Genomic DNA, 57,671 nt, shown 5'->3' on the forward strand with positions numbered 1-57,671 from the left:
GCACCCTGGGGCCGGCCGTCCCCACCGCGCATCCCGCGGGCGGACGGCCGGTCCGTTTTTCCGGCCTTTCCCCGCCGGCCCTTTCCCCGCCGGCTCCTTCCCCGTGTGTTCCGGGATCTCATATGTCTTCCGGGAACGGGGTTTCCAGCCCGTCGGGACATCGTTAGACACGGCGTCAGAATGCCCCCGGGCGGCTTGCGTTGCCGAAAGTCGCCGAAGAAAGGAACATGATGAAGTCGCTGAAGGCCGTCGCCGTCGTCGCCGGTTCCGTGGCTCTCGTCGGCGTCGCCGCTCCCGCGTTCGCCTACAACACCGCCGACCTCACGCCCACCAGCCTCAACGGCGCCGTGAACACGATCACCAAGGACGGCCTGGACCTGAACCAGGCGATGCCGCTGCGGCACCAGTCGAACGTGCTCGACACCGAGAACAAGCGCTCCCCGCTCAACACGGTCAAGACCGCGGCCGGCGCCCTCAACCAGCACAACCCCCTGCTGGGCGGTCTGCCGCTGCAGAGCTGAGCCCGTCCCTCGTTCGTGTGGCCCGGCCGGTGGGCGTCCGCCGGTCGGGTGAGCGGGCACCCGGCCGTCCCACGGCCCGTGGATAGGGTCGCGCGGTGACCTCAACCCCCAGCGAAACCCGCCCTTTCCGTCTCGCCGACCTCGGCACGCTCGTCGTGCTGGCCTGGAGCGGCGAGGCCCCCGACGGCAGCGACATGCCCTACCTGCTGGCCTACTCCCTCGGTGACGCCGAGAGCGGTCCCGAGGCCACCGCGACCGCGATCGAGACGCTGCTGGAGAACAACGGGCTGCCGGTCGGCGGAGACCTCGTGGACGGCACCGCCCGGCCCAGCCTGCCCGTCACCCTGCTCGTCGAGGCCGGCCAGGCCGTGCTCAGCCTGGCCCCGCTCAACGCCCAGTGCCCCGCGCCCGAGGAGTGGCTCGCCGCGGTCGGCGAACGCGGCTACGCCTACCTGGTGTTCACCACCCGCCCGTGGCCCGAGGGCGAGCCCGGCAAGCCCGTCACCCCCGAGGCGCTGAAGGACTTCGCCGGGGCCGAGGAGACCCTGACGGCCGCGGCGCACGTCGTGCTGCCGGCCCGCAGCCTGCGCGGCTGATGGCCAGGACCGCGGGCGCCGGGCGGGGGTTCGCGCTACTGACGGTGATCACGGGGGCGGCCGGGCTGCTGGCCTCCTGGGTCATCACCCTCGACAAGTTCAAGCTGCTGGAGAACCCGCACTTCGTGCCCGGGTGCAGCCTCAACCCGGTGGTGTCCTGCGGCAGCGTGATGAAGAGCGACCAGGCCTCGGCGTTCGGGTTCCCCAACCCGATGCTGGGCCTGGTGGCCTACGGCGTCGTGATCTGCGTCGGCATGAGCCTGCTGGCCGGCGCCCGCTTCCCCGCCTGGTACTGGCTGGCCTTCGACGCCGGCTGTCTGTTCGGCGTCGGGTTCGTGTCCTGGCTCCAGTTCGAGTCCCTGTACCGGATCGACGCCCTGTGCCTGTGGTGCTGCCTGGCCTGGGCCGCCACCATCGTCCTGTTCTGGTGCGTCACCTCCTGCGCCGTACGCCACCGGTTCCTGCCCGCGCCGCGGTGGCTGCGCGACTTCCTCGGCGAGTTCACCTGGGTGCCGCCGCTGCTGCACATCGGGGTCGTCGGCATGCTGGTCCTGACCCGCTGGTGGGACTTCTGGACGAGCTGAACAGCGGAATTCCGGAAGAGCAGATCAGTGACCACCTGATTGTTTAACAGCCTATTGATGACCACCCGATTGGTGAACAACCGATTAGTGACCAACCGACTGGTGGACAGCCGACTAATGCTGCACCCGGGCGAATTGTGAACTGATGCCGATTCCCGGCTCGTTATCCGGTACGGACGTCGCTCCTCTCGCATCCCGAAAGGCCCGTACCTGACATGAAGCCGACCACCCGAGGAACCCTTGCCGTCGTCGTCACCGGCGTCGCCGTCGCCGTGGGCGCCGCCGCCACGGCCACCGCCGCGCCCCGCACGGTCCCCGTCCCCGTGCCGCTGGACGGCGTCGAGAAGTCCCTCGGCACCCAGATGCCCGAGCTCGGCATGGAGCTGCCGCTGCTGATCCCCGGTGTTCCCCAGGGACCGCGCTACGTCGAGGGCCGGCTCATCCCGGAGGGGGCGCTGCCCCAGGTGCCGATGAACGGCCAACTGCCCGGCGTCGGCCTCAGCGTGCCGCTCCCGCGCGCCCTCGGCGCCGGCTTCGACCACGTCGGCGTCGACATCCCCGCCTCCGACCTGCGCACCCTCACCCCCGGCCTGGAGCTGGACGCCCCGCTCAGCGCGCCCGACCCGCAGCACTACGGCCTGCCGCACCTGAAGATGCCCGCGGTCGGGGTGCTCGCCCCGGTCCTGCAGACGGTCGTCGGCGGCGACCTGGGCGCCGGCCCCGGCACCGGCAAGTAACCCTCCTCGCGGCACGGCCCCTTCGGCCCGTTCCCGCGCCGGATGGCGGCGCGGTGGTGACCGGGCGGCCCCTCGGGCGGTTACCGGTACCGACAGTGGTCGGTGAACGGTACGAGGAGTGAGCATGGTCGTCGGAGTCGGTGGTGTGGCGGTGGGTGCGGAGCCGGGTGCCGGGCAGCCGGGCAGAGCCGGGACGGGCAGACCGACGCGGCGCGAGGTGATGCGGGGGCTGTTCGCCTCCGCGGTCGCCCTGGCGCTCGCCCCGGTCGTCGCCGCCTCCCGTCCGTCGCCCCCGGCGGACGGGCCGGCCGGCACCTCCTTCGACGAGACCTACCGGGGCCGCCGTATCCGGGGCGTCCTCGTACCGGCGGAGCGGGCCGTCGACGACGGCGAGTGGCAGGTCACCGTGGACGGCCGGCCGCTGCACCTGATGCGGCGGGCCGACGGCACCTGGCTCAGCATGGTCGACCACTACAGCTCGTACCCGACCCCGCTGGCGGCGACCCGGGCGGCCGTCGACGAGATGGGTCCGGGGCAGCGGCTGCGCGATCTGGCGCCGGGTCCGACGGGCGGGGGACACCTGCACATGGGGGGAGACCATGGCGTACGTGCGTAAGGACGTCAGCAGGCTGACGGCCGCCGAACGGGGGCGGCTCGTGAAGGCGTTCCTTGAGGTCAAGCGGCGGGGCGAGTACGACGAATTCGTGCGGACGCACATCGACTACTACACCCCCGACGGCGAGGACGGACTGCGCGCCGCCCATATGGCGCCGTCCTTCCTGCCGTGGCACCGGCGCTTCCTGCTCGACCTGGAGCGCGCCCTGCGCCGGGTGGACGGGTCGGTGACCGTGCCGTACTGGGACTGGACGAGGGAGCGCTCGGCGTCCGGTGTGCCGTGGACGAAGGACCTGCTCGGCGGCAACGGCCGGGCCCGCGACCAGCAGGTGATGACCGGGCCTTTCGCCTATGCGGCGGGGCACTGGACCATCAGGGAGGGCATCACCGACGGCGAGTTCCTCGCCCGGGACCTGGGCCGCGCACGCGACCCGATCGACCTGCCCACCGGGGCCGAACTCGACCGGGCGCTGGCCGACCCCGCCTACGACGTGCCGCCGTGGGACTCGACGGTCACCCGGGGTTTCCGCAACCGGCTGGAGGGCTGGGGGACCGGCAGCGGCAAGGCGTCCTGGCACAACCACAACCGGGTGCACCGCTGGGTCGGCGGGGCGATGCTCGGCGGCGCCTCCGTCAACGACCCGGTCTTCTGGTTCCACCACGCCTTCCTCGACCTGCAGTGGGAGCGGTGGCAGGCCAGGCACCGCGGGCAGCACTACCTGCCGGCACAGGCACCGGGCCCCGGCGACCCGCAGCACGAACGGATCGTCGCCCGGGGCGAGAAGCTGCCGCCGTGGGGCGTCACCCCCGAGTCGCTGGAGGACGTGAGCCGGATCTACCGGTACGCCTGAGGTACCCCGGACACGGGAGGAGCCCCGGCGCCCAGGGCGCCGGGGCTCCTCAGCAGGAAGCGGCTCAGGAGCCGTAGCCGCCGTTCTTGCCGTCGCCGCTCTTGAGGTGGCCTTCGTTGGCGCACGTGCCGCCGAACGCGGGGTTCAGCAGACCGATGACGTCGATGGTGTCGCCGCACACGTTCACCGGGATGTTGACCGGAACCTCGATGACGTTGCCGGACACCACGCCGGGCGAGCTGACGGCCTCGCCGTTGGCGCCCGCGTCGGCCAGGGCCAGGCCGGCCCCGCCGATCACCACAGCGCCGGTGCCGAGGGCTACGACGGCGGCCTTCGCGATGCGAGACATCACGTTCTCCTTCTTGTTGCCTTGTTGCTCGGGGAGTGCGGCGGCAGGACCAGCCGCCGCACTCCCCTTTCAACGCTCCGACCTGCGGCTGGTCACGCCGATCAGCGGACGATCACTCCAAGGGCCGGAGTCGGGGCAGCTGTCGTACCGGGGCACCGGCCAGGAAGGCCCGGATGTTCTCCACGGCCTGGCCGTAGTAGGTCGTGTAGTTGGCGTAGGAGACATAGCCGAGGTGCGGGGTGGCCAGCAGGCGGGGTGCGGTGCGCATCGGGTGGCCGGCGGGCAGCGGCTCGATGTCGAAGACGTCGACACCGGCCCCCGCGATCCGGCCCTCGTGCAGCGCGGCGAGCAGTGCGTCCTGGTCGACGAGGGCGGCGCGGGAGGTGTTGACGAGGTAGGCGGTGGGCTTGAGGAGGGCGAGTTCGGCGGCGCCGAGCAGGCCCCGGGTGCGGTCGCCGAGCGCCAGGTGGACCGAGACGAAGTCGCTGGTGGCGAGGAGGTCCTCCTTGCTCGGGGCGAGCTCGGCACCGACCTCCTCGCAGCGCTCCTCGGTGAGGTTCTGACTCCAGGCGCTCACGTGCATGCCGAAGGCGAGGCCGACCTGCGCGACCCTGCTCCCGATCTTCCCGAGCCCGAGCAGCCCGAGCCGGCGTCCGTGCAGATCGGCGCCGACGGTGGACTGCCAGGGTCCCCCGGTACGCAGCGCCGTGCTCTCCGCGACCAGCCCGCGGGCCAGCCCCAGCAGCAGCGCCCAGGTCAGTTCGACCGGCGGGGTCGAGGAACTCTCCGTACCGCACACCGTGATCCCGTGCGCCTCGGCGGCCGCGTGGTCGATGACGCTGTTGCGCATTCCGGAGGCGATCAGGAGACGGAGCCGGGGCAGCCGGCCGAGGAGCGAACCGGGAAAGGCGACCCGCTCGCGCAGGGTGACGACGATGTCGAACGAGGCGAGCGCCGCGGCGAGTTCGTCCTCGTCGCCGAGATGCTCGCGCAGCGGGACGACCTCGACCTGATCGGCGAGGGAGCCCCAGTCCCCGAACTCCCCGGCCACCCCCTGGAAGTCGTCGAGTACAGCACAACGAAGACGCATGGGGGTCACCGTACCGGTGCCGATCACGGGAGCCCGGCGGCGACCGCGCGAATGGTTCAAGCCCTGATGGTTGGAAGATTGTTGGTTGGAGTCTTGATAGATAAGTTAGTTGACGATACTGTCGCGGTACGACGACGAAGCAGTGAGGGAGAGACCGATGAGCCAGGAACCCAAGAACCTCGACATGACGATGATGTTCGCGATCCACGACGCGCTCCGCCGCGAACTGGAGCGGATCGCCCGGATCACCGCGCGGGTCGACGAGGACCCCCGGCACATACTGAGCACCGCGGTCGGCTGGGAGCTCTTCAAGAAGTTCCTGACCGTCCACCACATCTCCGAGGACCTGAAGATCTGGCCGGTCATGGCGACGGCCCTGGCCGGCCGGACCTCCGAACTGGCCCTGGTCGCCGACATGGAGGCCGAGCACGGCGCCATCGCCCCGCTGCTCGCCGACATCGACGCGGCCCTCGCCGACCGCGACTCGGGCCCGGAGCGCCTCGGCGGCCTGACCGACACCCTGCGCACCCGGCTCGGCGCCCACCTCGACCACGAGGAGCGGGACGCCCTGCCCCTGGTGGACGTCACGCTCACCCCGGAGCAGTGGCAGGACTTCGGCGCCGAACAGCGCGGCCGGCTGGCCGACGACGCCGCCCGCTATCTGCCCTGGCTGCTCGACGGCGCCGACGCCGCGAAGACCGCCAGGATCCTCGCCAAGGTGCCCGAACCGATCCGCGACGCCTACGGGAGCGACTGGCGCGAGGCCTACGAGAACCTCGGCATCTGGACCCCGAAGGCCGCCTCGGCCACCGCCGGCCGCTGACCGGGGCGGAGACCGGCGCGGGATCCGCCGGACCGGCCGCCGATATACTCGGGCAGGAGGTGCTGCCTTGCGGTACGAGAGCGACGAGGAGCCGGACCCGGTGACCTGGGCCGAGCGGACCGCGGAGGTCCCCGGAGTCCTTCCGGACTCGCTCACGGGCTTCATCGGCTACCTCCTGCGCCGGGTGTACGCGCAGTTCTCCGCCACCGGCGACGGCGGCGACAGCGAATCCCGCGACTTCCTGGTCCTCGACGCGCTCACCGGCCGCGACTGGGAGTCCCAGCTCGACCTCGCGGAACGGCTGGGCATCAACCGCACCATCATGGTCGGCGTCATCGACCGTCTGGAGGCCCGCGGCGAGGTCCGGCGCACCCGCAACCCGGACAACCGGCGCCAGTACGTGCTCTCCCTGACCGACGGGGGACGCCGGGCCGTGGAGGCCAGCCGACGGGCGGTCGCCGAGCGGGACGCCCGGCTCACCGCCGTACTGACGGACGAGGAGACCGCCCGGCTCGACGAGCTGCTCGGCCGGCTGCTGCCCGAGTCGGCGCAGCCGCTGGTGCAGGGCACCGAGTACCTGGTCGCACAGGCCCACCACCGGCTGCGCAGGCTCGGCGACGACAGACTGTCCGGCACCGGTCTGAGGGTGCGTCACTACGGCCCGCTGTCCGCCCTGGACGTCCTCGGGCCCATCGCCCAGCAGCGGCTCGCCGAACTGCTCGCCATCACCGGGCCCGCCGCCTCCCAGCTCGTCGACGAACTGGTCGGGCTGGACCTGGTGCGCCGGGGCCGCGATCCGCACGACCGGCGCCGGTACGCCCTGGAGCTGACCGAACCCGGCCGTGCGCAGCTCGGTGTCGTGGCCCGGGCCGTCGCGGGGCTCGCCGCGGAGGTCTCCGCCATGCTCGGCCCCGGGGGCGAGGGGGACCTGCGGGAACTGCTGCTGAAGCTCCTGGCCCCGACGCATTCCGGCACCGCGTTCACGAAAGGCGCCGGAAAAGCCGAGCCGTCCGTGTCCGCCGGGGGCTGACCCGCCGGCCGCAGGCCGCCGCCGCGGTCGAGGTCCGCGGCTGGGCGCACATGCCAGAATTGAGGACGCCCGTCGTCCGTCCGGTCTGCATCGAGGTTGTCCGTGTCCCAGCCCGTCGGCCGCGTGCCGCAGCGTCGCAACGCACGGTCCAACCGGGCCCGGATCCTGGCCACCGCCCGCCGGGAACTCGGCCGGAACCCCGACATCACCCTGGAGGAGCTGGCCCGCGCCTCCGGCGTCGTACGGCGCACGCTCTTCGGGCACTTCCCGGGGCGGGCCGCGCTCCTGGAGGCCCTGGCCGAGGAGGCCGCCGAGGCGCTCCGGGCCGCCGTGGCGCGGGGGGCGGATGCGGCGGAGCCGGCCGACCGGGCCCTCGCGCGCTTCTCCCTGTCGATGTGGCCGGTGGGCGACCGCTACCGGATGCTGCTCGCCCTCGCCCACCGCGACCTGGGCGCGCAGCGCGTCGCCGAGGTCCTCGAACCGGCCCGGGTCCGGGCCACGGCCATCGTGGAGCGCGGGCAGCGGGACGGCGTCTTCCACCCCCACCTGCCGCCCGCGGTGCTCAGCGCCGCCCTGGAGGGCATGACGATCGCCCTGCTGGAAGAGGTCAACACCGGAGCGTTCGAGGACGACGGCACCCGCACGGCCGTCGCCACGCTCATCGCGGCCGGGGTCCCGGAGAAGCAGGCGCACACCGTGGTCGACGAGGTCGCGGCCGAGGACTCCGCCGAGGCGGCACCGGAGGACCTCGCCGGGGCCTGAGCCGGGCGGCCCCGCCGACCGACCGCTGTCAGCCGGCGTCGGGCAGGGGGCGGCGGGATACCTCGTGGGCGTCGGCCGGGGGGACGCCCAGCATGCGCAGGGTCATCTCGGCGAGACTGGCCGCGGCCTCGTCGCCGTCCACCTCGGGGCGCGCGAACCGCAGCTCCACCAGCGACAGCAGGCTGCCGCCGAGGGCGCACAGGGCCACGGTCGGGTCGACGGGGGTGAAGCGGCCGGAGGCCAGGCCCGTCTGGACGTCCCGCAGCGCCCGCCTGGTCAGGCCGTTCTCGGTGTGGATGTGGCCGAGGCCGCGGCGGCGCAGGACCTGCATCAGCTCCGGGTGCGAGTCCGCCATCCGGGCGCTGAGCCGGAATCCCGCGGCGACCAGCTCCGCCGGGTCGTCGATCCCGGCCAGCTGCTCGTCGAAGGCCTGGCCGAACTCCTCCAGGGCATCCACCACGGCCGCCTCGAACAGCTCCGGCTTGGAGTCGAAGTGGTTGTAGAAGGAGCCGAAGCCGACGTCGGCCTGTTCGGCGATCGCCTGGATGCTGACGCTGGTGTCGCCTGTCTCGGCGAGGATCCGCCGGGCCGCGCGCACGAGTGCCCGGCGGGTCTCGGCGCGGCGTCGCTCGAACCGGTTGGCGGGCGGGGCTGACGTAGGCATGCGCAGAGTCTAGCCGCGGCGGCGATGACGACCACAGTACTGATGGATTCATCAGTTATCTCCGGGAACGCCTTGACGATGGAAATCTCATGATTGATGATTTCCTCATCAAGCGATGTCGCCCGGAGGGCACCATGTCTGAAACCGTCAGGACGGCCCACCAGGACCTCCACAGCGAGCAGGGCGCCCTGCGCGGCGAGCATCCGGGCCGGTCCCGGAACCCCGTGATCAAGGTGGCGGACCTGGCCTGGCTGGAGTTCGAGAAGCCGGACCTGGACCGGGCCGAGGTCTTCGCCCGGGACTTCGGGTTCGGCGTCGCCGCCCGCACGGAGGGCGAGCTGTGGCTGCGCGGCACCTTCGCCGGATCACCGTGCACGGTGATCCGGCGGGGGCGCGCCTCCCGGTTCATCGGCCCCGCGTTCCGCGCCGCCGACCGGGCCGACCTGGACCGGCTGGCCCGGGTGACGGGGACGGCCGTACGGGACGCGGACGTGCCCGGCGGCGGCCGTGCGGTCGACCTGCTCGACCCGTCCGGCTTCCCGGTGCGGGTCGTGCACTGCGGCGAGCGGCTCCCTGCGCTCCCCGAGCAGCGGCCGCTGCTCCTCAACTCCGGCACCGATCACCGGCGCAGGAACGCCGCCCAGCGGCCGCCCCGCGAGCCGTCCCGTATCCAGCGGCTCGGTCATGTGGTGCTGGAGACCCGGGTGTTCGGACAGGCCCTGGACTGGTACCTGGACACCCTCGGCATGATCGTGTCCGACTTCCTGTTCCTGGACGGGCAGCGCGAGCGGGGGCCGGTCATGGCCTTCGTCCGCTGCGACCTGGGCGGCACACCGGCCGACCACCACACCCTCGCGATGCACCTGGGGCCGGGCACGGGCTATGTCCACTCCGCCTACCAGGTGACCGACCTGGACTCGATCGCGGCCGGCGGCGAGTACCTCAAGGAGCGCGGCTACCGGCGCAGTTGGGGCATCGGCCGGCACATCCAGGGCAGCCAGCTCTTCGACTACTGGCGCGACCCGGACCGCCTCATGCTGGAGCACTTCGCCGACGGCGACCTCTTCTCCGGCGACGTCGAACCCGGCTGGGCCCCGATGTCCACCAGCGGCCTCGCCCAGTGGGGTCCGCCCGCCACCCGCGACTTCCTCGGCGCGAGCCCGTCCCCGCGGCGGGTGCGCGAGGTCGTCCGGGCGCTGCGCGGTGACAACGAGATGGACCCCGCCCGCCTGCTCGGCCTGCTCAAGGCCGCGAAATCCTGAGCCCCCGCACAGAGAGCCACCACATGAGCACCAACGTCCTGCGCACCGCCGACGGGTGGTGGGCCGTCCGCGGCGAACACGCCGTCCCCGTCCGCACCGAGGCCGCCACCACCGCCGAACTGATCGCCGACCGGGCCGCCGTACGGGAGGCGGCCGCCTCCGAAGAGGCGGGCACGCCCGTCGCCGGCCTGGTCGCGCTCTCGCCGGTCACCACCCCCTGCCGGGTGGTCGCCCAGATGGTCAACTACCGCAGCCACGCCCGCGACTCGGGCTTCACCGGGGACATCCCGCCGGCCTTCTTCCGCAAGGCGTCCGGCTCGGTGAGCGGGCCGCGGGAGCCGATCGTGCGGCCCTCCCATGTGCGGCTCCTCGACTACGAGGTCGAACTCGGCCTGGTCATGGGCGCCCCGCTGCCCGTCGGCACCGTGGTCGAGGAGCGGGACCTGCCGTCGTACGTCGCCGGACTCGTCGTCACCGACGACGTCAGCGCGCGGGACGTGCAGCTGACCAGGACGCAGTTCTACGAGAGCAAGTCCTACCCCACCTTCACGCCCACCGGGCCGCACCTCGCCCTCCTGGAGCCCGAGGACTTCGCCCGTCTCCTCGACCTGCGGCTGACGTTGCGCGTCAACGGGGAGTTGCGTCAGGACCGCACCCTCGCCGACATGATCGTCCGCCCGGCGCGGGCGCTGAGCCTGCTCGCCCGCTTCCAGGCCCTGGAGCCGGGCGACCTGCTGCTGACCGGCACCCCCGGCGGCACCGCCCTGAAGGCGCCGCCGAAGCCGGTCGAGAAGCTCGGCGCGCTGCTGCCGCCGGCCGTGAAGTGGCGGGCGTTCTTCAGGAGCCAGGCGAAGAACCCGCGCTATCTGCGCACCGGGGACGTGGTCACGGCGACGATCTCGACCCCGGACGGCCGGATCGACCTCGGCGAGCAGCGTACGGCCGTGACCGACGCGTAGGCGCTCCGCTGGGAGTGCCGTCGTGCCGTCGTGCCGTCGTGCCGCCGTGCGTCGGCTGCGGCGCCGTCGTGGCTGGTCGCGCAGTTCCCCGCGCCCCCTTCGGGGCGCTGCCCGCTTCGGGGCGGTGCCCGCTTCGGGGCGGTGCCCGCTTCGGGGCGGTGCCCGCTTCGGGGCGGTGCGCCGCTCAAGACTTCTTGAAAGAGCCGCATATGACCGTCGAGCCGCCATCGGCAGACATACCCGTAGTGATCATCGGTGCCGGGCCGGTGGGTGTGACCGTCGCGCTTCTGCTCGCCCGGCGCGGAGTCCGCAGTGTCGTCCTGGAACGCCACCGGGACGTCTACCCGCTCCCGCGCGCCCTCGTCGTCGACGACGAGGTGCGCCGGATCCTCCAGGCCGCGGGCGTCGGCGAGGAGTTCGCCGCGATCGCCCGCCCGGGCAACGGGCTGCGTCTGCTCGACGCCCGGCACCGGGTGATGGCCGAGTTCCGCCGCGCCGGGCACGGCCCGCACGGCTACCCGCAGACCAGCATGTTCGAGCAGCCCCGGCTGGAGCGGCTGCTCCGCGCCGAACTGGCCCGCCGCCCGGAGTGCGAGCTGCGCGCCGGCGCGGAGGTCACCGCGGTCGGCCCGGACACCGCCGGCCCCGTGCGGGTGACCTACCGCGACGACACCGGCGAGCACGAGCTGCGGGCCGCGGCGGTGCTCGGCTGCGACGGCGCCAACAGCCTCACCCGGCAGGCGATCGGCGGCGTCTGGGAGGACCTGCGGTTCGAGGAGAGCTGGACCGTCGTCGACGTCCGCACACCGGCCGCCGTCCGCTCCTGGGGCGGCGTCGACCAGGTCTGCGACCCGGACCGGCCGGCGACCTTCATGCGCGTCGCCGAGGACCGCTACCGCTGGGAGTTCCGGCTGCGCGAGGGGGAGCACCGGCCGCTGCGCGAGCTGGTCGCGCCGTGGCTGCCGCCGTCCTACGACGGGGAGTTCGAGGTCGTCCGCGAGACCCGGTACACCTTCCGGGCGCGGCTCGCCGACCGGTGGCGCAGCGGCCGGGTCTTCCTCCTGGGCGACGCCGCCCACCTCACCCCGCCGTTCATCGGGCAGGGGCTGTGCGCGGGGCTCCGGGACGCCCACAACCTCAGCTGGAAGCTCGCCCGGGTACTCCGGGAGGGCGGCGACGAGCGGCTGCTGGACACCTACGAGAGCGAGCGCAGACCGCATGCCCGGCACGTGATCCGGCTCGCGGTCGCGATGGGCTGGGCGATGACCGGCGGCCAGGACGGCGCCGCCCCGCTGCGCCGCCGGCTCCTGGCCGCCGCCTGCCGCATCCCCGGCCTGACCGCGGCGGCCGGCCGCGACCTCAGCCCCGCGCTGACCGCCGGACCCCTGGTCCGGCGCGGCGCCCGCCGCGGCCTCGCCGGTACCTACTGCCCGCAGCCATGGGTACGCGCCGACGTCCACGACGTCCGCCATGGACCCCACAGCCCCCGCGGCCGGCGGGTCCGCCTCGACGAGGTGCTCGGCGACGGCTTCGCCGTCCTGACCGCCGCCGGCACCCCGGCGCCCTCGCTGACCGCGCTCGCCCACGGACTCGGCGTCCGCGCCGTCCCGGTGACCGCCCTCCACGACGACGGCTCGCTCGCCGCCTGGCTGCGCGCCGGCCGGGCGGACGCCGTCCTGCTGCGCCCGGACCGGGTCGTCCTGGACGTCGTCCCGGCCGGCGGCCGCGGCTTCACGGACCCCGCCGCCTGGGCGCCCTTGCTGCACACCGCGCGCGGCCCCCACCCCGCCGGGAACCCCATCGAGAACCGCCTGCCGAGGAGCACCCCCACACCATGACCGGCTCAGATTCCTTGACCACCCCCGCCCCGTTCGCCACCCCCGACCCGCAGGCAGTGGCGGACAGCCGCATCATGGACTTCGCCCGTAGCGCCGGACGGGACGGCACCGACTACGCCGCCCTGCACCACTGGTCGGTCACCGACCTGGAAGGCTTCTGGGCCGCGGTGTGGGAGTACTTCGGCATCGACGCGGCCACCCCCTACGAGCGGGTGCTCGACGGGGAACGGATGCCCGGCGCCCGCTGGTTCACCGGGGCCACCCTCAACTACGCCCAGCACGCGCTGCGCGCCCTCCCGGCCGACCGGCCCGCGGTCCTCGCCCTCGACGAGACCGGCGGCGGGTACGAGGTGACCGGGAACCGGCTGCGCGCCCAGGTCGCCTCCGTCGCCGCCACCCTGCGCGACCTCGGGGTGGGCCCCGGCGACCGGGTCGTCGGCTACCTGCCCAACACCCCGCACGCGATCGTCGCGTTCCTGGCCGCCGCCAGCCTCGGGGCCGTGTGGTCGGTGTGCGGGCAGGACTACGCGCCACGGGCCGCCGCCGCCCGGTTCGGCCAGCTCGAACCCGTCGTGCTGGTCGCCGCCGACGGCTACCTCTTCAACGGCGCGACCCACGACCGGCGCGACGCCGTCCTCGAACTCGCCGCCGCCCTGCCGACGTCGAAGGCCATCCTGCTGGTGGACCACGTGGGCCTGCCGTGGCCCGCCCGGCCGTACCCCTCGCCGGTGGTCCCCTGGGAGGACGCGGCCACCCGCAGCGAGGAACTCACCTGCGTGCCGGTCCCGTTCGACCACCCGCTGTGGGTCGTCTTCTCCTCGGGTACGACGGGACTGCCCAAGGGCATCGTGCACGGCCACGGCGGAGTGCTGCTCGAACACCTCAAGACCCTCGGCCTGCACTCCGACCTCGGCCCCGGCGACCGCCTGCTCTGGTACACCACCACCCACTGGATGATGTGGAACCTGGTCGTCTCGACCCTGCTCACCGGCGCCACGACCTGCACCTACGACGGCAGCCCGGCACCCCTCGGCAAGCCGGACACCCTGTGGGAGCTGGCCGCCCGGCACCGGGTGACCGTCTTCGGCACCAGCCCCCAGTACCTGCTGGGCATGGCCAAGTCCGGCATCGACCCGTCCGTGCACGACCTCTCCGCGGTCCGCGTGGTCGGCTGCACCGGCTCCGCCCTGCCCGCCTCCGCCTACCCCTGGGTCCGCGACCACGTGGGCGAGCGGGTCCTGCTGGCCTCCATCAGCGGCGGCACCGACGTGGTCTCCGGCTTCGCGGGCAGCGCTCCCAACACCCCGGTGTGGGCGGGGGAGCTGTCGGCGCCCCACCTGGGGGTGGCGCTGGCCGCGTACGACACCGGGGGCCGCCCGGTGACCGGCAGGGTCGGCGAACTCGTCGTCACCCGGCCCATGCCGTCGATGCCGCTGTACTTCTGGAACGACCCGGACGGCATCCGCTACCGCGACGCCTATTTCTCGGTGTACGAGGGCGTGTGGCGGCACGGCGACTGGATCACGGTCACCGGACACGGCTCGGTGACCGTCCACGGCCGCTCCGACTCCACGCTCAACCGGAACGGCGTACGGCTGGGCAGCGCCGACATCCACGACGTCGTCGAGCGCCTGCCGGAGATCGCCGAGGCCCTGGTCATCGGTGCCGAGGAGCCCGACGGCGGCTACTGGATGCCGCTGTTCGTGGTCCTCGCGCCCGGCGCGGCCCTGGACGACGCCCTCCGCGCCCGGATCCGCGCCGCCGTCCGTACCGGCGCCTCACCGCGCCACGTCCCCGACGAGATCATCGAAGTGCCGGGCATCCCGCACACCCGTACCGGCAAGAAACTGGAGGTCCCGGTCAAGCGCCTGCTCCAGGGCGCCCCGCCGGCCGAGGTCGCCGACCCGGCCGCCGTGGACGCGCCGGACCTGCTCGGCCACTACGCCCGGCTGGGCGCCGCACACCGGGAGCAGCGGTCCGGGTGACGGCGGCACGGATCCCGGACCGCCGAGCGGCCGGACAGCCCCTTGTCGACGACTGTCCGGACCGTGAACCACATCGCACGGATATAGACGAAAAGCATGGTTCCGGAGAAGGCGGTGATCGTGTCGGCGATCCGGTCCTGGGTGCCACGCATCCGCGTGAGAACGGCCTGCTCGTTCGGAAGGTGTACAGCCAATCCATCGATGCCGGAAGTCATGGCCGACCGGGCAGGGACCTGTCTTGTGCCGATCGACTTGCCCGCAAAGCCGAATACCCCTTCCTACGCCGTGCATTGCGTCACTTGACCGAAGAGAGCGGGGTCGGCGCCGCGTCAGAGTGACGGCAGAGCCGCTCCCGCCGCACTCCGCGAGAGCGGGCACGCTCCGAAGGGGAGAGGCATGAGCATGGCCTGGTCGACGGCGTTCGCCGTCGTGGTTCTCCGCCCGTGCTCTTGCTGCGGCCGGTGTCGCTGGGACGAGTGCCGCCGACAGTGCCGGTCGGCCCGGTAGCCGGGCACTCGCCCCGCTCCGCCTTGCCCCGGCCCCGGCATCCGGCACGGCGCCCGGTCGCGCCGATCTCCCCGGAACGCAGCCAGTGCGTTCCGTCGTCGAACAGTTCACGTCAGGGAAGGGAAACACCATGTCAGACCGGACCCCGCAGGAGAACCAGGCGCCCGGCGCATCCCCGGACGGCCCGGTCGGCCGCCTTGGTGAGCTCACGCAGAAGGCCCACGAAGCGCAGCGGACCGCGGCAGCGAGTCTCGCGGAGGACCGGCAGAAGCTGTCCGCCACGGTGGCCGACGCGAAGGACAGGGCCGAGCAGGGCGCGCAGAGGCTGCGGGCGGGTGGCCGGCAGGCGAAGGCCGACGTCGCCGGCACCTGGAACCAGGTACACGACTCCTGGCAGGAACATGTGGACTCGGTCCGCGCCAAGCTGACGGAACGCAGGACGGAGCGCGACGTGAAGCGTCTCGAGAGCGCGGCGGAGGACGCCGAGGAATACGCCGCCGACGCCATCGACTTCGCGATCGCTGCCATCCAGGAGGCCGAGTACGCCACGCTGGACGCGGTTCTGGCGCGGGCGGAGGCGGACGACGCGGTCGACGCGGCGAACTGATCAGCCGGGCAGCGGGTCGTGGGACAGTGAGTCCACGGCCCGCTGCCTGTTGACCTGCCGGTACGAAGAGGTGTCGCCCGGTCCGGCCGCCGCACTGCCGAGCGCCGTTCCCTCCTCGTCCTGCGCTGCGCCGCAGGCCGCAAGCCCCTCGGAGCCGCCGCCGACGCGGGGTCCTGCCCGGATCCTTCGCGATGGCCCTATTTGCCGTCACAGCTTCCGGCGTCGATTGCTGTGACCGGGAACATGGACCGTCATTCCCTCATCAGTGAGGATCTTGCTGTCGGTGTCATGCGGATCGGTCGTCCGCGAAAGCATTTTCCGTTCTGCCGGCTGTGGGGTGCGCATGGCAAGTGAACTCGTCCTCGAATTCTCTTATCGCCGTGCGGTTTGAATGAACAGCAAAGGATGTTCTTTCTTGTCGACCCGTCATGAGTGTCCGGGTGAGCGGCTTGGCGGGGGGAAGCCGGTGAATTCGCCGCCTGGAGCGGGTCTTTCCGGGCGCACGGCCGAGCTGGAGCTGATGGACTCGTTGTTCGCCGGGCAGGACCAGGGCAGCCCCGGCCTGCTGCTGCGAGGTGCTCCGGGGGTGGGGAAGACGGCACTCCTGGATGCCGCCGCAACCCGGGCCGCCGATGCCGGCATGAGGGTACTGCGGTCCTCCGCCGTGGAGTTCGAGGCCGGGATGAGCTTTTCGGCGCTGCACCAGATGCTCTACCCGCTGCGTCACCACACGGACCGGTTGGCCGGCCACCATCGTGACACCCTCCGCCAGGTCTTCGGTCTCGCGCCGGGGCCGTCGCCGGACCCGCTGGCCACCTCGACGGCCGTACTCGCCCTGCTCGGCGAGGTCACCGCCGAGCGTCCGCTGCTGATGATCGCCGACGACGTGCCGTGGATCGACCCCGCCAGTGCGACTGCGCTCGGGTTCGTCGTCCGCAGGATCGGTGACGAACCGATCGTCTTCCTGGCCGCGGCGCGCACCGGGATCGACTCCTTCTTCCACCGACTCCGGTTGCGCGTACGCGAGATCGGGCCGTTGACCGAGCGGGCGTCCGCCGACCTGCTGGACGCCCGCTGGCCCGGGCTGAGGCCGTCGGTGCGGCGGCGGGTGCTGGCCGAGGCCGCGGGCAACCCGCTCGCGCTGCGGGAACTGCCGGCGGCGCTGAGCAGCCGACAGCGCTCGGGCCAGGACCCGCTGCCTTCGCCGCTGCCCCTCTCCGGGCGTCTGGAGACGGCCTTCGCCTCCGCCGTCGAAAGGCTGCCCGCGCCTACCCGAGGGCTGCTGCTGACGGCCGCGCTGAGTGCCGACGCCGACCTGGCCACGCTGTGGAGGGCCGCGCAGGACTCCGCGGGCGTCGACGAGCTCGCCCCTGCGCAGCAAGCGGACCTGGTCCAGGTCGATACGGCCGCCGGCAGAATGTCGTTTCGCCACCCGCTGATCCGCGCCGCGATCGTGCACCTGGCCACCCCGGGCGAACGCCGCAGCGCGCACTGTTCCCTCGCCGCGGCCCTGGCCGACCTCCCCGAGCGCCGGGCGTGGCATCTGGCCGAGGCCGCGCCCGGACCGGACGAGGCAGTGGCCCGGACGCTGGACGGGGCGGCGCTGTCCGCCTGGCGGCGCGGCGCGCCGTCCGGTGCCGCGGCCCCGGTGCCGGACGAGGCGTCCGTCCGCGCCGGGCGGCGCGTCACCGCGTCGGCCGCGGTGGCCTGGCTCACGCGGGCCGGTGAACTCAGTCCGCGTCCGGGCGACCGGGCCCGCCGGCTGGTCGAGGCCGCCTACCTCGCGACCCTCGTCGGCCGGCTCGAAGCGGTGCCGAGGCTGTTGGCCGACGCCGGGCAGGCACCCGACGCGCCGACCGGGCTGGTCCTGGCGGCCACCGCCCACCTCCTCACCAACGACGAGGGCGACATCGATTCCGCCCACCGGTTCCTGTCCTGGGCGCTCGACGACATCACCGGCACCGGCACCCACACCGGCACCGGCGACAACGCCTGGGACCACCACGGCATCCTGTACGCGCTGCTGCTCGTCTGCCTCTACACCCTCCGCCCCGAGCCCTGGCAGCTGCTCAAGAGCGCGACGGCCCGGCTCGAACCGGCCGCGGTGACCCCGTTCAGCCTGTGCTACGACGCGTACGTGGACCCCACTCGTACCTCCGAGAAGGTACGGAAGGGCCTCGCCGACGCCTTCGGGGCACTTTCCGCCGACGCGGCACCCTGGGAACTGATACCCCTGGCCTTCGCCGCGGCCGCGATGGACGTCCTGTCCGCCTACCGGTCCCTGCTCCGCCGCATGATCGAACAGGAGCGTGACGGCGGCGCGATCGCCATGGTCGTGCCCGCTCTGATGCTGCTCGGCCACGACTCCTACCTCCACGGACAGTGGGACGAGGCCGAGAGGCTGGCCCAGGAGGGGCTGGACCTGGCAGCGGCCTACGGCTACCACTTCTGGGAGCGGCAGATCCGGGCCCTGCTGGCATCGGGCGCGGCTCTCCGGGGCGAGGCGGACCTCGCCCGGACCCGTAGCGAGGAGACCACGATGTGGGCGGCACCCCGTGGCATCGAGGTGACCGAGGCCCACGCCCGATCGGCCCGTGGACTCGCGGCCATGGGAGAGGGCGACTACGAGGAGGCCCACACCCAGGTGGCCAGGATCGACCCGCCGGGCGCACCGAGCGCCGGCCTCCCGGGCCGGTGGGCGGTGCTGGACCTCGTCGAGGCGGCCGTCCGCACCGGCCGTACGGACGAGGCCCGCGCGCACGTCGCCGCCGCGAAGGAGGCCGGGATCCACCTCATCTCCCCCCGCACGGCGCTGATCACCGCCGGGGCCGCGGCCGTGACCGCCGACGAGACCGAGGCCGGCCCCCTGTACGAGGCGGCCCTGGCGCTGCCCCAAGCGGCCCGGTGGCCATGGGAACACGCGCGCATCGAGCTGGCCTACGGGCAGTGGCTGCGCCGCACCCGTGACCCCCGTGCCCGGCTGTACCTGAGCGCCGCCCTGGAGACCTTCGACCGTATCGGCGCCAAGGCCATGGCCCATCGCGCCCGCAACGAGCTCCGCGCCGCCGGTATCGCCACCACGTCCGTGCCCGACGCCCCGACGGCGGGGCTGACCGTGCAGGAACGGCAGATCGCCGAGCTGGCGGCCGTCGGTCTGACCAACAAGCAGATCGGTGAGCGGCTGTTCCTGTCCCACCGCACGGTCGGCTCCCATCTGCACCGGCTGTACCCCAAGCTCGGTATCACCTCACGCGCCGCGCTCCGCGCCGCCCTGGAGGCGATGGCACCCGGCGAGGACGGCCGGCGGATCCGTTCGGCCGGGGTCGACCGAACGGCACCGCATCGTCCGAATCGTCCGACGGGGCGGCTCCGGGCCACTGTGCCGGCCGCCGCTCCGGAAGTACCGTAGAGCCTCGTTTCCCTGATCGGTGAGCCGGAGAAGATTTTGGTCGACAAGGACATCGGCGCCCTGGCGGCCGTGTTGCTCGAACGCGTCGACGAGTTGGCGAAGGAGATGGCGGCGCGGATCCGCGTCGGCTCACGGGACTACGACGTGGTGTCCGCGGAGGACCTGGAGGAGGTCTGCCGGAGCCACCTCAACAACGCGCTCCGCGCGCTGACCGGACGGGCATCCGTGGACACCGTGGCCGCGGCCGGTATCGGCCGTCGACGCGCCCTGCAGAACGTGCCGCTCCCCGCCGTGATGAGGGCCTACCGCATAGGGGTGAGGTACTACTGGGAGGCGGTGGTCCTCGAAGCCCGCAGGACCTCGCCGGTGGCGAGCGACAAGCTGGTCGCCGCCGCTTCGGCGATGTGGGAGCTGCAGGACAGCATCACCGAGGCCATGGTCTCCGGATACCACGACACGGTGGCCCAGCGGCTCCTCGCCACCGAGCATGAGCGTTCGGCGCTGGTCGAGGCGCTGCTGGACGGCAGGAGCATGGACGCCGACGTCCTGTGGTCCGCCGCGGAGGTCCTGGGCGTGCCGCGCACGGGACCGTTCACCGTGGTCGCCGCGGAGGTACCGCAGATGGGCCGGCAGGCCCTGCCGGAGATCGCGGCCCTGCTGAGCCGGCGCGGCATCCTGTCCGCCTGGCGGCTGCGCCCCGATCTCCAGCTGGGCATCGTGTATCTGCGTACCCCGCGCAGTCTGGACGACCTCACCGGGGTGTTGCGGCAGCACGCGGAGCACCGCGTGGGGGTGAGTCCCCTCTACGACGACCTGTCCCGCACGGGGGACGCGCTGCGCTTCGCCAAGGTCGCCATGCGCGGCGGTGACGCGGAGAGCGATGCCGTGACCGTCTTCGACGACTGCCCGGTCGCCGTCGCGACGGCCGGCGCACCCGATGTCATGGCCCGCGTCGCCACCAGGGTCCTCGGCCCGGTGGAGGCCCTGCCGGCCGGCGAACGCGAGTTGCTGCTGGACACGCTGGACGCGTGGTACGGCTGCGGCGGATCGGCCGACGAGGCCGCCAAGGTCCTGTACGTCCACCCCAACACCGTGCGTACCCGCCTGCGCCGTATCGCCGAGCGCACCGGCCGCTCCCTGACCGACCCGCGCGGCATCACCGAACTCGCGCTCGCGCTGCGCGCGGTGCGGCAGACACCGAAGCCGCCGGCGGCCGAGCCGGCGGCCGCCACGAAGCCGGCGGAAGGCTGAGCCGGCCGGGGTCGCGGTCCCGGCGGAAGGCGAGGGCCACGGTCCTGTGACCGTGGCCCTCGCCGGGTGTTCGTGCCGATCGGCCGACCCGGCACGTCCGTACCGGCCGAGGTCTGCGGACCCGCCGATCCACTAGGACCGGCTCACGCGCCGCTCCGCGATGGAGGCGAGGACCGCCGTGGCGCCGTAGGCGATGCTGAACAGCCCGAAGACGGTGGCGAGTGAGACCGCGCCGATGTCCGGGCGGACGAACAGCACGAACGCGAGGGCGATCGACACCAGGCCGTTCAGCAGGAACAGGGCCCGCTCGCCCGCCGTCTCGCCGCGCCGGAACGCCAGGGCGACCTCCATGAACCCGGTCGTCAGCGCCCACGCGCCGACCCAGATCGTGAGCGCCATGGCCGTGATGCCGGGCCACGCCAGCGCACCCACGCCGGCCGCCAGCGAGAACAGGGCGAGCAGCAGCCAGCCGAGGACGGGGCCGACTCTGTCGCTGGCGAAGGCACGGGCACCGTCCGCCGCCGCGCCCATGAACGCGTACACGGCGAAGAGGACGACGAGGGCACCGACGGTGATGCCGGGCCAGGTGACGGAGACTACGCCGACGACGACGGCCAGCAGGCCGCGCCAGAGGAGGGCGTTGGGCGAACTGAACATGCTGAGACCTTCCGCATCTGGGGACGTCCCGCTTCGCTCCGGGCACGAAGCGGGAATCGAACGCTAGGGGCGTGGTCCCGGCCGCGATGGCGTCAGACGACTGCTTCCACTACCTCACCCTCGGTCCGCTCACGGCGGCGGGCCGTTGCATGACACGGAGCAGTCACGTGACAGATGCGGGCACCGGGGGTTGCGGCGAGAGCATCGGTGCCGCCCTCGACCGGGGGACGACACTCGGAGGGGGACGGGGATGCCGTATCAAGGCCTGCCGGCTTCGGACGCCGTCGGCACGTCGGACGGTTCCGGCGCGGCGGTGATCGATGTTCCGCCGCAACGGGCCGTACGCCGGGCCGCCGATCTGTGGCGGCTGCTGGTGTCCCTGGCCGCGCTCGTGGTGACCGTGCTGACGGCCGTCGCGACGCGCGACTTCGCCCGTGCCCTGCAACAGGGGCTGCTCACCACGGCGACCGCGCTGCCCCCGGCGCTACGGGACGGTCTCCTGGGAGCGGTACAGGTGGTCGCCCTGCTCGCGCCGGTCGCCGCCCTGGGGGTGTGGTCGGTACGGCGACGGATCGAGCCGGTCCTGCGGGTCGTACCCTCGGCGGCGCTGGGTGCGCTGGCCGCAGGGTCGCTCACGCACCTGGCGCTGGTGCCCAGCAGACCGGATGCCTGGCCGCGGGTGCCGGCCGGCCGGGCGGTCGGGCTGGTGCAGGCGGGCTGGCCGTCGGCCGTGTACCTGGCGGCCTGCGCGGCGGCGGTCGTCGCCGCGGGCCCCTGGCTCGGGGCGCGCCGGCGGCGTGTGCTGTGGTCGCTGACCGCGGCGTGTGCCGTGCTGAGCGTCGCCGCCGCGGCGATCGTGCCGCTGGAAGCGGTCGCCGCACTCGCCGTGGGCGGCATGGCCGGGTCGGCCGTCCTGCTCCTGGCCGGCGCTCCGGCCGACCGCCCCGCCGGGCAGGCGGTCGCCGACGCCCTCGTCGCCTCCGGAATCGCGCTCGCCGCCCTGCGCGAGCTGCCCTCGGACGAACAGAGCCCGGGTGAGGGGATCGTCTACCGGGCCGAGACCACCGCCGGTTCCCGGCTGACGGTACGGGTGCTCGGTGCCGAGGACCACAACCGCGACCTGTTCCACCTGCTCGCCCGGCGGACGTTCCTGCGCCACCCGGCCGACGCGACCGACCGGTCACCGCTCGGGTCGGCCGAGCACGAACTGCTCATGCTCGTCTTCGCGGCCCGCACCGGCGCCCGGGTGGACGAACCCGTCATGGCGTACCCGGTGGCCGGGGGCGGCGCCCTCGTGGCGACCGCCGGGCCGGACACCCGTCCGCTGTCCGCGCTGCCGGACGAGGAGCTGACCGACCGGGTCCTCGTCGGGGTGTGGACGTCCGTGGCCCGCCTCCAGCAGCACCGGCTCGGGCATCGGGCACTGCGCCCGGGGCACGTCCTCGTCGAACCGGACGGCGGGAGCCGGCTCTCCGCCTTCGCGCGTGGCCGGCTCAACGCCCCGCCCGACGTGCTCGGCGGCGACATCGCCGAACTGCTGGCGACGACCGCGGTACGGGTCGGCCCCGGGCGCGCCACCAGGTGCGCACTGGCCGGCCTGGGACCGGAACTGCTGGCGACCGCGCTGCCCTACCTGCAGCCGCTCGCCCTGACCGCTGCCGCGCGGCGTGCCGTCGTCCGGTACGACCAGGCCCGCGCGCGGGCGGCCAGGGCGAACCCGCGGCGGCGGACGCTGCGCCCCGGCGGCCGCCCCAGCCTGCTGCGTGATCTCGCCGCCGAGATCGAAACGGCCGTCGACGCACCGCCGGTTCCGCAGGCGCGGCTGGCGCGCTTCACGTGGAAGAGCGCTCTCGGCCTGGCGGGCGCCTTTCTGGTCCTCCACCTCGTGCTCCCGCAGCTGGCAAACGCTCCCGCCGCCGCCGACGCGCTGCGCGACGCGAACTGGTGGTGGGTACTCGCGGTGGTGCCCGTCACCTTCGTCTCGCAGGCGTTCTCGACCTGGCTGCAGATGGGCACCATCCCGGACCGGCTGCCGTTCGGCCCCACCTACGAAGTGCAGTTCGCCAGTTCGTTCCTGAACCGGATCACGCCGAGCAACGTGGGCGGCATGGCACTCAATCTGCGCTACCTGCAGAAGACCGGGATCGAGACCGGGGCCGCCACGGCCTCCGTGGGGCTGCAGAGCCTGGCCGGCGCGATCTCCAACGTCGTGGTCGCCGCCGTCTTCTTCGCCTGGGCGGGACAGAGCCACTCCGGACTGGCTCCGCACCTGTCCGCGAGCCGGAATCTGCTGTGGGCCCTCGCCGTGCTGATCGCCGCCGGTGGCGTGCTCGTCCTCACGCCGCCGGGCCGTCGCCTGCTGAGTGACAAGGTGTGGCCGTTCCTGCGCGCGGCCGGGTCGACCGTCGTGGCGGTCGCGGCCGACCCGGGCAAGGTCGTCGTGGGTGTCGTCGGAGCGCTCGGCCTGCCGCTCGTGCAGATCGTCGGTCTGGCCATGAGTCTCCACGCGCTGGGCGGCCGGCTGCCCTTCCTCCAGGTCGGCGCCGTGTACATGGCGGCCCGGCTGATCGCCAACGCCGCTCCCGTGCCGGGCGGCCTGGGCGCTCTGGAGGCCGGACTCGTCGCCGGTCTGACCGCGCTCGGCGTGGCGGCCGGGGCGGCCACGTCGGCCGTGCTCGTCTACCGGCTGCTCACGTTCTGGCTGAACGTCCCGCTGGGCGCCCTGGAGCTGAACCTCGTGCAGCGGCGCGGCTACGTCTGACGGCCGCCGCGCCGAGCGCCGTCCGCCGTGTGCAGTCCCGGGTCCGGTCACATGACGCAAGACCCGCGGATCCGGTGCCCCTACGATCCCCCTGGGAAGACACGGAGCGCACCGGAGCGCACGGGAACACCGGGGAGACGCGTGTACGAGGCCGGGCTCCTTGGCCGCGACGAGCAGTTGCGAGTCCTGCGGGAACTGATGCGGAGGCTGCCCGACGCCGGAGGCGCCCTGGCACTGCAGGGCGGCCCCGGCGTCGGCAAGTCCGCCTTGCTGCGGGCCGCGGCCGAATACGCCCGGACGGCGGGACGGCTGACACTGGAGGTCGCCGGACGCCGCGACGACACCCCCTTCGGGGGGCTGCGCGCGTTGCTGCGGCCGCTGCTCGGCGCGGTGGACGCCCTGCCCGCGGGGCAGGGCGGGATCCTGCGGTCGGCGATCGGGGCCGGTTCCGGGCCGGTACCGGGGACCTTCAAGGTGGCCCTGGCGGCATTCAACCTGATCACCACGAGAGCGGCCGAGCAGCCCGTGGTGCTGATCGCCGACGACGCGCAGTGGCTCGACGGGCCCACCCGGGACGTACTGGCGTTCCTGGCCCGCAGGGCGAGCGACAACCCGTTCGTCGTCCTCGCCGCGGCGCGCGGCGGATGGATCCTGCCGGGCGTGCCCGTACTGGACGTGCCAGTGCTCGACGAGCCTTCCGCGCGACGGCTGCTGGCCGGCCACGCGGCCGCGCTGCCTGCTTCCGTCCGGGAGCGGATCCTCGAAGAGGCGCTCGGCAACCCGCTCGCGCTGGTCGAGCTCCCCGCGGCGTGGCACCCCACGGGACCGCAGGGCTCGTGGGCCCACCTGCCGGCGGGTCCCGCACTGGCGGCGGCGTTCGCGGGCGGCCTCGGCGAACTGCCGGCGCCGGCCCGGGACGTCCTGCTGGTCGCGGCCGTCGACCAGGTCGGAGACCTCTCGGAGATCCTTGGCGCCGCCGCCGTCCTGGCAGGCCGCCCCGTCGCGGTGGACGTCCTCGACAGCGCGGTCGCGGCCTCGTTGATCCGACTGGACCGGACGGCCCTGCGCTTCCCCCACCCGGCGGTCCGGTTCGCGGTGCTGGAGGCGGAGACGGCGGTGCGCCGACGGGCCGCCGACGCCGCCATGGCGCAGGTGCTGTACGAGCAGCCGGACCGGAGCACCTGGCACCGTGCCCGGTCCGCCGACGGCCACGACGACGAGCTCGCGGACGAACTGGCCGATGCCCACGCTGCCTTGCTCCGCCGACACGGAGTCCGCGCCGCCATAGCGGCGCTCGAACGATCCGCGCAGCTCACCACCGACTCGGCCACCCGGGGACACCGGTTCCTGGGTGCGGCCGAGCATGCGTACGGTCTCGGCCGCATCGGCCTGACCCACCTCCTGATCGACGAGGCGGAGCGTCAGGAACTCAGTGCCGCGGACCGGGCGCGGGCCTGGTCGCTCCGGGACGTCTTTGACGTGGACCCGCAGCCCGGACCGGCCCGGACTCCGGTGCGTGACATCGCCGCACTGTCGGCGGGTGATCCCGACCTGGCTCTGGACCTGCTGCTGAGCGCGGCGCTCCGGATGCACAGGACCGGTGCCGACCCCGCTCTGCGGGCCGGTGTCGCCGCCGCCGCGGAGCGCCTGACAGCCACGGGCGACCCACGCCATGTCGCGGCGCTTGCGCTGGCCGAACCCGTGCGCTGCGGCCGGGTGCTGGCGGACCGGCTGCCCTCGCACGAGACGGGGTGGCAGCTCCCCGATGCCGACGGCCTGAGGCTGTCCGGCATGGCGGCGCACGAGATCGGCGATCCGGTTCGCGCGGCCGACCTGCTCGGCAGGGCGGAACCCGTTCTCCGCGAGCAGGGCCGACTCGGTCTGCTGGCGGAGACACTCCTCACCCACGCCCTCGACCTGCTGCTGCTCGGGGACCTGCCGCGCGCCGTCCACCTCGTCGAAGAAGCCCGCCGGATCCTCACCGGGACGCGGCAGCCCGCCACGGCCGCCGTGCTCGGCAGCACGGACGCGGTCGTCGCCGCACTGCGCGGGCAGGCCGAGCGCGCGCGGGAACTCGCCGGCGCCGTGGCCGCACGGCAGCGCCCCGATCTCGTCCCGACGCTACGGCTGGCCCGTGGCACGGCATGGCTCGGCGCGGGACGGTACGCCGAGGCCTACGAAGAGCTGAGGCGTCTCGTCGACGGACCGTACGAGGGCCTGCGCTGGCAGGGTTTCGCCGCGGTGATGCCGTTGGTCATGGCCGCGGATCGCGGCAGCGGCCGCCGGGAGGCCGCGCACGTACTGGAGGTCCTCGAGGAAGCGGCACGTGCGACTCCCGCCCCGCTGCTGCACGTTCAGCTGCCGTACGCGCGGGCCGTGCTCGCCGCCGACGCGGCGGCCGAGGAACTGTACCTGGTCGCGCTGGGCCAGGACCTGACCCGCTGGCCGCTGGTGAAGGCGCGCACGGAACAGGCGTACGGACAGTGGCTGCGACGCTGCCGGCAGGCCGCCCGGTCGCGCACGATGCTGCTCTCGGCGCGGAACTCCTTCGAGCTCATCGGAGCCTGCGACCTGGCCGGCCGCAAGGCCGCCCGGAGAGCCGACGACCCGCTTTTGTCCGTCGGCAAGCTGCTGTCCCGGCAGGAGACACTGATCGCCCGGCTGGCCGCGGAAGGGCTCTCCAACCGGGAGATAGCGCAACGGCTGCATCTGTCCCACCGCACGGTCGCCGCCCACCTGTACAGAGCCTTCCCCAAGCTCGGTATCACCTCGCGCGGCGAGCTGGCACCGTTGCTGAACCTCCAGGAACCGGCCGCCGGCGACGGCTGAGCCCGGAGCCCGCCGCTCCGCCGGATGCAGGGACGGGAACAGTCAATCGACGCAAGCGGCCGTGGCACGGAGTGACTAGCGTCGAGGGACCAGGAGGCTGGGGAAAGGACCCATGGGGTACGGCGATGCTGGTCGGGCGGGAGCGGGAGATCGCCGTGCTGGCGGGGCTCCTCGAACGTACGCCGCAGCGCGGTGGGGTGCTGCTGATGCTGGGGGACCCGGGTATCGGCAAGTCGTCTCTGCTGCGGGAGGCGGAGTCCAGGGGGCGGGCCCGGGGTTTCCGGGTGCTGCGGCTGGTCGGGGCCGAGTCGGAGGTGGCGTTCCCCTTCGCGGGACTGCACCAGCTGGTCGGCCCCGTCCTCGATCGTGTCGCGCCGCTTCCGCGCCGCGCGAGGGAGGCGCTGCTGGCGGCCTTCGGTCTCGTCGAGGGGCCGCCACCGGGGCCCTTCCTGATGGCCCTGGCGATCGTCGACCTGCTGACCGCGTTGGCGGACGACGGACCCGTGCTGGTCCTGGCCGATGACGTGCAGTGGCTGGACGCACCGTCGCACGACGCGCTGACGTCCGCCGCACGGCGGGTGGCGGCACCCGTGGTGATCATCGCCGTCATGCGCCGGGGCCATACCGGCCCGTTCCTCCGCGCGGGCTTCCCGGAGCTGGCCGTGGGCGGTGTGGACGACGACGCGGCGGCGCAGATCCTGTCCGCCCACGCTCCCGGCCTGAGCCCGGCCGAGCAGCGGCGCATCCGGCGGGCGGCGCTGGGCAATCCGCTGGCGTTGCGCGAGTTGCCGATCGCGATGGCGCGCCTGCCCTCCGGGGGGCTTCGTCCGCTGAGTCTGTCCGACCGGCTGGAGCACGCGTTGGCCGGCGCCTGGGCCGAACTGCCGTCGGTGACCAAGGACGCCCTGCTCGTCACGGCCGTCGACCCGGCGGACGACCTCGCCGAGATCATCGCCGGCACCTCGGCCCTGCGCGGTGAACCGGTCACTCCCGAGGCGCTCCGCCCCGCGCAGGCGGTAGGACTGGTGACCGTGGAAGGGGGGCGGGCCGCCTTTCTGCACCCTCTGATGCGGGTGGGAATCCTGCAGGCCGAAGGACTGGCCCGGCACCAGTCGGCCCACCGGGCGCTGGCGCACGTACTGGCCGACGCGCACCGGCGGACCTGGCACCACGCCCGGTCCGTCGTGGGGCCCGACGACCGGATCGCCGACGCCCTCGAGGCCGGCGCCGCGCAGGCGCTGAACCGGGGCGCGGTGATCGCCGCGATCGACGATCTCGAGCGGTCCGCACAGCTGACGAGCTGGTCGGCGCTGCGGGGCCACCGGCTGCTGACGGCGGCCCGGCACGCCTTCGCGATGGGCCGCGACGACATCGTCCACGAGTTGCTGCGCTCGGCCGCGAGGACCGACCTGACCGACCTGGACCGGGCACGCATGGCGTGGCTCCGCGAGAGATTCGACCACGGCCTTCCCGGGGACGCAGCCCGTGTCGACGAGTTGTGCGACACCGCTCTGCGGTCCGCCGCCGCCGATCCCGATCTGGCGCTCGACATGCTCCTGGAGGCTGCCTTCCGCTGCTACGCGGCCGACATCGGGCCGGCCGCCGGGGCGCGTGTCGTCGCCTGCGTCGACCGACTGCCCGGGACGGCGGGCGACCCGCGCCACCTCGCGGCGCTGGCCCTGGCGGAACCGCTGCTGCGGGCCCGGCAGGTCACCGAGGCACTGACCCGGACACCTCCCGGCGACGACGGCGACGCACTGCGGGTCATGGGCATGGCCGCACACGCGGTGGGGCACCCGGTTCTGGCGGCCGAGCTGCTGGCCCGCTCCGAGGTGATACTGCGCAGCCAAGGCCGGCTGCGACTGCTTTCCCATGTGCTGGCCCTGCAGGCGTGGACCCATGTGCTGCGCGGTGACCTGGCGCGGGCGGCCGACGCGGTGCGCAAGGGGAAGCTGCTGGCGGCGGAGACGGGGCAGCCGCTGTGGGAATCCGGAACGCCGGTGTGCGAGATCCTGCTCGAAGCGCACGTCGGTGACACGTGGGAGGCGTTGCGGCGGGCCACCCGGGCCGAACTGCACGAGGCCCGCGGCCGGCACGCGGTGCCGCCCCTGCTCCGGCTCGCCCGTGGCGTGGCGTCACTGGCGGCCGGGCGGTACCGGGACGCCTACCGGACGTTGCGGACGGTGTTCGATCCGGCCCGTCCCGGCTTCCCCCGGCACGAGAGGTTCACCGGCCTGACGTTCCTCGCGGACGCGGCCGTACGCGCCGGGCACCGCGAAGACGCCCGCGGGCTGCTGGCGGAGCTGGAGCCGGCCGCGCGGGCGACGCCGTCGCCGCTGCACCACATCAATCTGGCGTACGCCCGCGCCGTCCTGGCCGCCGACGAGGACGCCGAGGACCTCTACCTGGCGGCGCTGCGGCAGGACCTGTCCGGGTGGTCCTACGCCCGCGCGAAGCTCGAGCTGGCGTACGGCTCGTGGCTGCGCCGCCAGGAACGGATCCGTCAGGCACGGTCCCTGCTGAGCTCCGCTCAGTCCGCCTTCGACCGGATCGGCGCGCTTCCGTGCGGTGACGAGGCGCGACTCGAACTGCTGGCCACCGGTGCCCCGATCGTCTGGCCGGCGGCTTCCGCCGAGCGCCTGAGGAGGATCACCGAACTGTCCGGGCCACGGCGGTCGGACGACGAGATCGCCGAGGTGCTCAGCCTGCCCAGGGCGGTCGTGGCGATGTATCGCGGCAGGACCCGGTCCGGCGACCGTCCTCCTGCCGATGGCTGAAGCATGAGCCACGGCCGGCGATTCACTGCGACCACAGGACAGAACTGGCCAACTGCCGGGTGACCTTCACCGGTGGCACCATTGGGGACATCGCCGACATCCTGTCTGGTCGACCGGGCAGGGCGACGCCCCGAACGAGTGAGATGGGGAAAGAGCGGCGGGAGGCGGGAAGCGCCGCCTCGGCCTTCCGCGAAGCGCCCCCGGCAGGACTCGAACCTGCGGCCAAGCGCTTAGAAGGCGCCTGCTCTATCCACTGAGCTACGGGGGCCGGCTGTGCTGGCCTCGTACGTACTGCCCTCGTGGGGCGGGTCCGTGACGCTGCCGGGGACAAGGATAGAACTCCTCGATCCTCGTCCCTGCTGCTTCGCCTCCGTGGCTCAATGTGGAGGTTCGGTGAAGCGGTCCTGATAATCGCAGGCAGGTACGAATCGTGCATCGCTTTTGGCGCCTGGCGCACCGGGTGTTGTGCACTCGTTATGCCTGGACTGTGCCTCCGTCCCAGTCATCCCTTCCGTCCGTTGTGTCCTGTCGGCGCGCAGACATGTCTATATGCTTCAGAATTCCCCTAAAATTGGGCATTCTTCGCATGTGGTGACCTTGGACGTACGGCCTCAGCTGCTCGACACACTCTCCGCCCTGCGCGACCGTGTCGCTGCCGCACGCTTCCCGCTGCCCCTGGCGGGGGCCCCACGCGCGCGTGCCAACCGCGACGAACTGCTCGCACAGCTCGACGACTATCTGGTGCCCCGCCTCCGAGAGCCCGAAGCTCCGCTTCTGGCCGTCGTGGGCGGATCCACGGGCGCCGGCAAGTCGACCCTCGTCAACTCACTCGTGGGCCGCCGGGTCAGCGAGGCAGGCGTGCTGCGGCCGACCACCCGCACGCCGGTCCTCGTCTGCCATCCGGAGGACCATCACTGGTTCAGCGGCATGCGCGTGCTGCCCGACCTGACCCGCGAGTGGGTACCGCACCAGGAACCCTGCGACGATCCCTTCCTCCCCGGCGAGAACGCCGCGCGCGTGCTGCGCGTCGAGACCGCCGACAGCATCCCGCGGGGCCTCGCCCTGCTCGACGCCCCCGACATCGACTCCCTGGTCGTCGACAACCGCGTCCTCGCCGCAGAACTCATCTGCGCCGCCGACGTCTGGGTGATGGTGACCACCGCCGCCCGCTACGCCGACGCCGTCCCCTGGCATCTGCTGCGTGCCGCGAAGGAGTACAACGCCACCCTGGTGACCGTTCTCGACCGGGTACCCCACACGGTCGTCTCGGAGGTCTCCCGGCAGTACGGCGCCCTCCTCACCAAGGCCGGACTCGGCGACGTACCCCGGTTCACGGTGCCGGAGCTGCCCGAGTCGGCCTGGGGCGGCGGACTGCTCCCGGCCACCGCGGTCGCCCCGCTGCGCGCTTGGCTCATCCACCAGGCCCAGGATCCCGGCGCCCGCAGCCACACCCTGGCCCGTACCGCGCAGGGCCTCCTGGACTCCCTCAAGGCCCGGATGCCCGAACTGGCCGGCGCCGCCGCCGCCCAGTACGCCGCCGCCCTGCGCCTGACCTCCGCCGTCGACACGGCGTACGACAGCGAGCACGCACGCCTGCGAGGACGCCTCCAGAGCGGAGCGGTCCTCGCCGGCGACGCCCTCAAACGCTGGCGTGCCTACCCCCTCGACTGCTCCCCCGGTGAACTCCTGGACGCCCTGGTGGAGAGCCTCGCCGCCCTGCTGCTGTGCTCCGTCACCGCCGCCGACGAACGCGTCGACGACGCCTGGCGCCGCGAGCCTGCCTCCGCCGCACCGGGACTCGCCGACCGCGACCCGTCCCTGGAGAGCGCCGAGCACCGCATCGGCCTGGCCGTCCGGCGCTGGCGGCGGGAGCTGGAGGAGTACGCCGAGGACGAGGTGCGCGAGCTCGACCGCAGCGTCGCACCCGACTCCGAGGTCGTCGCCGCCCTGGTGGCCACCGCGCTGCTCGGCGGACGCCGCACCAAGGTGGCGGGGGAGCGGCTCGCCGAGCGCATCGGCGCCCACGGCGCGCTGCGGCTGCGCGACCGCGCGGGACGGCTGCTCACCGAGCACGTGGACCGCGTCCTGCACGCCGAACGCGAACGCCGCCTCGCCCCGCTCGACGGCCTCGACGTGCACCCCGAACCCCAGGCCGAACTCATCGCCGCCCTGTCCGTCCTGCAGAAGGAGAGGTGACCGGTGACCGCCGTCACTGACCACGACCACACGGATCGCATGGGACGCATGGATCACACCAGTGACTACACCGGTGACTACGCCAGCGACTTCGAAACCGGCCTGACCACGGCGGACTCCACGGCGGACGCCGCACGGGAGCCCGTACGGGAGTCCTCGCGGGAGTCCGTACGGGAGTCCTCGCGGGAACGTGTCCCGGCGTCCGTTCCGGAGAACGCCCCGCACCGGAACGGGACCGAGAAGAAGCCCGCGGACAGCGCCGGGCCGCCCGAGGTCCCGGAAGCCCCCGAGGCGACCGAAGCAGTCGAGGCCGCCGAAACCACCGCCGAATCCGCCGTCGAGACCGCCCCCGAGACCGAGAACGTGCCGCACGCGCGCGTGCGGGAGCAACGGGAGCCGGCCGACGGCGGCCCGGCCGGCGACGACGATCCGGCCACCGGCGACGACGCCTGGGACGACGGACTCATCGCCCGCCGCGTCACCGAGACCGGCAAAGCCGCCGTCCCCGTCCTGGAGACCCGCGGCCCGGGCGCCCCGCCCCCCGCCCCGCTCGCGTACGACGGCGCGCTGCGCTCCCGCCTGGACGCCCTGCGCGAACTCGTCGGCCTCTCCCGCACCCGCCTCGACAGCAACACCCTCTCCGAGGCCGGCCGGGTCCTGGACGAGGCGGCCGCCCGGCGCCGGCTGTCCGGGCAGCACACCGTCGTCGCCCTCGCCGGTGCCACCGGCAGCGGCAAGTCCCAGCTGTTCAACGCGCTCGCCGGCGTCGCCATCTCGGAGACCGGGGTACGACGGCCCACCACCTCCGCGCCCATCGCGTGCAGCTGGAGCGACGGCAGCGCGGCCCTCATCGACCGGCTCGGCATCCCGGGCCGGCTGCGCCGCCGCCCCGTGCACAACCCCGAGGCGGACGCACAGCTGCGCGGACTGGTCCTGATCGACCTGCCCGACCACGACTCGGCCGCCGTCCAGCACCGCGAACAGGTCGACCGGATCCTGAAACTGGTCGACGCGGTGGTCTGGGTCGTCGACCCCGAGAAGTACGCCGACGCGGTCCTCCACGAGCGCTATCTGCGGCCCATGGCAGGCCACGCCGAGGTCATGTTCATCGTCCTCAACCAGACCGACCGGCTCCCCGGCGAGGCCACCGACCAGGTCCTGGACGACCTGCGCCGGCTGCTCGACGACGACGGCGTCGCGCTCGGCGAGTACGGCGACACGGGCGCGACCGTGCTCGCGCTGTCCGCGCTCACCGGCGACGGCGTCGGCGAACTGCGCGAGGTGCTCGGCCAGTTCGTGACCGAGCGGGGCGCGGCGGCCCGGCGGGTCGCCGCCGACGTGGACGCCGCCGCGACCCGGCTGCGGTCCGTCTACGCCACCGGGCGGCGCGCCGGGCTCAGCGAGGAGGCGCGCGACGACTTCGCGGCGCGGCTCGCGGACGCGGTCGGCGCCACCGCCGCCGGCGAGGCCGCCGAGCGGGCCTGGCGGCGCAACGCCAACCGGGCCTGCGGCACGCCCTGGCTGCGGCTGTGGCGCTGGCACCAGAAGCGTGGCGAGCCGCCCACCGGGCGCCTGCCGAAGGCCCAGCCGGAGGTGGAGGCCACCGCGAGGCAGCGCGTGGAGCAGGCGGTGCGCACGGTCTCCGAGCGGGCCTCGGCCGGGCTGCCCGCGCCCTGGGCGCAGGCGGTGCGCGAGGCGGCCGTACGCGGCTCGCAGGGTCTTCCGGAGGCGCTCGACGACCTGGCCGCACGGGCCGGACTGCCGCCGGGGCGGCCCCCACGGCCGGGCTGGTGGCCGGTGGCGGTACTCGCCCAGGCCGCCATGACGCTCCTTCAGGTGGTCGGCGGGCTGTGGCTGATGGGGCAGATCACCGGGGTGATGGCGCCCAACCTGGGCGTTCCGGTGCTGCTGATGGTCTCCGGGATCATCGGCGGTCCGCTGGTCGAGTGGGGCTGCCGGATGGCGGCCCGCGGACCGGCCCGCCGCTACGGCCTGGACGCGGAACGCCGGCTGCGGGAGGCGGCGGCCGGCTGCGGACGGGCCCGGGTACTGGACCCGGTGGCGGCGGAGCTGCTGCGGTACCAGGAGGTGCGGGAGCAGTACGGGAGGGTGACGCGGACGGGCGCCGGGGTGGGCTGACGCGGTCGGGGCCGCCGTGGGTGTGCCGTGGGTGTGGAGGGGCGGGTGCCCGGGTGAGGCTCCGTCCGGGGGGCGTGGATCACCCGTCCGGGTGGTGGAGTTCTCCACAGGCCGGCGGTGGTCCACAGCGCTCGGCGGGCTCGCTCCGGCGGCGGCAGTCTGGTCCCGCGGCGATCGCGACACACACGGACGCACCAGGTCGCCGCGGTGGACACAGCCGTACGGGACGGACCCGTACGCGGATCCGCCCGGCCGCGGCGGCCGGGCGCGGGAGGGGTTCGTGATGAACGAGACGATGGTCTGCGCGGTGGGCAACGTGGCGACGCAGCCGGTGTTCCGGGAGCTGGCGGCGGGACCGTCGGCGCGGTTCCGGCTGGCGGTGACCTCGCGCTACTGGGACCGCGAGAAGAACGCCTGGACGGACGGCCACACCAACTTCTTCACGGTGTGGGCCAACCGGCAGCTCGCCACCAACGCGGCGACCTCGCTGACGGTCGGCGACCCGGTCGTCGTACAGGGCAGGCTGAAGGTGCGCACCGAGAACCGGGAGGGCCAGCAGTGGGCCTCCGCCGACATCGACGCGGTGGCGATCGGCCACGACCTCGCCCGCGGCACGGCGGCCTTCCGGCGGACCGGCAAGCCGGACACGGCGGCACCGCCACCACCGGCACCGCGCCCGGAACCGAACTGGGAGACCCCGGCGGAGTCCCCGGTCGCCGACGGGCAACCGGAACCGGTGGCCGTGACATGACGTGCCGTGAAGTCGGCCCCCACCAAGCCCGACTGACCCTCGGCGCCCCTTCATCGCCACCTCATCGCCACCTCATCGCCCCTCATCGACCCCTCGTCTTCCCCCTCGGTGACCACTGGTTGACGACTCCTGAGGGCTGTTGAGAACTCCTGACGACCTGTGACGGCTTGTCGGCGAAAACCCTCCGAAGCCCCTGTCGCCGCGCTCCGGAGCACCTGCCACGACAACTGCGTGGATGTGCCGACAAGCCCCGCCGGCCCACGTCACGCCCCCCGGCCTCGCGATAACGATTACGGATCGGATCGCTCATCCGACCATCTCATCGGGAAAGGCCGGTCCGGCTGATCCATAGGATGCCGGGCATGGCCCCTGGGGCCGCTGATTCTGCTGGTGGGACCACCCCCCGCGTCCAACGGGTCCTGCTCGAAGGGGAATTCTGTGCTCGCTGCGTTCTCTGGTTCCTCGGCGCCCCGCGCGTCCGCCAGGCACTACGGCACCGCCGTGGCCGCGAGAGGCATGTCCCGCCTCGCCGCCGCGGCCCTGGTGTCCGGGCTGGTGGCCGCCGCCGCGCTGACCGGCGCCGGCCGGGCCGCGGCCGACGACGGGACCGCCCAGAGCCAGAGCGGGGCGACGGCGACGATGAGCGGCCTGAAGACCTACGGCGAGGCCGTGGTCCACGGCGACAGCGGCGACGAGCAGGTGGCCGCGGGCCTGTTCGAGATGTCCGTGGACGGCGGCGGCACGCTCCAGACGTACTGCGTGGACCTCCACAACCCCACCCAGCGGGACGCCAAGTACCACGAGACGGCGTGGAGCGGCACCTCGCTCGGCGCCAACAAGAACGCCGGCCACATCCGCTGGATCCTCCAGAACTCCTACCCGCAGGTCAACGACCTCGCCGCGCTGGCCCGCAAGGCCGGCGCCGGCAGCCTCACGGAGCAGGACGCGGCGGCCGGCACCCAGGTGGCGATCTGGCGCTACTCGGACGGCGCGGACGTCGACGCCGTCGACCCGGAGGCCGAGAAGCTGGCCGACTACCTGGAGAAGAACGCCCGCGGCCAGAACGAGCCGCCGGCCTCGCTGACCCTCTCCCCGTCGGCCGTGTCCGGCCGTCCGGGCGGCCTGCTCGGCCCGGTGAGGGTCAGCACCAACGCGCGCGGCGTCACCGTGATCCCGCCGTCCGACGCGGCCCTGAGCGGCGTACGGATCACTGACAGGACCGGCAGGCCGGTCAGCACGGCGCAGAACGGCAGCGAGCTGTACTTCAAGGTCCCCGACGACGCGGCCGGGGGCACCGCCCACGCGTCCAGCAGTGGGGGAGGCTCCGCCGAACTGACGGTGCAGGCGTCGACCACCGTCCCCGTCGGCCGGGCCTTCACCTCCGACAGCCGCAGCCAGACGCAGATCCTGGCGGGCTCCAGCGAGTCGACGGTCACCGCGACCGCGAACGCGACCTGGGCGGACCAGGGGGCGATACCGGCACTGTCGGCGCAGAAGAACTGCGCCCGGAGCGGCCTGGACATCACCGCGGCCGACACCGGGGACAAGCCGTTCACCTTCGAGCTGGTGAGCACCGAGTACACCATCCCCGCCGGCACCTCGCGGACGGTGAACGTCCCGCTCCAGGAGGACCAGGCCTACGACTTCACGATCACCGGCCCGAACGGTCTGGAACGCCGCTTCACCGGCGTCCTCGACTGCAAGACGCAGGGCAGCGACGCAGGCCTCGGCACCCGGACCCTCAGCGAGCCCAGCCCCGCCTCGGTCGGCGGCACCGCGGCCGACGTCAACCTGGCCGCGACCGGCGGCGACTCGGCGACCGGCGTGATCACGGGCGTGGCCATCGGCCTGGTGGTGATCGGCGGGGCGGTCCTGGTGATTCTGCGCCAGCGGGAGAACCAGCAGACCGACTGACTCCGGGACGGGCACTATGACGTCATGCCCGACTCCCCTGACAAGTCGTCGTCCTCGAACTCGATCCTGTCCCTGTGGTCGCACGACTCGGTGCTGTCGATCGGCTCGGTGGGCTCCGTGCTCTCCATCGGGTCGGTCGGCTCGGCCCTGTCCGTCGGCTCGATCGGCAGCGCCCTCTCGGCCGGCTCGATCGGCTCGGCCCTGTCACTCGTCTCAGCCGGCTCCTGGCTGAGCACCGGCTCCGTCCTCTCGGCCAACTCCCGCTGGTCGGCCCTCTCCTGGCACTCCAACCGCACCTTCCGCACGGCCGGCGCCCTGACAGCGGCCGCGGCGACCGCCCTCCTCCTCCACAGAACCCTGCACAGGCCCACCGCCCCCTGACCAGATCCCGTCATCACGATGCACAGCAACCCCTGACAACCGCCGGCGTCCGAATACCGCGCCCTATGCGCCGCTTTGGCCGTCTTCGAAGACGAAGAGCGGTTTGGTGCCGTGTGCGGGTGCTTCGGCGAGCGAGATGGCTTCGGTGAAGTGTTCGAGCGGGAACGGCCTGCCCTGCGGGATGGTCAGCACTTCGCCGGTGACGAGGTCGCGCACCTCGGACAGCGCGCGCAGCGTGTCCGTGGGTGAGGTGGCGCCGAACCAGCGGTTCAGCCAGAAGCCGCGGACCGCCTTGGTCTCGTAGATGACCGAGCGTGCCAGGAGCGGGATCGTCAGCGCCGCCGGGTCGGTCTGCCGGTGGGTGGAGAGCGCGCCGTAGACCACCACCTCCCCTCCCGGAGCCAGCGCCTCGGACACCTGGGCACCCACCTGGCCCGCGACACAGTCGACGGCCTTGCGCACGCCGGCCGGTCCCGCGATCTCGGCCACGCGCCGCAACAGGTCCTCGTCCCCGGTGCAGACGACCTCGTCGCCCCCGAGGGCCTTGAGCTCCTCGACGGCAGCGCGCCGCCGTACGACGTTGATCGTCCGGATACCCAGATGCCCGGCCAGCTGAATGACGAGCCGGCCGACGGTGGAGCCCGCGGCCGTCTGCAGCAGCCATTCACCCGGCTGTACGTCGAGTTCGCGAGTCACCAGGAGCAGCGCGGTCAACGGGTTGACCGCGAGCTGGCAGGCGCTGGAGTCGCTCAGACGGTCGGGGACCGGAAGGAGCCTGTGCGTATCGGCGACGAGGAATTCCTGCCAGGTGCCCTCCACCCGCGGCCCGGGTACCGCCGGGACGGCCACGACCACCACCCGCTCGCCGATCTCCGGTCCTTCGGTGTCCGGGCCCAGCGCCTCGACACGGCCCACGCACTCCATGTGGCCCCCGACGGCGGGGAAGGCGGGGGAGAAGCCGTAGCGACCACGCAGTACGTGCAGATCGCTGGCGTGGATCGGCGTCGCCCGCACACGGATCAACGCCTGACCGGCTCCCGGCGTCGGAACGGGCCGGGACTCCAGCCGCAGGACGTCGCCCGGTTCGCCGAGCTCTCCGGCTACGAGCGCCCGCATGGACCGTGGCATGAGCGAACTCTCTTCTCCCACCGCCCCTTCCGCCCCTCCCAGCCTGCGCTCCCCGCCACGTGCTGTCATGTCGAAGACCGGCCGTCGGCCGAGGCCAGGCGAGGAGACTTGAGTCTCCCGTAGGGGGAGACCCGAAGGTGGGGGCATGGACGGCGACACGCTCTACTCGATCGGCGAGCTCGCTCGGCGGACCGGTCTCACGGTCAAGACCATCCGCTTCTACTCCGATCGCGGAATCGTGGCGCCGACGGACCGCAGCCCGGCCGGCTACCGCCGCTACGACATCGGCGCCGTCGCACGCCTTGACCTGGTACGGACCCTGCGCGAGCTGGGACTGGACCTTCCCACGATCCGCAAGGTCCTGGACCGCGAGCTCTCGCTTCCCGAGGCCGCCGCGGTGCACGCCGAGGCCCTTGCGGTGCAGATCCGCGTGCTGCGCCTGCGGCGCGCGGTACTGACGGCGGTGGCCGAGCGCGGGTCCACACCCGAGGAGACAGAGTTCATGCACCGACTGGCCCAGCTCTCCGAGGACGAACGCCGACGTCTGATCGGCGACTTCCTCGACGCCGTCTTCGGCGGTCTCGACACCGCTTCCGCATTCGCGGGGGCCATGCGCTCGATGACCCCCGAACTGCCCGACGACCCCGAGCCGGAGCAGGCCCGGGCATGGGTGGAGCTGGCCGAGATGTCGCTGGACCCGGCCTTCCGCGCCGCCCTGCGGCGGATGATCGAGGACCAGGCGGCCGAATGGGCCCACAGCGACCCGACCGGCCCGCGCCGCGACATCACCGCAGCCGTCCGTGACCAGGCAGCCCCGGCCCTGGCCGCCGGAATCGACCCGGCCTCGCCCCGGGCCGATCCGGTCGTGACGGCGTTCACGGCGTACTACGCCCACCTCCTCGGCCGCCCCGACCCCGACGACCCCGAACTTCGCCACCGGCTGGCGACCCGGCTGGAGACCGTGAACGATCCTCGCAGGGAGCGCTACCTCCACCTGCTCGCCGTGGTCAACGGCTGGCCGGCCCCGGAGAGCCTGGCCCCGGTGCTCGACTGGTCCGTCGAGGCTCTGCGCCTCCGCACACCGCTCTGACAGGCCGATCGCACAGGTCCGTCACCGGGCAGCGCGCGCGGTGACGGCCCCCGACTTCCCCGCTTCCACGACACCGTGCCCGATGCCCGCCCCCGCGAGGGAGGCGCCAGCCGGAGGAGCAAGGCATCCTCGCCAGGGACCGCCACGGCCCCGACGATACCGGCGACAAGGCCGTCCGAGGCTCCCCGAGGCCGCTCGACGGCAACCGGCAGTGACCGGCGGTCCACCGCCACCACCGCCGAACCCCCAGGTCACAGCCCCCGCACCAAACGGGTTAACACCCGAGGCTGGACGTCAGGCAAGATGGGGTGTATCTGCCCACTGCCAGATTTCAAGCTGCCGGACGGTTTCTCTTGGCTGAGTACATCTACACCATGCGCAAGACGCGCAAGGCAATCGGCGACAAGGTGATCCTTGACGACGTTTCGCTGAACTTCCTGCCCGGCGCGAAGATCGGTGTGGTCGGCCCGAACGGAGCCGGTAAGTCGACCATTCTGAAGATCATGGCGGGGCTTGACCAGCCGTCCAACGGCGATGCCTTCCTCTCGCCGGGATACACCGTCGGCATCCTGCTCCAGGAGCCGCCGCTCAACGAGGACAAGACCGTCCTGGAGAACGTCCAGGAAGGTGTCGCCGAGGTCAAGGGCAAGCTCGACCGGTTCAACGAGATCGCCGAGCTGATGGCCACGGACTACTCCGACGCGCTGCTCGACGAGATGGGCAAGCTCCAGGAGGAGCTCGACCACGCCAACGCGTGGGACCTCGACGCCCAGCTGGAGCAGGCCATGGACGCCCTCGGGTGCCCGCCCGGCGACTGGCCCGTCACCACCCTCTCCGGTGGTGAGAAGCGGCGTGTGGCGCTGTGCAAGCTGCTGCTGGAGGCCCCTGACCTGCTGCTCCTCGACGAGCCCACCAACCACCTCGACGCCGAGTCGGTGAACTGGCTGGAGCAGCACCTCGCCAAGTACGACGGCACCATCGTCGCCGTCACCCACGACCGGTACTTCCTGGACAACGTGGCCGGCTGGATCTGCGAGGTCGACCGCGGCCGCCTCCACGGCTACGAGGGCAACTACTCCAAGTACCTGGAGACCAAGACGACCCGTCTCAAGGTCGAGGGGCAGAAGGACGCCAAGCGGCAGAAGCGGCTCAAGGAAGAGCTGGAGTGGGTGCGGTCCAACGCCAAGGGGCGTCAGGCCAAGTCCAAGGCGCGTCTCGCCCGCTACGAGGAGATGGCCGCCGAGGCCGACAAGATGCGGAAGCTGGACTTCGAGGAGATCCAGATCCCGCCGGGCCCGCGGCTCGGCAGCATCGTCGTCGAGGTCACCAACCTCACCAAGGGCTTCGGCGACAAGGTCCTCATCGACGACCTGAGCTTCACGCTGCCGCGTAACGGCATCGTCGGCGTCATCGGTCCGAACGGCGCGGGCAAGACCACCCTCTTCAAGATGATCCAGGGCCTCGAGACCCCGGACTCCGGCGACATCAAGGTCGGCGAGACCGTCAAGATCTCGTACGTCGACCAGAGCCGAGCCAACATCGACCCCAAGAAGACGCTGTGGGCGGTCGTCTCCGACGAGCTCGACTACATCAACGTCGGACAGGTCGAGATGCCGTCCCGGGCCTACGTCTCCGCCTTCGGCTTCAAGGGGCCCGACCAGCAGAAGCCCGCCGGCGTCCTCTCCGGCGGTGAGCGCAACCGGCTGAACCTGGCCCTCACCCTCAAGCAGGGCGGCAACCTGCTGCTCCTCGACGAGCCGACCAACGACCTCGACGTCGAGACCCTCAGCAGCCTCGAGAACGCGCTCCTGGAGTTCCCCGGCGCGGCCGTGGTCGTCTCCCACGACCGCTGGTTCCTCGACCGGGTCGCCACCCACATCCTCGCCTACGAGGGCGAGTCCAAGTGGTTCTGGTTCGAGGGCAACTTCGAGTCGTACGAGAAGAACAAGATCGAGCGGCTCGGTGCGGACGCCGCGCGCCCGCACCGTGCCACCTACAAGAAGCTGACCCGGGGCTGATCGATCTTGCGCCATCTCTACCGCTGCCCCCTGCGCTGGTCCGACATGGACGCGTACGGCCATGTCAACAACGCGGTCTTCATCCGCTACCTGGAAGAGGCCCGGATCGACTTCCTGTTCCGCCCGGACAAGGATTTCAAGCAGGGGTCCGTGGTGGCGCGCCACGAGATCGACTACAAGCGGCAGCTCGTCCACCGGCACCACCCGGTCGACATCGAGCTGTGGATCACCGAGGTCAGGGCCGCGTCCTTCACCATCACCTACGAGGTGAAGGACGACGACCTGGTCTACGTGCAGGCCTCGACGGTGGTCGTGCCCTTCGACTTCGAGACGGGCCGGCCGCGCCGGATCACCGCCGAGGAGCGGGACTTCCTCTCGGAGTACCGCGACGACGACAAGGAGGAGGCCGTCGCCGCATGACGGTGCTCCACCTCGCTGACGACGGGGAGGCGGCGGATCTCGCGGCCTTCCTCTCCAGGCTGCTGCGCTACGACCGCTCGGCCGCCGTGCGGTTGCAGGCGGCCGGTACCGCACTCGCCGTCTTCGGGCGGCCGCCGTCCTTCGAGGTGCTGGCGATCCGCGCGGTGCGGCTCGCCAAGCCGTACGAGGACGGGCTGGACGTCACCCTCGACGTGACCGTGTCGGCGGGGGAGCTGCTGGAGGCGGTGGACGAGCAGGCCGCCACCGCCGCCGTGCCGGGGGCGGTGACCGGGCCGCCGTGGGCCGGGGTGCTGCCGCCCCGGGGCGGCTGGCGGGCCGAGCCGGGGCTGCTCGCGCCCCGGGAACTGCGGGCCATGGTCGCCGCCGCGGTCGGCGAGTTCCGGTCCCGTACCGAGGAGTTGGCCCCGGACGGTCGTACCCGGGCCGAACTCGACCGGATCGGACGGGACATCTGGTCCCGGACGGTCGGCGGCACCCGGCTGCCGGTCCGGGCCGTGCACGCGGCACAGTCACTGGGTTTCCTGCGGCCGGGCGCCGAGCCGGGCGACGAGGCCGTGCTGCTCTCGGCGGGGGCGTGGCTGCGGCTGCGGACGCCGTTCGGGTCGATCGCCGTACGACGGGCGGGACTCGGAGCCCTGGACGTCAGCGTCCGCTGAGCGCTGCTCCAGCACGGGTCCACCATGGGGATTAATCGGCACATATGACTGGTGCGTCGTGGTGGTTTCGTTACGGAGAGTATCTACCGTGGCGTGTTCCGACCACGAAAGGTGCCAGTGTGGGGACTCGCTTCGGACTGGAACGGAGAACGGCGCTCGGGGGCGCGCTCACGGCGCCGGCCGCGATCGTCGCCGCCTCGGCCGTACCGGGAACGGCCTCCGCCGTCACCGACGGAGACGGCTCTCCCGTCGCCGCGCTGCGCGACGGCCCGTTCGGCTCGTTCGGCGTACTGGACGGCTCGGGCCGGCCGCCCTACGGCCACGGCGGCCTCGGGATCGAGGTGGCGGACAAGTCCACCTCGCTCAGCACGCCCGGTGAGGCCGTCCACTTCGGCAACGAGGTCGACTTCTACGGCGACCCGGTCCTGAAGCTGCATCAGGTCGGCTTCCACGTCTTCCAGACCGGCGAGAACGTCACCTACGGCGGCACCGGTGTGAGCATGCCGAACATCAGGTTCGAGATCAGTCCGGACCTCGCCACCTCCACCGCCGCCGGTGGTGCGGAGCCCGTCATCCACACCCCTGAACCGCCGCCCGCCGAAGACCGGGAAGTCCGGCCGGCGGTCAGTCGGGTGTGTTGACCATCGACGCGGCCGCGTAGGTGAGGTAGTTCCAGAGCTGCTCGCGGTGCTCCTCGGAGAGGCCGAGCTCGTCCACGGCCACCCGCATGTGCTGCAACCAGGCGTCATGCGCCGCCCGGTCCACGGCGAACGGCGCGTGCCGCATCCGCAGCCGCGGGTGGCCGCGGTTGTCGCTGTACGTCGTGGGGCCGCCCCAGTACTGGATGAGGAACAGGGTGAGCCGTTCCTCGGCCGGTCCCAGGTCCTCCTCCGGGTACATCGGCTTGAGGATCGGATCCTCGGCGACGCCCTGGTAGAAACGGTGGACCAGGCGGCGGAAGGTCTCCTCCCCGCCGACCTGCTCGTAGAAGGTCTTCTCCTGAAGCGTGCCGCGCCGGATCTCTCTCACTCGTACATGGTCTCAGACGGGGTGACCCAGGACTCAAGGCTTAGGACCCCGGGCAGGGGCACGCACCTAGGGTGGAGACATGGGCGGCTACGACAGCGAGACCGAGGGGCTCGCCGCCGCGGCCCGGGCCGCGCTGGTGCGGAAGATCGACGCCGAGGGGGTCTGGGCGGCGCAGCCGGCATGGCGGGAGGCGTTCGCGCAGGTGCCCCGGCATCTGTTCGTGCCCTACTACTACGTCGCCGGGGCGCGCGGCTACGAGCGCCGGTGGGGCGAGAGCCCGGATCCGGCGGCCCGGGAACGGTGGGTGCGGGGCGCCTACGAGGACGTACCGCTGGCCACCCGGCTGCGCGACGGCGAACTGCTGTCCTCCAGCAGCCAGCCCTCGCTGATGGCGCGGATGCTGGTCGCGCTGGGGGTCGCGGACGGCGACCGGGTCCTTGAGATCGGTGCGGGGACCGGGTACAACGCGGCGCTGCTGGCGCACCGGCTGGGCGACGACGACCTCGTCACCACCGTCGACGTGGAGCCGGAGATCAGCGAGTCCGCGCGACGGCACCTGGCCGCGGCGGGGTACCGGCCGGCCGTGGTCACGGGGGACGGGGCGCGGGGGGTGCCGGAGCGGGCGCCGTTCGACCGGATCATCGCGACGTGTGCGCTGCCGAGCGTGCCGCGGGCGTGGGTCGCGCAGTGCGCGGAGGGTGCGCGGATCCTCACGCCGGCGGCCACCGGGTTGCTTTCGCTGACCGTGCGGGGTGGGTGTGCCGAGGGGAGGTTTCTGCCGTCGGCGGCGTTCTTCGTGCCGTTGCGGGGCGTGGCGAGGGCGCGGGTGGCGGGGGATGCGGGTGGGGTGCCGCCCGGGGCTCTGGGGGACGAGCTGTTCCAGTTCTTCGCCGAGCTGACCCAGGGGGTGCTCGGTCCGCGGGAGGCCTATGAGGTGTGGGCGCGGGAGGGGATGCCCGGACGGGAGCGGTTCGGGGTGAGCGTCGAGAAGGACGGGGAGTGGGTGTGGCTGGACGACCGGGAGGGGCCGTGTGTCTGGCCGCTCCCGGTCTGACTTCGGCAGAAGGCCGAATGCGGTTGCCCGCGCCCACGCGGCGGAGCCGCAAGTCAATGCGGCCCCGCGCCCTTACGGGGTGCTACAGGCTCAGCCTCGTCGGACAGTGATCGTCGTCCAGGCCCCGACATGAACCCGGTCGCCGTCCTGCAGCGGTACCGGGACGAACGGCTGGATCGGCTCCTCGCCGCCGTTCACCGTGGTGCCGTTCGTCGAGTTCTGGTCGACGACCGCCCAGTTGCCGTCCGGCTGCTGGACCAGGACCGCGTGCTGGTGCGAGACGCCCGGGTCCTCCGGCGGTACCGACAGGTCGATGTCGGGGGTGTCGCCGGTGGAGTGCCGGCGGCGGCCGATGGTGACCTGGTTGCCGGTGAGCGTGCGCTGCTGCTCCGGGGAGTACGCGGGCAGGTTGAGGCCGGCCGCCTCCGGGCCCGAGCGCTGCATCATCGCCATGAAGTACTCGCGGTCCGGACCGATCGTCGCCGTCCAGGTCGCCGGACCCCGCGGGGCCTGCGGGAAGGCGGGGGCGGGCGGGCCCTGCGTGGCGCCGGGCTGCGGGTAGCCGTAGCCGCCCGGACGGCCCCCTCCGGGACCCGCGGGGCCCGGAGGGGAGATCACCCAGTCGTCGTCAGCGCCGCCGAAGGACGGACCGCCGGCCGGCGGCCTGGTCTCCTGCGGGAAGCCGGGCGGCGCGGGCGGGGCCGACTGCTGGAAGGCCCCGGGGGCGCCACCGGTGGTCGCACCGGGGCCGCCGGGCGGCGGCGGAACCGGCGGCCGGGACGGGTCCGAGCCGCCGAAGGGCCCGGCGCCGGGGGCGCCGGAGGGATCGCGGGTGTAGGGGCCGGAGGGCTGGCCGGCACCGGGCGGGGCGCCGAACGCGGACGGCGGACCGCCGGCGTTCTGGCCGGGGGCGCCGCCGAACTGCGGAGGCGGCGCCGAGGGACCGCGCTCACCGCCGAAGGGCGGGGGACCGGACTGGCCGCGGTCGCCGCCGAACCCGGGCTGACCGGGGGGACCCGACTGGCCGCGGTCACCGCCACCGAACGCAGGCGGGCCGGACTGGCCGCGGTCACCCGCACCGAAGCCCGGCTGACCGGGGGGACCGGACTGGCCGCGGTCACCGCCGAACCCGGGCTGACCGGGCGGGCCGGACTGGCCCCGGTCGCCGCCGTATGCCGACGGGTCGCCGCCGAACGCCGACGGGCCGCCGCCGCGCTCGCCCGCGAACGGCGTCGGGCCCGAGGGCTCGCTGCCGAAGGACGGGATCGGCTCGGCCGGGCGGTTCATCTGCGAGGGGCGCGAGCCCTGGTACTCGTACGAGTCGCCGCCGCCGAACGTCGGCGGGGCCGGCGGCCGGAAGGTGGGCGCGGCCTGACCGCCCGCCGGCGGCCGCGGGGCCGCCGGGGTGTACGAGGTGGCCGTGTTGGTCAGGAAGTTCCAGCGGCACTCCTCGCAGAACGGCGCACCGCCCTCACGGGGCGTACGGCACTGCGGGCACAGCTCCGGCTCGGGTCCGTTCGGCACGGCGGACAGATGGCGGCCGCCGCCCATCGGGCCGCCCGCCATCGGGCCACCGGCCGGGGCGCCGGGCGCGGGCGGCGGGAAGCCGTAGCCGCCGGCGGTCGGCGGGGGCGGCGGAGGTACGGCACCGGCCATGCGGTGACCGCACACCTCGCACCAGTCGTCGGAACCCGACTGGTGTCCGTTCGGGCAGGTCGGCATGGCGGGCTTCCCTCTCTGTCAGGTTCGTCCTGAGCCTGTCTGGATGGTCCTGCGTGTGGGACTGTCAGGTCACTTCTTTACACGAACAGTCTTTGTGGACCGTGTCTCGAGAGTCATCTCGTCGGCCTCCTCGACCTTCGCCTTCAGTCGCACAGTACCTGTCGTGGCGTCGACCACGTCCACCACCTTCGCAAGCAGTTTCGCAGTATCCGCGTTCCCGGAAGCGCTTGCCAACTGAACGGCCCGACCCAGTTTGGCCGTTGCCCCATCCATATCGCCCGCTTTGCGGAGATCCAGCCCCTGTTGGATGGCTTGTGCCAGTTCGGCCTGACCTGTGTAGTGGGCGACTTGGGGGTTGATGGAGGTGGAGGCGACCATGTCGTCCGTCCACACCGCCCTGACCAGGCCCTGCGCGCCCAGGTTCTGGACGCTGCCGTCGGGCTGCGGGACGACCAACGAGACGCGCGCGGCGAGCATTTCCTGGCCGAGGCCGGCCGTGGGGACCTCCACGCAGACGTGGTAGTCGCGGGACTCGTCGCCCCAGGAGCCGGTCGGGTAGTCCCCGGCGCGCGGCCCCGCCTCGGTGCGCCGGTCGGTCAACGCCTCGACCGTGGGCGCCACTTGCTTGACGAACTTGATGGTCGTGCCGACCGGGGTCCACAGCCGCAGCGCGACGTCCGCGACCTCCTTGCCCATCGCCGTCTCCATCATCTGCGTGAAGTCGGCGGCCAGACCGGTGGGGTCGGCGACTATGTCGGAGGTGCCGAGGAGCGCGGAGGCGATCCCTGTGACTTCTTTCACTTCCCAGTCGGTGCCCACACCCCGGGCGTCACAGGTGAACCGTCCGGCACAGGAGTCCAGGGCGGCCTTCAGGTCCTCCGGCGCCTCGTGCTCGTTGCGGCCGTCGGTGAGCAGGATGCCGTGCCGGATGGTGACGTCCGCGGAGGACAGCAGCCGGTCGGCGAGCCGGAGCCAGGTGCCGATCGCCGTACCGCCGCCCGCGCTCAGCCGGCGCAGCGCCTGCTTGGCCTGCTCCCGGGTGGTGCGGTCGGCCACCGCGAGCCGCCCGCCGCCCGGGTAGACCTCCTTGGCGACGTGCGTACCGCCGATCACCGCGAAGTGGGTGCCGTCGCGCAGGGTGTCGATCGCGGCCGCCGTGGCGTCCCGGGCGTTGCGCATCTTGGTGGGCGGGTAGTCCATCGAGCCCGAGCAGTCGACCATGATCGCCACCCCGGCGGAGGGGCCCTGCCCGGGGGCGTACGACGCCCCGACCGCGGTCCCGACGGTGCCGCCGCCGGTCGCCGTCACCGTGACGATCGCGTTGACCTCGCGGCCGCCGTCCGGCAGGTACTCGTTCTGGTACACGTCCACCGAGAACTGTGGCACGTTCGACTTCGAGAAATTGGCCATGACTGCTCTGGTCCCCCTCCACCCCACGCGTGGTGGGTGCTGACGGTGTGCGGACCGGTCCCCTCCGGTCCGCCGTTACTGCCCCGTGCGACGCGTCCCTGTACGTCTCTTCCCCGTTGCTCTTCCCCGTTTGCGGCCGTTTTGCGGCGGCCTCAGGCGGATCCTGCCCCCTGCGGCGGTTCCGGGAACGGCAGCAGCGCCACTGTTACGTTGTCGTGGCCCCCACCGTCCAGGGCGTGGCCGACCAGTACCCGGGCCGCGTGCAGCGGCCGCCGGTCCGCGTCCGCGGGGACGATCTCGGACATCTCCTCGGCCGTCTCCGCGTAGTTCCACAGGCCGTCGGTGCACACCACCACCACACCGGACCGGTCCGGCTTGAAGGACGCGGTGTGCGGCTCCAGCTCGTAGGCGTCCGCGCCGAGCCAGCCGGTGATCGCGTGGGCGCGCTCGTCGGCGTACGCCTCCGCCTCGCTCATCAGACCCGCGGCGACCATCTGCGCGGCCCAGGAGTCGTCCTCGGTGAGCCGGACCGCCGGTGCGCTCCGGTCCACCGGCACCCAGTAGACGCGGCTGTCGCCCACCCAGCCGACCACCAGCAGGCCCGAGGCCACGATCGAACCGACGATCGTGCACGCCGGGGCGTTCTGGTGCGGGGTGTGCTCACGGGCCGACGGGGGCTCCTCCGCGAGGGCGTTGACGGCCTGGGAGGCGGCGACGATCGCGTCGTGCATCGCCTGCTGCGGGTGAGTGCCCTGCTCCAGCGCGGCCAGCAGCGCCTCGATCGCGGCCCGGGAGGCGGCCATGGAGGCCTCGTCGGGGCGGGTCGCCGAGGAGACGCCGTCGCAGACGACCGCCAGCGAGGCCGGGGTGCCGTCGGGCAGCGTGGTGTGGCCGACGGCGAACGCGTCCTCGTTGCGGTGGTGGCGCAGCCCGCGGTCGCTGACGGCGGCCACCGGGCCCGACTCCTGCTCCATGTGGTCGCGTTCGCGGGGCTGGGCGTGCCCGCAGTTCTCGCAGTAGCCGTCGTCGTCGACCCGGCCCGCGCGGCAGGCCACGCACACCTTCGGCAGCTCGGTGGTCTCGGCCGACCCGGTGGTCTCCGCGGCGGAGGCGGCCACCCGCGGGTCCGGCGCCTGGAGCGGGTACTCGTCCGGCTCCGGAGGCCGGTCGAACCGCACCCCCGAGGCCGGCGACACCGGCGAACCGTGCGGCGCCGGGGAGTCCGGGGAACCGTGCGGGGGCGGCGACACCGGCAGCGAGCTGCCGCCCGAGTCGGTGCCGGGCAGGTCGGTCGGCAGGTGCGGTGCCGCGGGCGTACCGGAGCTCTCCGGCTCGGGCGGGGGCCAGTCCACGCCCGAGGATCCCACACCGGCGGCGCCCATGGTGAGGGTCGGGTGGTCCGGCGGCGCGGCGGGCACGGCCGACAGGTCGTACCCGCACGCACCGCAGAACAGGTCACCCGATTCGAGCGGCTCCGCGCAGCTCGGGCACTTCGCCGGTGCAACCTGCTGGGGCATCTGCGACATCAACTACACCCACGTCCGGGGGCGGTAACGGTTGGCCCGTTCCACCAGGTCGATCCTCTCCTCACCGCCGGTCGCCAGTCTGGCCAGCGTGCGGTACGAGCGTTCCAGGCCGAAGCGGAGGCCCCGCTCGTCCAGACCGCTGCCGAGCAGCACCCGGCCGCCGACGGCAGGCTGGGAGTCCTGGCCTCCGGAGAGTATCCAGTCCAGCGCGCAACCGAGGACTTCCGCCGACAACTGCTCACGCCGGGCCGGATCCAGACCGTACGCGTCCAGCGCCTCGATCTGCCCGGCGGCGGCCGTCAGATCGTCCAGGAACGGCGTGTCGTCGGCCGCCGCGGTCCGGTGCCGCAGCCGCGCCCGTACGGCCGCCACCCGGGCCGCCGTGTAGTGGATCGAGGCCTCCGGCACCGACTCCAGCGTCCGTACGGCACCCCGCCGCTCCCCGGCCGCCAGCTGCACCCGGGCCAGACCGAACGCGGAGCTGACGAAGCCCGGGTCGGTCGCCCACACCAGCCGGTAGTACTCGGCCGCGTTGTCCAGCTGGCCGAGCACCTCCGCGCACAGGCCGAGCGCCAGCTTCGGCGCGGTCTCGCCCGGGAACGCGTCGTAGATCGCGTCGAAGGACAGCGCGGCGCCCTCGAAGTCGCCGGTGACCAGGGCGGCCACGCCCCGGTACCAGACCACCCGCCAGTCGTCCGGCCGCTCGTCCTCCAGCCGGCCGAGGCCCACCAGCGCGGCCTCGAAGTCGCCGTTCTCCAGCCGCGCGCGGATCTGCCGCAGCTCGGTCTCGACCGTCTGCGTCGGTGCCGCGGCCAGCGCGCTGAGCAGGCTGACCTCGCCCACCAGCGAGGTCGACAGGCCTGCCAGGAACCCGGCGTTCGGGTCGCTCTGGTCGACCAGCGGGGCCGGCAGGGCGAGCGCGGCGGCCGCGGTGGCGATGGGCCTGACCAGGGCCGGGTCGGCCGGGTCCGGCGCCGCGCCCGACGGGTCCAGCGCGAGCGTCCTGGACGCCACCGCCCGCGCCCCCAGCCGGGACACGTCCCCGTCCAGCTTCGGGAACAGCTCGGTGTCCGTGACCTTCACCTCGGGCCCGAACAGCGTCGACAGCGCGGGCCGCGCCATGCCGGACTGCACCGACACGACCTCGCGCAGCACCCCGGTCAGCTGCTCGGCCATCTCCTGCGCGGAGGCGAAGCGGCGGGCCGGGTCGGGGTCGGTGGCCCGGACCAGCAGCCGGTAGAAGGACTCGTACTGCCGGAAGACCTCGATGTTGTCCGGGTCGGGCAGCGAGTCCACGAAGACGGTCGTGTAGCCCTGGAAGTCGAAGGTGAGGACGGCGAGGGTACGGCCGACCGTGTACAGGTCGGAGGCGACGGACGGGCCGACCTCGGCGACCTCGGGCGCCTGGTAGCCGACCGTGCCGTAGATGGCCGACTCCTCGTCGTCCATCCGGCGCACCGCGCCCATGTCGATCAGCTTGAGCTGGTCCTCGGTCTGGATGGCGTTGTCGACCTTGAAGTCGCAGTAGAGGAGATTGCGGCTGTGCAGGTGCCCGAGGGCCTCAAGAGCCTCGATGCCGTACGCGCACGCCTGCTCCACCGGCAGCGGGTCCCGGCGGCCCTCCGGGGTACGCCGGTCGTTGGCGATCTCCTTGAGGGACTTGCCGCCGACGTACTCCATGACGATGTAGCCGTCGAGGGAGCCGGTGCGCTGGTCGAGGTGCTCGACGAAGTTGTAGATCCGCACGATGTTGGAGTGCTCGATCTCCGCGAGGAACCGCCGCTCGGAGATCGCGGCGTCCATCGCGTCCTGGTCGCCGGTGTCCAGCAGGCCCTTGAGCACCACCCAGCGGTCGGACACGGCCCGGTCCACGGCCAGGTAGATCCAGCCCAGGCCGCCGTGCGCGATGCAGCCCACGACCTCGTACTGGCCGTGCACCACGTCGCCGCCCTTGAGCTTGGGCACGAACGAATACGGGTTGCCGCACTTGGTGCAGAACCCCTCGGTCCGGCCCGGCCGCTCCCCGCGGGCCCGGCCCACCGGCGCCCCGCAGTCCGACCGCGAGCAGAACCGCTTCCGCTCCGGTACCTCCGGGTTCTCCAGGACCATCGCGCGCGGGTCCGGCTTCGGCACCTGCGGCACCGTGACCAGGCCCGCGCCCAGCCGGCTGCGCCCGGACGCACTCGTCGACGAACCGGAGCTGCGCACCGACACCGAACGGCCCGTCGACTTGCCCGACACGGACCGCGACAGCCGCCCGGAGACCGAGCGCCGCGACTTCGACGACTGCGACGAGGTACCCGAACTGCGGCTGCTGGAGCGCGAACTCCCGCTGCCCGTCGAGCCCCTGCCGCCGGCCGTGATCCCGGTGGGCGGCGAGCCGACCATCCCGCTCGCCGAGACGACCGGCGCCAGACCGCAGGTGTCGCAGTACAGCTCGCCGTCGCCCACGTCCTCGTAGGAACCCTCACAGCCCGGCCGCTGGCAGGTCTCTCCCGCCTGACTCACGACTACTCTCCCCTCCGGTCCTCGGGCCCGCTCTGCTGCGGCACCCGCGGCGCCCCCAGCGCCTCGGCGGCCGCCTGCTGGTAGCGCAGCACCGCCTGTTCCGCGACCCTGAGATCGCAGGGCGCGCTCCACAGCATTCGCCGGGCCGCGTCGTACCGCTCGGTCAGGAACCGGTCCTCCGCCAGCCCGTGCCGGGCCACCTTCGCCTTGTACGCGTCCAGCCGGCCGCGCAGCTCCGCGCGCACCGCGAGCGGCGCGGTGACCGCCGTCAACGACTCGCGGGCGCGCAGCAGTTCGTCGTCCGCCTTCTGCTCCAGTGATTCCAGCAGCGGCGACAGGCGGTGCCACTGGGCCTGTCTGCGGTACTCGGCGGCCGTCGACAGCTGCTCCTGCAACGCGGTCGGCGGGCCGCTGACCACCGGTACCTCGGTCGCCGCGATCTTCGCCAGCACCTCACCGCGCGCGGTGCGCGCCTCGGCGAGGGTGCGGTCCGCGCGGGACAGCACGTCCCGCAGCTTGATCAGCCGGGCCTCGGCGTCCTGCCGTACCGTCAGCACGGCGTCGATCTCCCGCCGTACGTCCTCCAGCGCCCGCGCCTCGCGGTCGTACACCGTGGTGTCGGGACGGCCGCCGCCCGGCGCCGAGCTCCCCTGCGCGGGAGCCCAGAAGGTCAGCGGGTCCGACACGACGTCCGCACGCAGCTTCGTCAGCGTCCGGGTGATCCGCTCCAGGTCGTCGCCCGCCGGGTGCTCGCCGGGGCGCACGCCGACGGAGTGCGCCAGCTTGCGGGTGCGTTGCAGCTCCGCGGCGAGTAAATCGATCCGCGCGGGCAGCGCCGACCACACCGCGTCGGCGGTGACGACCATGTCCAGCGAGGTCGCGTACAGCTCGTTCATCCGGTCGACCAGGGCCGCCAGCGAGAACCGCTCGCTGAGCCGGCCGGCCGCGGACAGCAGGGTCGGCGCGTTCGCCGTCGCGGTCGCGCTGCCCGCCACCGTCACGGACTCCCCGCGCAGCAGCTCGGTCAGCTCCACCAGGTCCTCACGGCTGGACCAGCGGCGCCGGGCCCTGATCTCCCGGGCGGAGCGCAGCGCGTCCGTGTAGGCGTCGAAGTAGGCCCACAGCAGGGTGATCGACGCGTCCGCGGCCGCCCACCGCTCCCGGGTCGTCCCGGTCAGCTCGGCGCCTTCGAGGAGCCTGCGGCCCGCGTGGTCCTGAAGGGCGAGCAGCGAGGTCTCGATCGCCTCGTGCTCCGCGCCGAGCCGCGCCAGCGCACGGTCCACCTCGTCCCGGTCCATCACCGGCCCGGCGGGGTCCGTGACGCCCATCGATCACCTCTCGCTTGTTCGTCGGGGCTGGGCCTCGCGGATGCGGGTCAGCTGCTGCGCAGGTACTGCGGCGCGGCCGGCTTCGACGCCGCCGAGTCCCCTCCCAGTGTCGCCGACAGCCACTTGTCGTACGACGCCTGCCAGCCGTCCGCCCGGTACTCCACCAGGATCTGGTTGACCCGGCGTACCAGATCGGTCGCGTCCTTCTTCATCGCCACGCCGTAGTACTCGGTGGTGAACGGGGCACCCTTCAGCTCGACCGTCGGGTCCTGGGCGGCCTGGCTGGCGGCCAGCGCCCCGTCGGTGACCACCGCGTCGACCTCCCCGAGCTGCAGCCGCACCAGGCAGTCGAGTTGGTTGGGGACGGTGGTGGAGATGTCCGCCGAGGCCACCAGCTTCCCGGACTTCCGGTCGGCGTCCAGCTTGGCGTACGCCGTCGAACCGGCCGCCGTGCAGATCTTCTTGTGCGCCAGCGTGGCGTTGTAGCCGGTGATCGACGACGACTTGGGGGCGAGGACCTGCTGCCCGGTCTTGAAGTACGGCGCGGAGAACGCGACGTCCTTCAGCCGGTCGCAGTTGATGGTCATCGTGCGCACCACCATGTCGACGCGGCCGTCCTGGATCGCCGGTATCCGCTGGCTCGTCGGAATCGCCTTGAACTGCACCGCGTTCGGGTCGCCGAGGATGTCCTGGGCGATCCGGTGCACCAGGTCGATGTCGAAACCCTCCAGCTCCGCATCCGAGTTGTTCGGGTTGCGGTAGCCCCAGCGGTAGCTGTTCTGGTCGACGCCGACGATCAGCTTCCGCTTGGCGCCGGTACGGGCCTTGATGGCGTCGATGGTGGACCCGTCCGCGCCCGACGGCGACCAGGTCTCGTTCTGCGCCTGGGAGTCGGTGCAGTCGTCGGCCCTCGCCGCGCTGCCGGTCGCCAGCCCCGGGCCGCCGAGCCCCTCGCCCCGGCCGCTCTCACCACGGGACTGGGTGAGCGGCAGCAGCAGGACGAACGCCAGCGCCAGCGCGCAGCCGACCGCCATCGCACCCACTCCGCCCCAGCCGCGCAGGGAGGCCCTCATCCGCCGCACGAACATCGCCACGCCCCCTCTCACCGGTACTCCGAAAGCCTGCGCCCGATGCCGAACAGCGCGCCCGCCGCCGCCGCGACCCCCAGCATGGCAGCGCCGATCGGCAGCCCGGCCATGGCGTCCAGCCCGTCGGTGGCGTGCGCCCTGAACTCGCCGTCCTCATGGGCCAACGCGATTCTCAGGTTGTCGTCGACGCTGTCGAAGCACTCGGCGGTCGCGTCCTTGGTGCCTATCACCTTGTCCAGCGCCGTCTGGTAGTCGCCGTTCTCGTCCGCGTCGCGTGCGTCGGCGTGCCGTTCCTTCCACACCTTCATGTTCCCCTCGGCCGCCACGACCGGCTTGCTGCCGGCCGAGTCGTCCGCGAGTTTCGCGGCCTGGGTGAGGCCCTTGCCGAGGGCGGTCATGTCCGTGTCGAAGTCGTAGTAGTACTTGTCGTACGACTTGTTGTCGACCGTGACGGTCTCGGCGCCGCGCGACACCAGGCTCAGGTTCTCGTTCCCGCGCGCCTTCAGGGAGGCGATCCGGGCGTCGTGCAGCACGTTCAGCGAGCGGACACCGTGGTCGTAGGAGTCGTTCAGGCCGGCGCGGGCGACGCTGTGGCCGACGACCAGCCACAGCAGGGTGACGACGGTGGCCGCCGAGGCCGCGACCAGGCCGTGGTTCAGCAGCCGGTTCGTCCGGCGGTAGTGGCGCAGCTGGGCCCAGGCGAGCGCGGCGAGCGCGAGGAGGCCGAGGACGATGGCCGCCCACGGGTACGGGGTCGCGTCCGAGTAGTCGGACGACAGCCGCGCGTTCTCCTTCTCGTAGAGCTCCTGGGCCGCCGGGAGCATCTCGTCCTGCATCTTGTCGTTGGCGTACCGCAGGTAGGCGCCGCCGACCGGGTAGCCCTGCCGGTTGTAGACCCTGGCCCGCTCGACGAGCCCCTTGTACTCCGGGAGCAGTTGGTTCAGCTTCGCCACGGCCTTCTCGGCGGGCGAGCCGGGCTCGGAGTTGGCGGCGGCGTTGACCAGCCCGGCGGCGGCCTTCTGGATGTCGCTCTCGTACGTCTGGCGGGAGGCCGCCGTCTCCTGACCGCCCGCCAGAAAGCCGCTGGAGGCCGCGGTGTTGGCGTCCGCCAGGTAACGGTAGATGTCGGCCGCGCCCGAACTGAGCGGCTGGCTGCGGTGCAGCACGTCGTCCGCGGCGGCCGCGCGCTCGCTCATCTGCCAGGCGGTGACGGCGCCGAACGCGACGATCAGCACGGCCAGGACGGCGCCGATGAGCCGGAGCCGGCCGGGCTCGGTGGTGGCGGCGGCGCGCACCTGCTCGACGCCCTCCGCGAACGCGGAACGGCGACGCGGGGGCGTCGCCTCGGGCGCGGGAGAGCCGGTCCGCTGCGCGGGCAGGGCGGTGCCTGCTCCTGGCGGTGCCGCGCTCTTCGTCGGCGGGTGTGTCACTTGACCTCCCCCATGGTCATCCGGTCGCCGCCCAGTATCGCCGCCCGGACTGACATTCGGCACCGGCCTTCACTGGATCTTGATCGGATCGCAGCGGAACCCCTGCCCATGAATACGCCGGGGGAATCGGTTCGGTTCCGGAGGGGTGGTGAGGGCGCGTCACGGGGCGCGGGTGCGTGGGGGCTGGTCGCGCAGTTCCCCGCGCCCCTTACGGGGCGCTGCAGTCGCGTCAGCTGCATAGCTGCGGGCAGGCGTGCCGCAGGGCGGCACGGGTGGGCGCCCGCCCCAGCCCCCACCCACCGTCACCCTTCGAAGTACCGCCGCACCCTCTCCTGCACCGACACCCCCGCCCCCACCGCGTCCAGCCCCAGCAACGCCGCCCCCAGCACCGGCCGCGCCGTCACCACGCTCGGTACCGCCTTCGGCGCCCGCGCGGCCAGCAACTCCCGCACCCCGTCGTCCAGCTGCGGATGCCCACCCGCCAGCACCCCGCCCCCCAGCAGCACCGGCGTCTCCTCGTCCAGCAGTTCCAGGCGGGTCAGCGCGACCACGGCCATGGTCACCACCTCCTGCGCCAGCCGGTCCACGACCGCCCGGGCCACCGGGTCGCCGTCGGCCGCCGTCGCGAACAGCACCGGCGTCAACTCGTGCCGGCGGGCGGGCTCGACCTCCTCCCGGTGCAGGGCCTCGATCAGGGCGAGCATGCTGCCGTACCCGAAGTGCGCCGGGAGGGTGCGGGCCAGGGCGGTGTGCTCCCCGCGGCCGTCCTCCGCGCGGGCCGCGTGCCACAGGGCCTCCTCCGCCAGCCCCCAGCCGCCGCCCCAGTCACCGGAGACCCGGCCGAGGGCGGGGAAGCGGGCGGTACGGCCGTCGGGGCGCATGCCGACGCAGTTGATGCCGGCGCCGCACACGACGGCGACCCCGCGCGGCTCGGTGACACCGGCCCGCAGGATCGCGAAGGTGTCGTTGCGGACCGCCACCGTCGTCCCCCACGCGCGCGTGGCCAGCGCGGCGGCCAACTGCTCCTCCTCGAAGGGGAAGTCGGCGTTGGCCAGGCACGCCGAGACGTGGGCGGCCGAGGTGACCCCGGCGGCGCCGTACGCCTCGGCGACCGCCGCGGCCACCTCGTCCACGGCCTGCTCCACGCCCACCACCGGCGGCCGGAAACCGCCGGCCCGGGCCGTGGCGAGGACCTCGCCGTCCGCCGCCACCACCGCGACGTCGGTCTTGCTGTTGCCCGCGTCGATGGCGAGGACACTTGCGGTCAGGCCCACGCGAGGTGCTCCCGGTTGTGCGCGATCAGTCGGTCGGTCAGGGCGTCGGCGTACTCGTACTGGCCGACCAGGGGATGGGCGAGCAGCGCCCGGAAGACGCGGTCCCGGCCGCCGCGCAGGGCCGCCTCCAGGGCCAGGTCCTCATACGCCGTCACGTTCGCGACGAGCCCGGCGAAGAGCGGGTCGACGTCCGGGACGGGCAGCGGCACCGGGCCGTTCGCGCCCACCGCCGCCTGGACCTCGATGACCGCGTCGTCGGGGAGGAAGGGCAGGGTGCCGCCGTTGTACGTGTTCACCACCTGGTAGGGGTTCCCGGCGCCGCCGAGCAGGGCCGCGGCCAGGTCGACCGCCGCCTCCGAGTAGTAGGCGCCGCCCCGCCTGGCGAGCAGCTCCGGCTTCTCGTCCAGGGCCGGGTCGCCGTACATCTCCAGCAACTGCTTCTCCATCGCGGCCACTTCGGCCGCCCGGGACGGCTTGGTGCGCAGTTCCCGTACCACCTCGTCGTGCGCGTAGTAGTAGCGCAGGTAGTAGGACGGGATGACGCCGCCCAGCCGGTCGAGGAGCGCCGGCGGCAGCTTCAGGTCGGCGGCGATCGTGTCGCCGTGCTCGCCGAGCAGCTTGGGCAGGACGTTCTCGCCCTCGGGGCCGCCGAGGCGGACCGCCGTCTCCCAGGTGAGGTGGTTGAGGCCGAGGTGGTCCAGGTGGATGTCGGACGGCGTGACCCCCAGCAGGTTCGCGAACTTCCGCTGGAAGCCGATCGCCACGTTGCACAGCCCGACCGCCTTGTGACCGGCCTGGAGCAGCGCGCGGGTCACGATCCCCACCGGGTTGGTGAAGTCGATGATCCAGGCGTTCGGGTTGGTGCCGCGGACGCGTTCGGCGATGTCCAGGACGACGGGCACGGTGCGCAGGGCCTTGGCCAGGCCGCCGGCGCCGGTGGTCTCCTGGCCGATGCAGCCGCACTCCAGCGGCCAGGTCTCGTCCTGCTGCCTGGCCGCCTGGCCGCCGACGCGCAGCTGGAGCAGCACCGCGTCGGCGCCCTCGACGCCCGCGTCCAGGTCCGAGGTGGTGACGATCCGGCCGCCGTGGCCCTGCCTGGCGAAGATCCGGCGGGCCAGTCCGCC

Annotated in this window: 45 protein-coding genes and 1 tRNA gene (1 of these 46 only partly in view); 30 read left to right on the top strand and 16 right to left on the bottom strand. The window is 73.1% G+C overall.

The window, feature by feature from the left end:
• Nucleotides 1-230: 230 nt before the first annotated feature.
• The 6 genes from ACWGKQ_RS22340 (at nt 231) to ACWGKQ_RS22365 (ending at nt 3,904) form a co-directional block, all read left to right on the top strand.
• On the top strand, nt 231-521 hold the full coding sequence (locus tag ACWGKQ_RS22340; RefSeq protein ID WP_453293779.1) for a hypothetical protein: 291 nt from the start codon (nt 231-233) through the stop codon (nt 519-521).
• A 95-nt stretch (nt 522-616) separates the two neighbouring features.
• Nucleotides 617-1,117, top strand: a complete 501-nt coding sequence (locus ACWGKQ_RS22345) for a DUF5949 family protein (protein WP_453293695.1) — start codon at nt 617-619, stop codon at nt 1,115-1,117.
• Entirely contained in the window at nt 1,117-1,701 is a 585-nt protein-coding gene (locus ACWGKQ_RS22350) for a vitamin K epoxide reductase family protein (protein WP_453293696.1), read from the top strand. The genes ACWGKQ_RS22345 and ACWGKQ_RS22350 overlap by 1 nt, the downstream gene beginning before the upstream one ends.
• Before the next feature lie 215 nt (nt 1,702-1,916).
• The gene (locus ACWGKQ_RS22355) at nt 1,917-2,438 is read left to right on the top strand and encodes a hypothetical protein (protein ID WP_453293697.1); all 522 of its coding nucleotides are present in this window, start codon (nt 1,917-1,919) and stop codon (nt 2,436-2,438) included.
• A gap of 124 nt (nt 2,439-2,562) precedes the next feature.
• Nucleotides 2,563-3,054: a tyrosinase family oxidase copper chaperone gene (locus ACWGKQ_RS22360; protein WP_453293698.1), complete on the top strand. Its 492-nt coding sequence runs from the start codon at nt 2,563-2,565 to the stop codon at nt 3,052-3,054.
• Nucleotides 3,038-3,904, top strand: coding sequence for a tyrosinase family protein (locus ACWGKQ_RS22365; protein WP_453293699.1), 867 nt, complete (start codon nt 3,038-3,040; stop codon nt 3,902-3,904). The genes ACWGKQ_RS22360 and ACWGKQ_RS22365 overlap by 17 nt, the downstream gene beginning before the upstream one ends.
• A 64-nt stretch (nt 3,905-3,968) precedes the next feature.
• Here ACWGKQ_RS22365 and ACWGKQ_RS22370 read toward each other — a convergent pair whose 3' ends face one another.
• Complete coding sequence (locus ACWGKQ_RS22370) at nt 3,969-4,253, bottom strand: chaplin (RefSeq protein ID WP_453293700.1); 285 nt, start codon at nt 4,251-4,253, stop codon at nt 3,969-3,971.
• A 112-nt stretch (nt 4,254-4,365) separates the two neighbouring features.
• Nucleotides 4,366-5,343 carry a D-2-hydroxyacid dehydrogenase family protein gene (locus tag ACWGKQ_RS22375; protein WP_453293701.1) on the bottom strand — a complete coding sequence of 326 codons (978 nt, stop codon included), beginning with the start codon at nt 5,341-5,343 and terminating at the stop codon, nt 4,366-4,368.
• 157 nt (nt 5,344-5,500) lie between these two features.
• Here ACWGKQ_RS22375 and ACWGKQ_RS22380 point away from each other — a divergent pair, with 157 nt between their 5' ends.
• The 3 genes from ACWGKQ_RS22380 to ACWGKQ_RS22390 all read left to right on the top strand — a co-directional run bounded on the left by ACWGKQ_RS22380 (nt 5,501) and on the right by ACWGKQ_RS22390 (nt 7,958).
• The gene (locus tag ACWGKQ_RS22380; RefSeq protein ID WP_453293702.1) at nt 5,501-6,166 is read left to right on the top strand and encodes a hemerythrin domain-containing protein; all 666 of its coding nucleotides are present in this window, start codon (nt 5,501-5,503) and stop codon (nt 6,164-6,166) included.
• A 67-nt stretch (nt 6,167-6,233) separates the two neighbouring features.
• Complete coding sequence (locus ACWGKQ_RS22385) at nt 6,234-7,196, top strand: MarR family winged helix-turn-helix transcriptional regulator (protein WP_453293703.1); 963 nt, start codon at nt 6,234-6,236, stop codon at nt 7,194-7,196.
• Nucleotides 7,197-7,298: 102 nt separating this feature from the next.
• Nucleotides 7,299-7,958: a TetR family transcriptional regulator gene (locus tag ACWGKQ_RS22390; protein ID WP_453293704.1), complete on the top strand. Its 660-nt coding sequence runs from the start codon at nt 7,299-7,301 to the stop codon at nt 7,956-7,958.
• 28 nt (nt 7,959-7,986) lie between these two features.
• On the opposite strand, the gene ACWGKQ_RS22395 is transcribed toward ACWGKQ_RS22390, so the two are convergent.
• A complete protein-coding gene (locus ACWGKQ_RS22395) occupies nt 7,987-8,622 on the bottom strand; it encodes a TetR/AcrR family transcriptional regulator (RefSeq protein ID WP_453293705.1) in 636 nt (211 codons plus the stop codon).
• A gap of 134 nt (nt 8,623-8,756) precedes the next feature.
• On the opposite strand from ACWGKQ_RS22395, the gene ACWGKQ_RS22400 reads away from it, so the two are divergent.
• The 7 genes from ACWGKQ_RS22400 (at nt 8,757) to ACWGKQ_RS22430 (ending at nt 20,440) form a co-directional block, all read left to right on the top strand.
• A complete protein-coding gene (locus ACWGKQ_RS22400) occupies nt 8,757-9,884 on the top strand; it encodes a VOC family protein (protein ID WP_453293706.1) in 1,128 nt (375 codons plus the stop codon).
• Between the two features lie 23 nt (nt 9,885-9,907).
• Nucleotides 9,908-10,843, top strand: a complete 936-nt coding sequence (locus tag ACWGKQ_RS22405; RefSeq protein WP_453293707.1) for a fumarylacetoacetate hydrolase family protein — start codon at nt 9,908-9,910, stop codon at nt 10,841-10,843.
• Nucleotides 10,844-11,052: 209 nt separating this feature from the next.
• A complete protein-coding gene (gene mhpA, locus ACWGKQ_RS22410) occupies nt 11,053-12,681 on the top strand; it encodes a bifunctional 3-(3-hydroxy-phenyl)propionate/3-hydroxycinnamic acid hydroxylase MhpA (RefSeq protein ID WP_453293708.1) in 1,629 nt (542 codons plus the stop codon).
• A complete protein-coding gene (locus tag ACWGKQ_RS22415; RefSeq protein WP_453293709.1) occupies nt 12,678-14,666 on the top strand; it encodes an acetoacetate--CoA ligase in 1,989 nt (662 codons plus the stop codon). The genes mhpA and ACWGKQ_RS22415 overlap by 4 nt, the downstream gene beginning before the upstream one ends.
• A gap of 637 nt (nt 14,667-15,303) precedes the next feature.
• The gene (locus ACWGKQ_RS22420) at nt 15,304-15,780 is read left to right on the top strand and encodes a hypothetical protein (protein WP_453293710.1); all 477 of its coding nucleotides are present in this window, start codon (nt 15,304-15,306) and stop codon (nt 15,778-15,780) included.
• A 466-nt stretch (nt 15,781-16,246) separates the two neighbouring features.
• Nucleotides 16,247-19,189 carry an ATP-binding protein gene (locus ACWGKQ_RS22425; RefSeq protein ID WP_453293711.1) on the top strand — a complete coding sequence of 981 codons (2,943 nt, stop codon included), beginning with the start codon at nt 16,247-16,249 and terminating at the stop codon, nt 19,187-19,189.
• 36 nt (nt 19,190-19,225) lie between these two features.
• On the top strand, nt 19,226-20,440 hold the full coding sequence (locus ACWGKQ_RS22430; RefSeq protein WP_453293712.1) for a PucR family transcriptional regulator: 1,215 nt from the start codon (nt 19,226-19,228) through the stop codon (nt 20,438-20,440).
• Between the two features lie 132 nt (nt 20,441-20,572).
• Here ACWGKQ_RS22430 and ACWGKQ_RS22435 read toward each other — a convergent pair whose 3' ends face one another.
• Entirely contained in the window at nt 20,573-21,097 is a 525-nt protein-coding gene (locus ACWGKQ_RS22435) for an HdeD family acid-resistance protein (protein WP_453293713.1), read from the bottom strand.
• A gap of 250 nt (nt 21,098-21,347) precedes the next feature.
• On the opposite strand from ACWGKQ_RS22435, the gene ACWGKQ_RS22440 reads away from it, so the two are divergent.
• The 3 genes from ACWGKQ_RS22440 to ACWGKQ_RS22450 all read left to right on the top strand — a co-directional run bounded on the left by ACWGKQ_RS22440 (nt 21,348) and on the right by ACWGKQ_RS22450 (nt 29,464).
• On the top strand, nt 21,348-23,858 hold the full coding sequence (locus ACWGKQ_RS22440) for a flippase-like domain-containing protein (protein ID WP_453293714.1): 2,511 nt from the start codon (nt 21,348-21,350) through the stop codon (nt 23,856-23,858).
• Nucleotides 23,859-23,999: 141 nt separating this feature from the next.
• The gene (locus tag ACWGKQ_RS22445) at nt 24,000-26,687 is read left to right on the top strand and encodes an AAA family ATPase (RefSeq protein ID WP_453293715.1); all 2,688 of its coding nucleotides are present in this window, start codon (nt 24,000-24,002) and stop codon (nt 26,685-26,687) included.
• 125 nt (nt 26,688-26,812) lie between these two features.
• A complete protein-coding gene (locus tag ACWGKQ_RS22450) occupies nt 26,813-29,464 on the top strand; it encodes an ATP-binding protein (RefSeq protein WP_453293716.1) in 2,652 nt (883 codons plus the stop codon).
• A gap of 195 nt (nt 29,465-29,659) precedes the next feature.
• Here the strand turns inward: ACWGKQ_RS22450 and ACWGKQ_RS22455 are convergent.
• Nucleotides 29,660-29,732: transfer RNA gene (locus ACWGKQ_RS22455), tRNA-Arg, on the bottom strand.
• A gap of 320 nt (nt 29,733-30,052) precedes the next feature.
• On the opposite strand from ACWGKQ_RS22455, the gene ACWGKQ_RS22460 reads away from it, so the two are divergent.
• The 5 genes from ACWGKQ_RS22460 to ACWGKQ_RS22480 all read left to right on the top strand — a co-directional run bounded on the left by ACWGKQ_RS22460 (nt 30,053) and on the right by ACWGKQ_RS22480 (nt 36,845).
• Nucleotides 30,053-31,660 carry a dynamin family protein gene (locus tag ACWGKQ_RS22460; RefSeq protein ID WP_453293717.1) on the top strand — a complete coding sequence of 536 codons (1,608 nt, stop codon included), beginning with the start codon at nt 30,053-30,055 and terminating at the stop codon, nt 31,658-31,660.
• 48 nt (nt 31,661-31,708) lie between these two features.
• The gene (locus ACWGKQ_RS22465) at nt 31,709-33,799 is read left to right on the top strand and encodes a GTPase (RefSeq protein WP_453293718.1); all 2,091 of its coding nucleotides are present in this window, start codon (nt 31,709-31,711) and stop codon (nt 33,797-33,799) included.
• Nucleotides 33,800-34,082: 283 nt separating this feature from the next.
• On the top strand, nt 34,083-34,550 hold the full coding sequence (locus ACWGKQ_RS22470; RefSeq protein WP_453293719.1) for a single-stranded DNA-binding protein: 468 nt from the start codon (nt 34,083-34,085) through the stop codon (nt 34,548-34,550).
• 516 nt (nt 34,551-35,066) lie between these two features.
• Nucleotides 35,067-36,464: a Cys-Gln thioester bond-forming surface protein gene (locus tag ACWGKQ_RS22475; RefSeq protein ID WP_453293780.1), complete on the top strand. Its 1,398-nt coding sequence runs from the start codon at nt 35,067-35,069 to the stop codon at nt 36,462-36,464.
• A gap of 24 nt (nt 36,465-36,488) precedes the next feature.
• On the top strand, nt 36,489-36,845 hold the full coding sequence (locus ACWGKQ_RS22480; protein WP_453293720.1) for a hypothetical protein: 357 nt from the start codon (nt 36,489-36,491) through the stop codon (nt 36,843-36,845).
• A 63-nt stretch (nt 36,846-36,908) separates the two neighbouring features.
• Here ACWGKQ_RS22480 and ACWGKQ_RS22485 read toward each other — a convergent pair whose 3' ends face one another.
• Entirely contained in the window at nt 36,909-37,973 is a 1,065-nt protein-coding gene (locus ACWGKQ_RS22485; protein WP_453293721.1) for a zinc-dependent alcohol dehydrogenase family protein, read from the bottom strand.
• Nucleotides 37,974-38,118: 145 nt separating this feature from the next.
• Between ACWGKQ_RS22485 and ACWGKQ_RS22490 the strand changes: the two genes are divergently transcribed.
• From ACWGKQ_RS22490 to ACWGKQ_RS22510, 5 genes are all read left to right on the top strand, one after another.
• On the top strand, nt 38,119-39,063 hold the full coding sequence (locus ACWGKQ_RS22490; RefSeq protein WP_453293722.1) for a MerR family transcriptional regulator: 945 nt from the start codon (nt 38,119-38,121) through the stop codon (nt 39,061-39,063).
• Between the two features lie 353 nt (nt 39,064-39,416).
• Complete coding sequence (gene ettA, locus ACWGKQ_RS22495; protein ID WP_089105336.1) at nt 39,417-41,081, top strand: energy-dependent translational throttle protein EttA; 1,665 nt, start codon at nt 39,417-39,419, stop codon at nt 41,079-41,081.
• A 6-nt stretch (nt 41,082-41,087) separates the two neighbouring features.
• Entirely contained in the window at nt 41,088-41,501 is a 414-nt protein-coding gene (locus ACWGKQ_RS22500; RefSeq protein WP_453293723.1) for an acyl-CoA thioesterase, read from the top strand.
• Entirely contained in the window at nt 41,498-42,178 is a 681-nt protein-coding gene (locus ACWGKQ_RS22505) for a hypothetical protein (RefSeq protein ID WP_453293724.1), read from the top strand. Before ACWGKQ_RS22500 ends, ACWGKQ_RS22505 begins: the two co-directional genes overlap by 4 nt.
• A gap of 119 nt (nt 42,179-42,297) precedes the next feature.
• The gene (locus ACWGKQ_RS22510; RefSeq protein WP_453293725.1) at nt 42,298-42,819 is read left to right on the top strand and encodes a hypothetical protein; all 522 of its coding nucleotides are present in this window, start codon (nt 42,298-42,300) and stop codon (nt 42,817-42,819) included.
• Here the strand turns inward: ACWGKQ_RS22510 and ACWGKQ_RS22515 are convergent.
• The gene (locus tag ACWGKQ_RS22515; protein ID WP_453293726.1) at nt 42,803-43,207 is read right to left on the bottom strand and encodes a globin; all 405 of its coding nucleotides are present in this window, start codon (nt 43,205-43,207) and stop codon (nt 42,803-42,805) included. The genes ACWGKQ_RS22510 and ACWGKQ_RS22515 overlap by 17 nt on opposite strands.
• Nucleotides 43,208-43,286: 79 nt before the next feature.
• Here ACWGKQ_RS22515 and ACWGKQ_RS22520 point away from each other — a divergent pair, with 79 nt between their 5' ends.
• Nucleotides 43,287-44,261, top strand: coding sequence for a methyltransferase domain-containing protein (locus tag ACWGKQ_RS22520; protein ID WP_453293727.1), 975 nt, complete (start codon nt 43,287-43,289; stop codon nt 44,259-44,261).
• 90 nt (nt 44,262-44,351) lie between these two features.
• Here the strand turns inward: ACWGKQ_RS22520 and ACWGKQ_RS22525 are convergent, their stop codons facing one another.
• The 9 genes from ACWGKQ_RS22525 to ACWGKQ_RS22565 all read right to left on the bottom strand — a co-directional run.
• On the bottom strand, nt 44,352-45,983 hold the full coding sequence (locus tag ACWGKQ_RS22525) for an FHA domain-containing protein (protein ID WP_453293728.1): 1,632 nt from the start codon (nt 45,981-45,983) through the stop codon (nt 44,352-44,354).
• A gap of 69 nt (nt 45,984-46,052) precedes the next feature.
• A complete protein-coding gene (locus ACWGKQ_RS22530) occupies nt 46,053-47,393 on the bottom strand; it encodes a vWA domain-containing protein (protein ID WP_453293729.1) in 1,341 nt (446 codons plus the stop codon).
• Between the two features lie 152 nt (nt 47,394-47,545).
• Nucleotides 47,546-48,919 (bottom strand): protein phosphatase 2C domain-containing protein, encoded by a 1,374-nt coding sequence (locus ACWGKQ_RS22535; protein WP_453293730.1) that lies wholly within the window; start codon nt 48,917-48,919, stop codon nt 47,546-47,548.
• A 3-nt stretch (nt 48,920-48,922) separates the two neighbouring features.
• Nucleotides 48,923-51,427, bottom strand: coding sequence for a tetratricopeptide repeat protein (locus ACWGKQ_RS22540; protein ID WP_453293731.1), 2,505 nt, complete (start codon nt 51,425-51,427; stop codon nt 48,923-48,925).
• Between the two features lie 2 nt (nt 51,428-51,429).
• Nucleotides 51,430-52,755, bottom strand: a complete 1,326-nt coding sequence (locus ACWGKQ_RS22545; RefSeq protein WP_453293732.1) for a hypothetical protein — start codon at nt 52,753-52,755, stop codon at nt 51,430-51,432.
• 47 nt (nt 52,756-52,802) lie between these two features.
• Nucleotides 52,803-53,843, bottom strand: a complete 1,041-nt coding sequence (locus ACWGKQ_RS22550; RefSeq protein ID WP_453293781.1) for a glutamate ABC transporter substrate-binding protein — start codon at nt 53,841-53,843, stop codon at nt 52,803-52,805.
• A 14-nt stretch (nt 53,844-53,857) separates the two neighbouring features.
• On the bottom strand, nt 53,858-55,273 hold the full coding sequence (locus tag ACWGKQ_RS22555) for a hypothetical protein (RefSeq protein WP_453293733.1): 1,416 nt from the start codon (nt 55,271-55,273) through the stop codon (nt 53,858-53,860).
• A gap of 302 nt (nt 55,274-55,575) precedes the next feature.
• A complete protein-coding gene (locus ACWGKQ_RS22560) occupies nt 55,576-56,547 on the bottom strand; it encodes an N-acetylglucosamine kinase (protein ID WP_453293734.1) in 972 nt (323 codons plus the stop codon).
• Nucleotides 56,538-57,671, bottom strand: the 3' portion of a protein-coding gene (locus tag ACWGKQ_RS22565) for a 6-phospho-beta-glucosidase (RefSeq protein WP_453293735.1). The gene runs 135 nt beyond the window's last position; 1,134 of the gene's 1,269 nt are visible here — the last part of the coding sequence; its start codon lies beyond the right edge, outside the window; the stop codon is at nt 56,538-56,540. The genes ACWGKQ_RS22560 and ACWGKQ_RS22565 overlap by 10 nt, the downstream gene beginning before the upstream one ends.

This window comes from Streptomyces sp. NPDC054770, from assembly GCF_053611985.1.

Coding starts and splice junctions, on each gene's coding strand:
- ACWGKQ_RS22375 (WP_453293701.1), bottom strand. CDS start 5,343: ATGCGTCTTCGTTGTGCTGTACTCGACGACTTCCAGGGGGTGGCCGGG.
- ACWGKQ_RS22360 (WP_453293698.1), top strand. CDS start 2,563: ATGGTCGTCGGAGTCGGTGGTGTGGCGGTGGGTGCGGAGCCGGGTGCC.
- ACWGKQ_RS22435 (WP_453293713.1), bottom strand. CDS start 21,097: ATGTTCAGTTCGCCCAACGCCCTCCTCTGGCGCGGCCTGCTGGCCGTC.
- ACWGKQ_RS22545 (WP_453293732.1), bottom strand. CDS start 52,755: ATGGGCGTCACGGACCCCGCCGGGCCGGTGATGGACCGGGACGAGGTG.
- ACWGKQ_RS22450 (WP_453293716.1), top strand. CDS start 26,813: ATGCTGGTCGGGCGGGAGCGGGAGATCGCCGTGCTGGCGGGGCTCCTC.
- ACWGKQ_RS22350 (WP_453293696.1), top strand. CDS start 1,117: ATGGCCAGGACCGCGGGCGCCGGGCGGGGGTTCGCGCTACTGACGGTG.
- ACWGKQ_RS22490 (WP_453293722.1), top strand. CDS start 38,119: ATGGACGGCGACACGCTCTACTCGATCGGCGAGCTCGCTCGGCGGACC.
- ACWGKQ_RS22365 (WP_453293699.1), top strand. CDS start 3,038: ATGGCGTACGTGCGTAAGGACGTCAGCAGGCTGACGGCCGCCGAACGG.
- ACWGKQ_RS22505 (WP_453293724.1), top strand. CDS start 41,498: ATGACGGTGCTCCACCTCGCTGACGACGGGGAGGCGGCGGATCTCGCG.
- mhpA (WP_453293708.1), top strand. CDS start 11,053: ATGACCGTCGAGCCGCCATCGGCAGACATACCCGTAGTGATCATCGGT.
- ACWGKQ_RS22355 (WP_453293697.1), top strand. CDS start 1,917: ATGAAGCCGACCACCCGAGGAACCCTTGCCGTCGTCGTCACCGGCGTC.
- ACWGKQ_RS22525 (WP_453293728.1), bottom strand. CDS start 45,983: ATGCCGACCTGCCCGAACGGACACCAGTCGGGTTCCGACGACTGGTGC.
- ACWGKQ_RS22465 (WP_453293718.1), top strand. CDS start 31,709: ATGGATCACACCAGTGACTACACCGGTGACTACGCCAGCGACTTCGAA.
- ACWGKQ_RS22405 (WP_453293707.1), top strand. CDS start 9,908: ATGAGCACCAACGTCCTGCGCACCGCCGACGGGTGGTGGGCCGTCCGC.
- ACWGKQ_RS22535 (WP_453293730.1), bottom strand. CDS start 48,919: ATGTCGCAGATGCCCCAGCAGGTTGCACCGGCGAAGTGCCCGAGCTGC.
- ACWGKQ_RS22550 (WP_453293781.1), bottom strand. CDS start 53,843: ATGTTCGTGCGGCGGATGAGGGCCTCCCTGCGCGGCTGGGGCGGAGTG.
- ACWGKQ_RS22440 (WP_453293714.1), top strand. CDS start 21,348: ATGCCGTATCAAGGCCTGCCGGCTTCGGACGCCGTCGGCACGTCGGAC.
- ACWGKQ_RS22520 (WP_453293727.1), top strand. CDS start 43,287: ATGGGCGGCTACGACAGCGAGACCGAGGGGCTCGCCGCCGCGGCCCGG.
- ACWGKQ_RS22485 (WP_453293721.1), bottom strand. CDS start 37,973: ATGCCACGGTCCATGCGGGCGCTCGTAGCCGGAGAGCTCGGCGAACCG.
- ACWGKQ_RS22415 (WP_453293709.1), top strand. CDS start 12,678: ATGACCGGCTCAGATTCCTTGACCACCCCCGCCCCGTTCGCCACCCCC.
- ACWGKQ_RS22470 (WP_453293719.1), top strand. CDS start 34,083: ATGAACGAGACGATGGTCTGCGCGGTGGGCAACGTGGCGACGCAGCCG.
- ACWGKQ_RS22530 (WP_453293729.1), bottom strand. CDS start 47,393: ATGGCCAATTTCTCGAAGTCGAACGTGCCACAGTTCTCGGTGGACGTG.
- ACWGKQ_RS22420 (WP_453293710.1), top strand. CDS start 15,304: ATGTCAGACCGGACCCCGCAGGAGAACCAGGCGCCCGGCGCATCCCCG.
- ACWGKQ_RS22340 (WP_453293779.1), top strand. CDS start 231: ATGAAGTCGCTGAAGGCCGTCGCCGTCGTCGCCGGTTCCGTGGCTCTC.
- ACWGKQ_RS22395 (WP_453293705.1), bottom strand. CDS start 8,622: ATGCCTACGTCAGCCCCGCCCGCCAACCGGTTCGAGCGACGCCGCGCC.
- ACWGKQ_RS22370 (WP_453293700.1), bottom strand. CDS start 4,253: ATGTCTCGCATCGCGAAGGCCGCCGTCGTAGCCCTCGGCACCGGCGCT.
- ACWGKQ_RS22380 (WP_453293702.1), top strand. CDS start 5,501: ATGAGCCAGGAACCCAAGAACCTCGACATGACGATGATGTTCGCGATC.
- ACWGKQ_RS22480 (WP_453293720.1), top strand. CDS start 36,489: ATGCCCGACTCCCCTGACAAGTCGTCGTCCTCGAACTCGATCCTGTCC.
- ACWGKQ_RS22475 (WP_453293780.1), top strand. CDS start 35,067: ATGTCCCGCCTCGCCGCCGCGGCCCTGGTGTCCGGGCTGGTGGCCGCC.
- ACWGKQ_RS22400 (WP_453293706.1), top strand. CDS start 8,757: ATGTCTGAAACCGTCAGGACGGCCCACCAGGACCTCCACAGCGAGCAG.